Below are 56216 nucleotides of genomic sequence, written 5' to 3'. Positions count from 1 at the left end.
CGGTGACCACCATCGCGCGCCAGGACATTTCTTTCGACGCCATGGCGAAGCTGCAAGGGCAGGTGGCAAGCGTCTTTTCCCACTCGCCCTATGTTTCGCATGTGGCATGGTCGGCAGGCAGCGGCAACAATGCACTGAACCAGGGCCAGCTCTATGTGCAGTTGAAGGACAAGAGCCAGAGACCCGACATCGAGAAGGTGCAGGCTGACCTGCGCAAGCAACTGGCTGGCGTGGCGGGTATCGAAACCTACATGCAGCCGGTGCAGAACCTGAGGCTGGGTTCGCGGTCGTCCGCCAGCGCCTACCAGTTGGTGGTTCAGGGCCTCGACACCGTCCAGACCGATATCTGGGCGCAGAAACTGAATGACGCGATGGCGGCCGACCATACGACCTTCACCGACGTCACCAGCGACCTGCAGAACAATGCGCTGCAGGCATCGCTGGTGGTGGATCGTGACAAGGCTGCCCAGCTCGGCATCGATACCGACACGCTGCGCAGCGCTCTCTATGGCGGGTTCGGTACGGACCAGGTTTCGACCATCTTCGGCTCGGCCGACAGCTACGAGGTCATCACCGAGCTCGATCCCAAGATCGAGTGGTCGCCCGAGCGGATGCTCGCTATCCAGATGCGGACGGCGAGCGGCAGCCTGGTTCCGCTTGGCGCCTTCGCCCGGGTCGATCGCACGGCCGGCGCCCTGACGGTGAACCAGCTCGGCCAGCTTCCGGCCGTGACCATCTCCTACAATCTGCCGCAAGGCGTGGCGCTTGGCGACAGCACGGCTCGCATCAGCGCGCTGAAGGAGCAGATCGGCATGCCAACGGCGATCTCGACGTCCTTCGCCGGCACCGCCAAGACCTTCCAGGATTCGCTGGCAAATCAGGGCTTGCTCATCGGCGGCGCGATCCTGACCATCTATATCGTGCTCGGCATTCTGTATGAGAGCTTCATCCACCCGCTCACCATCCTCACCGGCCTGCCGTCGGCGGTGCTGGGCGCGGTCGTTGCCTTGCGCTTCGCCGGCATGGATCTGTCTGTGATCGCGGTGATCGGCATTCTGATGCTGATCGGCATCGTCAAGAAGAACGGCATCATGATGGTCGACGTCGCGCTCGAGTTGCGACGAGACGGCATGTCGGCGAAGGACTCCATCCACAAGGCCTGCCTGATGCGTTTCAGGCCGATCATGATGACGACGCTGGCGGCGCTGATGGGCACGTTCCCGATCGCGCTCGGCACTGGCGCCAGCGCCGAACTGCGCCAGCCGCTGGGCGTCGCCGTTGTCGGCGGCCTGCTGGCCTCGCAGGCGCTGACCCTGTTCGTGACGCCGGTGATCTACGTCTACATGGAGAATTTCTCGGGCTGGCTGGTGGGGCTCATGCCAAAGCGCAAGGCCGAGTTGCCTGCGGTCGAGAATCCCGAACAGCCCTCGCTGTTCGGCATCAACGACGACATCCCGGCGGAGCCGCAGAAGACGGCCGCCGAATAGCCGGCCAGCGGGCGCTGATTTCCGCTGGCCCAAGCCGTCATGCTTGCGGCCGGCGGATCGGAACCGTAATTTGCGGCCATGTCCCATGATCACGACCACGACAACGAACTCGATCCGTTTGCCGCCCGCGTGCGCGCACTGGAGACCATCCTGACCCGCAAGGGGCTGATCGATCCGGCGGCGATCGACGTCATCGTCGATACTTACGAGACCAAGATCGGCCCGCGCAACGGCGCCAGGGTGGTGGCCAAGGCCTGGAGCGATCCTGCCTTTGCGGATTGGCTCAAGCGCGATGCGACGGCGGCGATCGAATCGCTGAGCTATACCGGGCGCCAGGGCGAGCACATGCAGGCGGTGTTCAACACCGAGGAGACGCACAACCTCGTCGTCTGCACGCTGTGTTCCTGCTATCCATGGTCGGTGCTTGGCCTGCCGCCGGTCTGGTACAAGGCGCCGCCCTACCGGTCGCGCGCGGTGATCGATCCGCGCGGCGTGCTCGAGGAATTCGGGCTGACGCTGCCGGCCGCCACCAGGATACGCGTCTGGGATTCGACGGCGGAACTGCGCTATCTCGTCGTGCCGATACGGCCGGCCGGCACCGAAGGCTGGAGCGAGGAGCGACTGGCCGAGCTGGTGAGCCGCGACGCCATGATCGGCACCGCGCTGGCGAGGGAGCCGGCATGAACGGGCCGCAGGACCTCGGTGGACAGATGGGATTCGGGCCGGTCGCGCCCGAAAAGGATGAGCCTTATTTCCACGCCGACTGGGAGAGGCGGGCGCTGGGTGTGACGCTGTGCGCCGGCGCCATGGGCGCGTGGAACATCGACGAGAGCCGGCATGCGCGGGAATCGCTGCATCCGGCCGATTATTATTCCTCCAGCTATTATCAGATCTGGATCAAGGCGCTGGAAACCTTGCTCAAGCGCCATGGTTTCGTCAGCGAGCGCGATCTCGGGGCGGGCGATGCGATCGATGCGGCGGCGACCCCGAAACGCGTGCTGCAGGCGGAGAATGTGCCTGCCGTGCTGGCCAAGGGCGGCCCTTGCGACCGGCCAATGGCGGAGCCGGCGCGCTTCAAGGCCGGCGATCCCGTGCGGACCAAGAATTTCAATCCGACCGGTCACACCAGGCTGCCGCGCTATGCGCGTGGCAAGCGAGGCAAGATCGAGGCGGTGCGCGACGGCTTCGTCTTTCCCGACAGCAACGCGCATGGCCAGGGCGAAAACCCGCAATGGGTCTATACGGTGGTTTTCGACGGCACGGAGATCTGGGGCGAGGGGGCGGATCCGACGCTTGTCGTCTCGATAGACGCCTGGGAGAGCTATCTTGAGCCGGCATGAGGGCACCTTGCCGTTCGACGAACCAGTGTTTTCAGAACCATGGCAGGCTGAAGCGTTCGCCATGACGGTGGCACTGCACGACAAGGGCTTGTTTTCGTGGAGCGAATGGGCGGAGGCCCTGTCCGCCGAGGTCAAGAAGCCGGGCGCTGCAAGCGACGGCCATGACTATTACGAACATTGGCTGGCGGCGCTGGAAAAGTTGCTGGCGGCCAAGGGTGTCGCCGGGAAAAGCGATGTCGACGCGCTTGCCGCCGCCTGGGAGCGGGCCGCGCATGCGACGCCACATGGTAAGCCGATCCTGTTGGAGAATGATCCGCAGTTCAGCCGCAGGTCGTAGCGGCCCGATCGCAAGTCGCGGCTTGCTCAAGCGGATGGGCCGTGACCGCCGGACCGTTGCCGACATCGGTTCAACCTGCGACGATGTCACGATGATGATCTCCGCCGCGCCATGGCCTTTGCTGCAAATCGCGATCGAAGCGAAGTCGAAGGCCGATGAAGAAAAGCTGCGTGTCGCCCTGCTTAAGCTGGCGGAAGAGGATCCCGACTTCCGCGTCATACGGGACCAGGAATCCGGCCAGACGATCATCGCCGGCAGGGACGAGCATCACCTCGAAACCGTCGTTGACCGCGTCCGCGGCGAATTCAACGTCGAGGTGAATGTCGGCGCTCCACAAGTGGCCTATCGCGAGACGATCACCCATGTCCGCGAACAGGACTATACGCACAAGAAGGTATTCGCCGGCCAGGGACAGTTCGCCCGCGTCAAGATCGCGTTCGAACCGAATGGGCACAAGCCGGACTTCGTGTTTGTGTCCAGGATCGTCGACGGTGCGGTTCCCGACGAGTATGTTGCCGGGGTCGAAACGGGGCTGCGCAGCGCCCTGTCGGCGGGGCCGTTCGCGGGCTTCCCGGTGATCGGGGTCAAGGCGACTCTGCTGAACGGCGCCTGGCACGATGCCGATTCCACGGCGTTGGCTTTCGAGGTCGCGAGTCGCGCCTGTTTTCGCGAAGCCGCTCCGCGGCTTGGCGTGCAGCTGCTCGAGCCGATCATGAAGGTCGAAGTGGAGACTCCGGAAGACTGCCTCGGCAGCGTCATCCGCGAACTGCATAGCCGTCGCGGCCAGATCCAGGATCAGGAAATCCGCGAAGTGGCCGTCGTGCTTCACGCGACCATGCCGCTGGCGAACATGTTCAAGCTGGAGGATGCGATCCGCTCGCATTCGAAAGGGCAGGCGCGCTTGAGTGTCAGCTATGCCAGATACACTTCTGTCCCCCTGCCGCCCGACGATCGCGACCCGCCGGCCGCGATGGCGATTGCCTGATTTCCGCGTCGCTCGAATCCGACGGAGACGCGACAAGGTTTGTTCTCTTTACGTTCTCGTGTGCGCCTGATAGTATGAACCGTCGGCGACGCTCGGTGCGTCACTGGCGGCAGTCGACAGGCGACTGTCTTGTCTTTCGCTTGCGAATCCGGTCTGTCGCACCGATGGAATTTTCTCCCCAACAGGACGAGGCGCTGCAAGCGGTCGCCCGCTGGCTGCAGGCCGGCAAGCCGCAATTGTTCCGTCTGTTCGGCTATGCCGGCACCGGCAAGACGACGCTGGCGCGCTATTTCGCCGAACATGTCGATGGCCAGGTGCAGTTCGCCGCCTTCACCGGCAAGGCGGCCCAGGTGCTGCGCTCCAAGGGGGCGGTCAATGCCCGCACCATCCATTCGCTGATCTACCGGCCCAAGGGCGAGGAATCGGTCGAGGACGAGGTGACCGGCAAGACCTCGATGTCGCCGACCTTTTCGCTCAACCGGCAGAGCCCGATCTCGCGCGCGAAACTGGTCGTCATCGACGAATGTTCGATGGTCGACGAGCAACTCGGCCGCGACCTGATGAGTTTCGGCACGCCGATCCTGGTGCTGGGCGATCCCGGCCAGCTGCCGCCGATCTCGGGCGGCGGCTTCTTCACCGATCACGAACCGGATTTCCTGCTCACTGAAATCCATCGGCAGGCGCGCGACAATCCGATCCTGCGACTGGCGCTCGACGTGCGCGAAGGCCGCGAATTCATGCGCGGCGACTATGGCACGGCGCAGGTGATCGGCAAGGAAGACGTCACCCAGGAACTGGTGCTCAGGGCGGACCAGGTGCTGGTCGGCACAAATCGCACCCGCCGCCGCTACAATCAGCGCCTGCGCGAGCTCAAGGGCTTCAACGCCGACTATCCGCAGGCCGGTGACAAGCTGGTGTGCCTGCGCAACGATCCCGCCAAGGGGCTGCTCAACGGCTCGTTGTGGAAGGTGATGACCTCGTCGCGCGAGACGGTGAAGCCGGGCATCAACCTCCTGATCTCGCCGGAAGAGGACGATCCCGACCGCGGCGTCGCCAAGATCAAGCTGCTCAAGGCGGCGTTCGAGGATCCGGACGCCGATATCCCTTGGCAGCAGAAGAAGCGGTTTGACGATTTCGACTACGGCTATGCCTTGACCGTGCACAAGGCGCAGGGGTCGCAGTGGAACGAGATCGTGCTGTTCGACGAAAGCTGGGCCTTCAAGGAAACGCGCCAGCGCTGGCTATACACCGCGATTACCCGCGCGGCCGAACGATTGACCATCGTCAGATAAAGTTACGACGCCGGCTTTTCTCGTACGCCGACCTGCCGGACCCCGAGCCATTCCCAGGCCTCTTCTTCGTCTTCGGCCTCGAAATGCCTGAATTCGATGGGCGACGACGCGGGCAAGGCGTGTCGCGCGTTTGGTGTCCAGTCCGGCGTGCCGATCGCCGCGCAGCGGCCTATATGCTCCAGCGCATGGATGGCACCCTGCTTGAGGGTTTCTTCGGAGATGTCGGTCCAGTCGACGCCCTCGTGATCGACGATGCGCACGGCCACGTCGATTCGCTGATGCAGCGCGTAGGCCGCCTCCAGCAGGCCGAACAGGTTTTCCGCATCGGCGGCCGAGACATGACCGACCACGTCGATGGCGAACAGGTCTTCGCGCTCGGTGTCGATGCGACGAATCGCCGGCACGGATTGCAGGAAATTCACGAGTGGGCCTCCTTTGGCGGAACAGCGTTGGTCTTCTGGAACACCGGAAACCCCTATCTGTTCCCGTCAAAGGCGCTATAGATGCCCGATCTAGAGCGCGCCGCGGCTGAACGTGTGGCCATGGCGCGCCGCTAACCGCCTGATTCCACGGACGCCAGACATGCCAGCAAAGCTTTCCGTCAACCTCAACGCCATCGCCATGCTGCGCAACCGGCGCGACCTGCCATGGCCCAGCGTCACCGGCATCGGCCGGCTTGCGCTTGCCGCCGGGGCGCATGGACTGACGGTGCATCCGCGTCCCGACGAACGTCATACACGGCATTCCGACCTGCCCGAGATCCGGGCGCTGATCGACGATGAGTTCCCGCAGGCGGAATTCAACATCGAGGGCTACCCGAGCGAGGATTTCCTGGCGCTTGTGGAAAAACATCAGCCCGAACAAGTGACGCTGGTTCCCGACGATCCGGCGCAGGCAACCTCCGACCATGGCTGGAACTTCATCGCTGACGCGGCATTCCTGACGCCGATCGTCAGGCGCCTGAAGAAGGGGGGCTTCAGGGTGTCGCTGTTTTCCGACGCCGATCCTGCCGGCATGACGGCCGCCCGCGATACCGGCGCCGACCGGATCGAGCTCTATACCGGCCCTTATGGTAGCTATCATTCTGATTCCGAAAAGGCCGCCAAAGAGCTGGAAAGATTGGGAAAAACCGCTGACGCTGCATTTGCCGCAGGCCTCCAGGTCAATGCCGGGCACGATCTGACGGTGGCCAATCTGCCGGCCCTGGCCAGGCGCATTCCGGCGTTGGCCGAAGTGTCAATCGGACATGGGTTGACAGCCGACGCGTTGGAGTATGGCATGGCCGGCACGGTGGGTCGGTTTCTTAGAGCCTGCGGTTGGTAGGGGTAGAGTTTCGCCTTGCAGGTATCGCAGCCATGGCGTGCAATTGACATCGCATCGCAGCATGCGTGAAGCACCGCGCGCTCGCCGGGGAGTGGTCTATGGACCTTGCCAGTCGCGGTAGCGAGGCCGAAACCGTCGAGCAATCGAGCCATTCCGGGGCCGAACAGCACAGCACCAAGGTTCTTATGCTGGGTGCGCTAGGCGTTGTCTATGGCGATATCGGCACCAGTCCGATCTACGCCTTCCGTGAGGCGCTTCACGCTTCTCCTGGTATCGATACCCGCGCTCAAGTGCTTGGTGTGCTATCGCTGATCGTCTGGGCGCTAACGATCATCGTGACCATAAAATATGTCGCTTTCGTGCTTCGCGCCGACAACAAGGGCGAAGGCGGTACGTTGTCGCTGATGTCCCTGGCGCGCACCGCCTATCCCAAAGGTGCGCGGCTCATTCTGGCGATCGGCCTATGCGGCGCGGCGTTGTTTTTCGGCGATTCGATCATAACGCCGGCCATCTCCGTGCTGTCGGCGGTCGAAGGCCTTAGGGTGATGACGCCGACACTGGACGCCTACGTCGTGCCGATCACGCTGGTCATCCTGGCCGTCCTGTTCTCGGTGCAGCGCTTCGGCACGGGAAAGGTGGCGGCGGTGTTCGGGCCGGTGACCGCACTATGGTTCCTGGCTATCGGCGTAGCAGGGCTCTATCACCTGATGGACGATCCATCGATCCTGCTGGCCATCAATCCCTATTACGCGGTCGCCTATCTCGCCAGCACACCCACCGCCGCCTTTGTCACTGTCGGCGCGGTGTTCCTGGCGGTGACCGGGGCCGAGGCTCTTTATGTCGATCTCGGCCATTTTGGCCGCAAGCCTATAGTGTTGGCGTGGTTCTCCGTGGTTTTCCCATGCCTGCTGCTCAACTATTTCGGGCAAGGTGCTTTTGTGCTGGCCAATGGCGGGAGGCCGACCAATCCGTTCTTCCAGATGCTGCCTGACTGGGCGCTAATGCCGATGGTGGGGCTGGCGACGGCCGCAACCGTCATCGCTAGCCAGGCAGTCATCTCCGGGGCCTTCTCGCTGACCCGCCAGGCGGTACAGCTCAGCCTTCTGCCACGCATAGAGGTGCAGCATACGTCCGAAATGCAACTCGGCCAGATCTACATGCCCCGCATCAATCTGCTCATCGCCTTGGGAGTGATGCTGCTGGTCGTCGGTTTCGGCAGTTCGAGCTCGCTGGCTTCCGCCTACGGTATCTCGGTGACCGGCGAAATGCTGATGACGACGATCCTGCTGTTCGTCGTCATGCGCAAGCTGTGGAAATGGAGGCTTGCGGTCGCCCTGCCGCTGACATTGCTGTTCGGCATCATCGACAGCGGCTTTTTCCTGGCAAACATCGTAAAGATATTCGAAGGCGGCTGGGTATCGATCACGGTTGCCTGCCTGATGGGGCTGATCATGTGGACCTGGATACGCGGCACGCGCTATCTGTTCGACAAGACCCGCCGCAACGAGATCCCGCTCGATTTCCTTGCCGCCAATCTGCTGAAGAAGAAGCCGCACCTGGTGTCCGGCACCGCGGTGTTCCTGACCAGCGATCCGCTCAGCGCGCCGACCGCGCTGATGCACAGCCTGAAGCACTACAAGGTGCTGCATGAGCAGAACGTCATCCTTTCGGTGGTGACGGCGCCGCAGCCGGTTGTGCCTGACAGCGATCGGGTCAAGATGGAGACGCTCAACGAGCTGTTCATGCGGGTGACGCTGACCTTCGGCTACATGGAACAGCCCAACATTCCGCGCGCGCTGGCGATCTGCCGCAAGCAGGGCTGGAAGTTCGACATCATGACGACATCGTTCTTCCTGTCGCGGCGCTCGCTCAAGGCCTCGCCCAATTCAGGCATGCCGGTGTGGCAGGATCGGTTGTTCATCGGCTTGGCGCGCACGGCGGCCGACGCGACCGAATATTTCCAGATCCCGACCGGACGTGTCGTGGAAATCGGCACGCAGGTCGCTATCTAAAGGCAGATACGGCAGGTCTTATGGGCGCCCGCCACGCCCCGCGGCCGCGAATTCAGCCCGCGACCATTGGATTATAGGCCATTTCCCAAGGAGCCTAGCGTGGCCAGCATAGGAGCCATCACGCAACGGCACTTGATATTGCATCGCAGCAAGCGTAGAGCACCGCGCGCTTATCGGAGTGTCGTCCATGGCCCTTGCCAACACTGGTAGTGAGGCAGAACCCGTCGAACAATCGAGCCATCCAGAGATCGAGCAGCATAGCACCAAGGTGCTGATGCTGGGCGCGCTGGGTGTTGTTTATGGCGATATCGGCACCAGCCCGATCTACGCCTTTCGCGAGGCACTGGTGGCGTCGTCCCACGGCACCGTCGCCGATCGCGGCGATATCCTCGGCGTGCTGTCGCTGATCATCTGGTCGCTGACGATCACGGTTACCGTAAAATATATCATGTTCGTGCTGCGCGCCGACAATCGCGGCGAGGGCGGCGTGCTGTCGCTGATGGCACTGGCGCGCGGCAGTTTCCCCAAGCGTTCGGCGGTCATCCTGGGCATCGGCATCGTCGGCGCCTCGCTGTTTTTCGGCGACGCCGTCATCACGCCGGCGATTTCGGTGCTGTCGGCGGTCGAGGGCATGAATGTCGTCACCCCTGCCTTCCAGCCCTATGTCGTGCCGCTGACGCTGGTCATTCTTGCCGTGGTGTTCGCGGTGCAGCGTTTTGGCACCGGCGGGGTGGGATTGGTCTTCGGCCCGGTGACTGCGGTATGGTTCCTGGCGATCGGCCTGTCGGGCCTCAATCACATAGTCGCCGATCCGGAAATCCTGTGGGCGATCAGCCCGCACTACATCGTCGCTTTCCTGATCCATTCGCCCGACGTCGCCTTCGTTACGGTGGGTGCGGTCTTCCTCGCCGTCACCGGCGCCGAGGCGCTCTATGCCGATCTCGGCCATTTCGGCCGCAAGCCGATCGTGCTGGCCTGGCTGGCGATCGTGTTTCCCTGCCTGCTGCTCAACTATGCCGGGCAGGGCGCCTTCGTGCTGGCCAAGAACGGCGTCGTCGGCCATCCGTTCTTTGAGATGAACGAGGGGTGGGCGCTGATCCCGATGGTGGTGCTGGCCACCGCCGCGACCGTCATCGCCAGCCAGGCGGTGATATCGGGTGCCTTCTCGCTGACCAGGCAGGCGGTGCAGCTCAACATGCTGCCGCGCCTCGAAATCCTGCACACGTCGGAAAAACAGTCCGGCCAGATCTACATGCCGCGCGTCAACCTTTTGCTGGCGCTGGTGGTGATGATGCTGGTGGTTGGCTTCGGCGAGTCCAGCAAGCTCGCCTCCGCCTACGGCATCTCGGTGACCGGCAACATGCTGGTGACGACGGTGCTGCTCTATGTGATCATGACTCGTATCTGGAAGTGGAAGCTCAGGGTTGCGATCCCGCTGACCGCACTGTTTGCCTTCATCGACGTCGGCTTCTTTGCTTCCAACATCGTCAAGGTCTTCGAGGGTGGCTGGGCTTCGCTGGCGGTTGCCTTCGCCATTATCCTGGCGATGTGGACCTGGGTGCGCGGCAGCCGCTATCTGTTCGACAAGACCCGCCGCAACGAGATCCCGCTCGATTTCCTCGCCGGCAATCTGCTGAAGAAGAAGCCGCAGCTTGTATCCGGCACCGCGGTGTTCCTGACCAGCGATCCGCTCAGCGCGCCGACCGCGCTGATGCACAGCCTGAAGCACTACAAGGTGCTGCATGAGCAGAACGTCATCCTTTCGGTGGTAACGGCGCCGCAGCCGGTGGTGCCTGACAGCGACCGGGTCAAGATGGAGACGGTCAACGAGCTGTTCATGCGGGTGACGCTGACCTTCGGTTACATGGAACAGCCCAACATTCCGCGCGCTCTGGCGATCTGCCGCAAGCAGGGCTGGAAGTTCGACATCATGACGACATCGTTCTTCCTTTCGCGGCGCTCGCTCAAGGCCTCGCCCAATTCCGGCATGCCGGTGTGGCAGGATCGACTGTTCATCGGCCTGGCGCGCACGGCGGCCGATGCGACCGAATATTTCCAGATCCCGACCGGGCGCGTGGTGGAGATCGGCACGCAGGTGGCGATCTGACAAGCGCGATCGCCTTACCTGAAGCGGTGCGGAGGCGGGCATGAGCGGCGAATTGGTGCTTGTCACCGGCGGATCGGGCTTCCTCGGCGCCCACTGTATCCTTGCCCTGCTGAACGCGGGCTACCGCGTGCGCACGACGGTGCGCTCCGCCAAGCGTGAAGCCGATGTTCTGGCCATGCTCAAGGCTGGTGGCGTCGAGCCGGGCGGCCGGGTGTCCTTTGCCATCGCCGACCTCATGATCGACGCCGGCTGGCCGCAAGCGGTCGCAGGCTGTGACTATGTGCTGCACGTCGCCTCGCCATTTCCGCCCGGCGTGCCGAAGCACGAGGATGATCTGATCATCCCGGCTCGTGAAGGTGCGTTGCGCGTGCTGCGGGCGGCGCGGGACGCTGGTGTCAAACGCGTCGTGCTGACCTCGTCCTTCGCGGCCATCGGCTATGGCAAGATGCCGCCCGGGCCGTTCACCGAGGAGAGCTGGACCGATCCGACGGCCAAGGTCAGCGCCTATGTGAAATCGAAGACGCTCGCCGAGCGCGCGGCCTGGGATTTCATCGCCGCCGAGGGCGGCAGGCTGGAGCTGGCGGTCGTCAACCCGGTCGGCATTTTCGGGCCTGTGCTGGGGTCCGACCATTCGACTTCCACCGAATTCGTCCAGCGCATGATGAATGGCGCCATGCCGGGCCTGCCGCGCCTGTCCTTCGGCGTCGTCGACGCACGCGACGTGGCGGACCTGCATGTGCGGGCCATGACCAACCCGGCCGCCAAAGGCGAGCGCTTCCTGGCGGTATCGGGTGATTTCATGACCGTGCGGGAAATCGCGCAGACCGTGAAAACGCGGCTCGGCGACGCGGCAGCGCGCGTCAAGACGCGCGAACTTCCCGATTGGCTGGTGCGGATCGTGGGCCTGTTCAATCCCGAGGCCGCGCAACTGGCGACGGAGCTGGGCAAGGTCAAGAATGCCACCAATGCCAAGGCGGTGCGTGTCCTCGGCTGGGCGCCGCGCTCGCGCGAAGACGCGCTGGCCGCCACCGGCGAGAGCCTGGTCCGGCTCGGCCTGCTCAAGAAGTAGCGCGGCGGGAGGGTGGCCTCCCGCCGCTCCAGCTTTCCTGCAATTGCTCTGGTTTCAACCAGCCAGCGCGGCCTTGTTGGCCTCGAGGAACTGCTTCAGCGTCTGGGGCTTCCTGCCGGAAAGCGTTTCGACCGCATCCGTCACCATGGCGATGCGGCCGGATCGGGTGTTGGCGTCGAAGGAAACGATGACGTTGGCGAACTCCTCGGGAACGCCAGCCGCCTTCACACCTTCGGTCAGCGCCTCGTCGGGCAGCTGGATGACTTCCAGCGGCTTGCCGGTGACTTCACTCACCAGGGCGGCGATCTCGGCTGTCGTATAGGCCTGCGGGCCGGTCAGCGTGTAGGTCTTGCTGTCGGTCGAACCGGAGGCGAGACCCGCGGCGATGGCCGCGGCCATGTCGTCGCGCGCACCATGGGCGATGCGGCCGTCACCCGCCGACGTGTACCACTGTCCCGAGGCAATGGCGGGTGGCAGGGCCATGAACAGGTTCTCCTGGTACCAGCCGTTGCGGAAGATCGTATAGGCAATACCGCTGGCCTTGATAGCCTGCTCGGTGCCGTAATGGTCGCCGGCAAACAGCACTGGCGAAACCGGCTCCGGATTGGGCATCGAGGTATAGAGCAAGTGCGAAACGCCTGCTTTCTTCGCCGCCGCCACCGCCGCCTCATGCTGCTTCAGGCGCCTGCCGGTTTTGAGGTCGAGATCGCTGGTCGAAATGATCAGGACCCTGTCGGCGCCCTTGAATGCGTTTTCCAGCGAGGTCGCGTCGTTGAAGTCGGCAGCCCTGACAACGACGCCACGCGCCGCCAGATCGGCAACGCTTTCCGGGTTGCGGGTGGTGGCGATGATCCTTGCCGGCGGGACTTTGTGCGTGTCTAGGAGATAGCGGATGACGCTGCGGCCAAGCTGGCCGGCAGCACCGGTGACGAGAAGGGTTTCGGTCATTGGGAGGTCCTGTCGTTGCGCCAAGCGGCGAGTGCGTACATCGGTCTCAAAAAGAGACCAGCACTAAAATAGGAATTGACCCGATGTCGTAAAGAAGGCAGTTTTTCGGGAGGTAGGCACACGCAGGGAACCAGCCATGGATAGCCGGATCGTCAATCTAAGATCCAAACTCGACGTCTACAAAGCCATGACCGGTGGCGGAAATCTTGCCGATTGCCCGGTCCGCGACGTTATCGATGGCCTCAACGGCAAATGGAGCTCGCTGCTGATGGCGGCGCTGGCCGAGCAGCCCTATCGCTTCGGTGAGTTGCGGCGGCTGGTGCCCGATATCTCGCAGCGCATGCTGACCCAGACGCTCCACGACCTGCAGCGCGACGGCTATGTGCATCGCGAAGTGTTCCCGACCAAGCCGCCCAGCGTCGAATACAGCCTCACCGATCTCGGACGCTCGATGTTCGGCGCCCTGCATCATCTGATCCAGTGGGCCGAACTCAACCACGATGCGGTGCGCGAGGCGCGGGCCGGTTTCGACGCGACGCAGGCTTGAGCAGCGCGACGGCGTGAGGCGGCGCGACTTGATTTCATCAGGCGGCTGAAGGATTGTCCCGGCCAGTTCGGCTTGGGGGCATCGGTATTTCCTACGATATTGCAATTGCAGGCGCCGGTCCGGCGGGGCTGGCCGCCGCGCTCTATCTCCAGCGGGCAGGGCACAGGGTCACCCTCTTCGAGCGCTTCGAGGAGCCGAAGCCCGTCGGCTCCGGGTTGATCCTGCAGCCGACCGGCTTGACGGTTCTGGCCGATCTCGGCCTGCTCGACGATATACTGACGCTCGGCGCCCGCATCGACCGGCTGCATGGCGCCGATGCCTCGACCGGTCGCACCGTGCTCGACGTCCGCTACGACGCCCAGCGCGGCCGCCGTTTCGGCCTGGCCGTGCACCGGGCGGCGCTGTTCGGCGTGCTTTTTCGCGCCGCCCGGCGCGAGGCCGTCGCCATCGAGACCGGCGTCGAGATCGAGACGGTCGAAGCCGGCGAACGGGCGACGCTGATCTGTGGCAATGGCCGCAAGGCAGGGCCGTTCGATCTGGTCGTCGACGCCAGTGGTTCGCGCTCGAAACTGCGGCAGAGCGTTGCCAATGCAGGCGCGCCACGGCCGCTCAGCTATGGCGCGTTCTGGGCTTCGCTCGGCTGGCGCGGCGAGGGCTTTGACGAGCACGCGCTGTCGCAGCGCTACGACAAGGCCAGCGTGATGATTGGCGTGCTGCCGATCGGCCGGCCGGAGCCGGGCGCCGATAAGATGGCGGCCTTCTTCTGGAGCCTGAAGCCTGATGCTGCGGATGCGGTGCGCGCTGCCGGCATCGACGCCTGGAAGGAGAGGGTGGTGCGGCTGTGGCCACAGAGCGAGGCGTTCACCAGCCAGATCGACAGTTTCGACCAGCTGTCGCTGGCGCGTTACGGCCACCATACGATGAAACTGCCGGTCGGCCGCAAGCTTGCCGTCATCGGCGATGCCGCGCATTCGACCAGCCCGCAGCTTGGGCAAGGGGCCAATATGGCGCTGCTCGACGCCGCGGCACTCAGCCACGCGCTGGCGCGCACGCAGAGCATCGAGGCAGCGCTCGAAGCCTATGCCGGGGCGCGGCGCTGGCACGTGCGTGTCTTCCAGGCGCTGTCGCTGGCGTTCACGCCGTTCTACCAATCGGATTCCGTGGCGCTGCCCTTCATCCGCGACAGGCTGGTGGCGACCATCGCAAAGATCCCGCCGGCGCCGCAGTTCCTGGCATCGATGGTCGCCGGCACGATGATCGATCCGTTCAGGCGGGCAGGACTGACGGAAGCGCGATGGGATTTCGGACAAAATCCAGATCATGATAGGACCGCTTCATAGAGTTTTTCGCCCCGGCCGGTTCGCATGCACACCCTGCTCAGAACACGAGAATCGCAACATCTGATGCGTGTTGTTGCATCTGTTCTGGTGATGCTGGCGGTGGCGTTTCTCTCACCGCAGGCGCAAGCCCAGACGCCCGGCCAGGCCAGTCAGCAGGCGACGGCCACCGAGGAGGGGCTGAAAGCCCGTATCGACGCGGCCTACAAACTGATGATGGACGCAGGGCGCTTCGATGAAGGCTATGCGCATTTGCGCGCCACGCTGCTCGATGCGGCCAGAAGCGATCTCTACGACTTCACCGTGGAGAACTACTCGAACGCCGGCGCGACGTTCCTCAACAACCAGATCCTCGACTATGCCGAAGAGATTTTTGCCGAAGGGCTGAAAACCCGGGCGATGCAGCAGGATGTCGCCAAGCGTGGCGACTTCTATCTCAATTACGCAATGCTGAAGCAGGCCGAGAAGGACTATCAAGGCTTCGTTTCCATGTGCGCGACAGCCACCAATCTATACGCCCACTACCATGGCAAGGAATCCCAGGAACTCCTGTTTGCCAACGATGTGTTGGCGACCGGGGTCGCCGCATTCGGTCAAATCGCTGCGGCGATCAATGTCGAACAGCGCAATCTGAAGTTGGCCACGCAGGTAGCCGGTACCGATGATCGTTTCATCTGGAAGCTGCAGAACAATCTAGCCGACATGCTGCGCCAGATGCGGGCTCCGACACGCGCTTTGCAATACGATCTGGCCGTGCTGGAGAAGCGGATCGGCTACCACGGCCCAAATCACTTCAACGTTTTGGTCAGCGCCAATAACACGGCGCAGGACTATCTGGACCTTGGCAAATACGATGAGGCCTTGCGCTACTTCCAGCAGGACCGGGATATTGCCGTCGTTCTCAAGCAGGAAGGCAATCTGGTCGAACAGGCCGATGCCTGGCTGCTCTATACCAGGGCGCTCTCTGGCGCGCAGCCGCTCGATGAGCAGACAATGACAAGGCTGCAACAACTGACCACCGACGCGAACTATCCCGAAATACTGGCGATCAAGATCGCCAACCTGCTCGCCGCGCATTTCATCGCAGTGGGCGACACGGAAAATGGCATGAGCCAGCTTGAGCGAGCCCGAAGCATCGCCGAAGCGACGTACGGGGTGGTGCACCCGCTAACCTTTGCCGCGCGACAGGCCATGGCCAATCTCAAGGCGAAGACGAGCCCGGAGAAGGCGGCTGCCGATTTCGCGGCTCTCGACGAGGACATGCTGCGTTGGAATTGGTTCCAGGTAAGCACGGCCGGCAATCCAATCGTGGCCGAGGCCAGCCGCGCCCTTGCCGACGATATGCTGTACGACTATGCGCGCCTCGCAAAAGACAACACATCGGTGGTGCCGGCCTTTGCCGAAGCCGTGCGCCGCTGGCCAACGCTTGAAAATGAGAAACGCGATCTGTTGCGCAGACTGTCCCGCCTGATCGATCCGAACGATGCGGAGACACGGCACTTGATCCAGGCTGGGATCCGGCTGTCCCTGGCCTATCAGGAGGCGGCCTCCAGCGGTGACAGTTCCGACGATCCCGGGGCGGTGCAGCCGGGACAGGTTGAAGCGGCATACGAAAAGGCCACGGCCAGAGTCATGGCCAAATACAGTTTCAGCCAGAGCGTGGTGGACAAGCCGCTACCGTCCGCCGGCACCCTGCTGAAGCCCAATGAAGCGCTGGTGGACTACTTCATCACCCGTAAGTGGCGGGAGGATCGGGAGAGCGCCGACCCGCTGGAGGACGAGCGCCTTTATGCCATCGTCACGCGCAAGGACCAGCTGCCGCGCCTCTACGATCTCGGCGACCCGCGCCGGCTCATCCCGGCCGCTCGCGAGACACGCATGGCAAATCTGAGGTCGACGCGTTCCGCGCAGGAACGCGGCGCCGTGACCTTGATCGATCTGAATGCCACATTTACCGGGCTTTATACCGGTCTGATCGCACCGTTGGAGCCGTCGCTTGGTGGCGCCGATACGCTTTTCGTGGTGCCGGACGGAAAATTGTTTTCGGTGCCATTCCCCTTGCTGCAGGACGGCAAGGGCGCGTCGCTCGATGACCGTTTCGTCGTGCGCATGCTGACGCGGCCGGAATCGCTGTTGAATGCCGGCGTCGACCAGAGTCTTCCCAAGACGGGCAAAGCCTTGCTGGCCGGCGGGCTGGACTATGCACGAGGTTCGGAAAAAGGGGCGGAGCCGCTACCAGGCACAGCCAGGGAGGTTGACGCGATCGCCTCTATCCTGGGCGCCCATCACTTTTCGGTCCAGATGCTTACCGGGACGGCGGCGAGCGAGCGGATGCTGCGCAAGGATATGGAGCAGGCGACGATTGCGCATCTGGCCACCCATGGCGCCTACCGCGACGAGAAAGAGGGTGGCGTGGGCGCCGTGAACGCACTTTGGCAGAGCCAGGTCGTGCTGTCGCAGTCGGGAGACCGGCAGTCGATGAAACGTGACGATGATGACGGCCGGCTCTATGGCATGGAACTGATGAACTGGGATCTGTCGGGCCTCGACCTACTTGTCCTGTCCGCCTGCGAGACGGCCCGTGGCCAGGAGACATTCGTCGGCGGTTTGCGCGGCCTGCCGACCGCAATCGACATTGCCGGCGCAAAACGTTCGCTGTTGACGCTGTGGCCTGTGGACGACGCCGGAACCGCCGCTTTCATGGTCGGGTTCTATGGCCATCTTGCCGCGGGACAAGCCTATCCGGAAGCGTTGCGCCAGACCCGCCGCGATGCCCGCGACGGAAAGATATCAGGCGCCCAGGATCCGCGGGTCTGGGCCGCCTTTGTCATGTTCGAGAACTGAGGCCGCTCGAAGCGTAAGCTTGCTCGCGATCCCCGTTCAAGCCGATCGTGCCAACGCAAAGGGTCCGGCTTGCTCGCCTTGGCGGATGAGGCTCGACAGAAAAGATCCCTTCGCTTGCAGGAATGCATGCAGGCGCTGCGGATAATCCGGCGCTACGGCGTGCTTGATTGACGGGCGTTCACTCAGTGCCCGCCTCCAGGCCTGGACGCGCGGCTTGCCGTCCAGGATGCCGAAATCGCCGATCCGGTCGAAAGCGTCGAGATACCTGAAGACGGGCCCATACACCGCATCGACGAGCGAGAAGCGGTCGCCCGCAAACCATGGCCCACTCCGCCGGACGCCATCCGCCAGTTCGGCCTCAAGGCGATCAAACATGCCCGACAGCGCGCGGGACTCGGCAAGGAACCCGGCCTCGGTCGACGCTGAATACAAGCGGCCGATGGCATTGAGGATGGCCGAGCCGTATTCGATCCAGGCGCGATGCCGGGCACGGGCGTAGGGGTCGGACGGGTGTAGGGGATTGGCCTGCGTCTCCTCGAGGAATTCGAGGATGACAGCCGATTCGAAGATCGTCGTTTCGTTGCCATTTCGCTGGACGCGCAACAGCGGCACCTTGCCGAGCGGCGAGATCGCCTTGAACCACACAGGCTTGTCGGCGAGGTCGATGTCGACGCGCTCGAACGGCACGCCCTTCTCGGTCAGCGAGATCGCCGCGCGCTGGATATAGGGGCAGAGAGGGTGGCTGACGAGAATGAGCTTGTCGGTCATCTCACTCTCCCCAGACATAGTTCAATGCGCCGTTTTCGACGCGCGTCGACAGGAACATCAGGCGGGAATTCCTGGGCGCCGGGCCGTCGAGACGCTCGCCCGATGTCATGTCGAAGGCGGCGCCGTGCCATTGGCAGACCAGCCTGCCGTCCTTGCAATCCAGCGGCCCGCCGAAATGCAGACAGGCATTGGCGGCGGCGCGGATGCGTTCGCCGCTGCGCCAGACATGGACCTCGCGGCCGAAGAACGGGGCGATCAGGCTGCCGGTCTCGGGGACGTCGGCGACCTTGCAGATTTCGTGTTTCATCGGTTTGCCTTTCGATGTTGATGCAATTGCATTCATGTAGATGCAGATGCATCTATCGTCAAGCTTGATGCATCTGCATCTATCGCCTAGGGTGAGCCATGACCGAGAAAGCCACGCCTTCGCCGGAAGCCATCACGGCCTGGGCCCGCCTGATGCGCGTTTCGCGCCAGCTGGTGGAAAACGCCGAGGACGCGCTGAAGGCGGGCAGCCTGCCGCCGCTTGCCTGGTACGACGTGCTGCACGAACTCGCCGAAGCGGGCGAGGGCGGTCTGCGGCCGTTCCAATTGATCGAGCGGACCTTGTTTGCGCAGTACAACATCTCGCGGCTGCTGGCCCGGCTCGAAGCCGACGGTCTGGTCGAGAAGCTGAAGGTCGCCGATGACGGTCGCGGCCAGACCATCCGCGTCACGGCCAAGGGGCGCGAGACGCGCCGGCGGATGTGGGCCGTCTATGGAAGATCGATCGCCGAACTGGTTGGCGCCAAGCTTTCAGCGGACGAGCTGAAGATGATGTCGGCGCTGCTTGGCCGGCTGCGTGATCCGCCCGTCCTCGACTGATCCTGGTCCGTTCCCCGCGATGCTCAATAACGGCGCTGGCGCTCGCGGACTTCGATCTTTTTCCGCGCCGCCCCCTTGCGCGCCGGGCCAGATTGCGCAATATGCCGAACCGTAACGTACGGTACGGCTTGCCAGGATGATCGGTTTGCCTGTCCGCGAGGGAAGAGGCGTGTTGCACATCGTGCCTGATATCGACACCAGCGAGACGCTGACTGAGCGGCAGAAGGCCGTTCTGGACGCGGCGTTGCGGCTGTTGGTCGAGGAGGGCGATCAGCTGACCATGACCGCCGTGGCGCGGCGGGCCAGCTGTTCCAAGGAAACGCTCTACAAATGGTTCGGCGACCGCGACGGGCTGTTGACGGCGACCGTGCAGTGGCAGGCTTCCAAGGTGCGCGTGGCGCCCGTCGACGGCAAGGGGCTCGACCTTGCCTCGCTGACGGCGAGCCTCGAGCGTTTCGCTTCCGACTGGCTGAACGTGATTTCCAGCGACACTTCGATCGCGCTCAACCGGGTGGCGGTCGGTCATGCCGGATCGGGAAAGGATAATCTCGGCGCCGTCGTGCTGGAGAATGGCCGCTTCGCGCTGGCCAGGCGGCTGAAGCCGGTGCTGGAGGCCGGGCGCCAGGCCGGGCTCCTCGATTTCACGGATGCCGAGACGGCGTTCCGTAGCTTTTTCGGGCTCGTCGCCCGCGACGTGCAGATCCGTCTGCTGCTCGGCGACCGGCTGGAATTGACTGAGGCGACGATCGGCGGCGATGCCGTGCGGGCGACGCAGCAGTTTCTCGCTCTTTTCGGAGCAAAAACCAGGCTGAAAGGCCTCTGATCTTAGAAACGGGAAGGAAGTAAAATGCGCGTCTATTACGATCGTGATGCCGATCTCAACCTGATCAAGGGCAAGAAAGTCGCCATCATCGGCTATGGCAGCCAGGGCAGGGCGCATGCGCTCAACCTCAAGGATTCCGGCGCCAAGGAAATCGCCATCGGCCTCAAGGCCGGCTCGGCGACCGCCAAGAAGGTCGAGGCCGACGGGCTCAAGGTGATGAGCGTGGCGGACGCCGCAAAATGGGCCGACCTGATGATGATGGCGACGCCCGACGAATTGCAGGCCGACATCTACAAGAACGAGATCGCGCCGAACATCCGCGACGGCGCTGCGATCGCCTTCGCGCACGGCCTCAACGTGCATTTCGGCCTGATCGAGCCGAAGTCGACCGTCGACGTCGTCATGATCGCGCCGAAAGGCCCTGGCCACACGGTGCGCGGCGAATACCAGAAGGGCGGCGGCGTGCCGTGCCTGGTCGCCGTCAACCAGGACGCTTCGGGCAATGCGCTCGACCTGGCGCTGTCCTACGCCTGCGGCGTCGGCGGCGGCCGTTCGGGCATCATCGAGACCAATTTCCGCGAGGAATGCGAAACCGACCTGTTCGGCGAGCAGGTCGTGCTGTGCGGCGGCCTGGTCGAACTGATCCGCGCCGGCTTCGAGACGCTGGTGGAAGCCGGCTACGCGCCGGAAATGGCCTATTTCGAGTGCCTGCACGAGGTCAAGCTGATCGTCGACCTGATCTATGAAGGCGGCATCGCCAACATGAACTACTCGATCTCGAACACCGCCGAATGGGGCGAGTATGTCTCGGGTCCGCGCATCATCACCGCCGAGACCAAGGCCGAGATGAAGCGCGTGCTGAAAGACATCCAGACCGGCAAGTTCACTTCGGAATGGATGCAGGAATACCGCGCCGGCCTGTCGCGCTTCAAGGGCATCCGCCGCATGAACGACAGCCACCAGATCGAGGAGGTCGGCGCCAAGCTGCGCGCGATGATGCCGTGGATTTCGAAGAACAAGCTGGTCGACAAGGCCAAGAACTGATCGAAATCCGTTCTTCCTGATCAAAGCAAAAAACGGCGCCCCAGGGCGCCGTTTTCATTCCGCGTGGCGCGCTTAGAGATCAGCTATAGGGCGACCAGCATTGCTGGCGCGGGCCGCCATAGGGCTGGAACGTGTTGTCCCAGGCACGGTACGACCGGTAGCGGTTATAGCACCACCGGACATGGGCATTCGAAAGCCGCCCGGCGCGATAGTAGCGGCGTGGTGCCGGCGCATAGTAATCGTAGTTGTTGTAGTTGTTGTACATGCTGCCGAGGCCGAGCCCCAGGCCAAGGCCAAGGATCGCGGCACCCGCACCGTCATCATAGTAGCGGCGATGGTGATGCCGACGCCAACGCCAGTCATCGCCGCCGTTCCAGTTTCCGCCGTTCCAGTTGTCGCGGTTCCAGTGCCGACCACCGTTCCAGTGGCCTGACCGGCGCCATCTCCAGTCTTCGTTGTAGGCCGGACGGTTATTGCCGCCAGCCCATCCTTCGCGCACCGGCGTTACCGCCGGTGCTGCCGTGCTTGTCGGAAGCGCCAGATCCGGTTGCAGGATCGGTCCGGCGGCAGATGGCGCGGTGATGCCGGAGACAATGCCGAGCGCAATCAGCCCGGATTTGATGGTGGACGAAAAGAGCGAATTCATAACACTCTCCAAGAGCTGAAGGCCCCACGCCTACCCTGGAATGGGTCCACTGTGGATCTTTGCGTCTGAACGGCGGATGAACGGAAAGGTTCCGTCAACCATGGCGCGAATGCGGTCAGGTCCAGTCGATCCTGGCTTGTGGTCCTGCGATCTTGTGTTCCGGCGCTCTTGCAGGCAAAGGTCAGGTCATGTCGCTGCGCCTTGCCACCTTCAATGTCGAGAACCTGATGAACAGGTTCGACTTTTCCGGCTATCGCAACCAGCTCAACGAGGATCGGACGCTGGCGCTGTTCGATATACAGAGCGAAGCCGAATACAAGATGTTGGAGCAGGCCCGCGCCATCGCGCAGTCCGACGATACCCGCCAGCTGACGGCGCTGGCGATCGCCGCCACACGGGCCGACATCATCTGCATGCAGGAGGTCGACAACATCGAGGCGCTGAAGGCCTTCGAATACGGCTATCTGTTCAAGATGGTGGGGCAGGGCTACCGGCAGAAATATACCACCGCAGGCAATGATTCGCGCGGCATCGATGTCGCCGTGATGATGCGCAACGAGACCGCGCAGGGACAGCCGATCGAATTCGTGCGCATGACCAGCCATGCCTACGTCACCTACGAGCAGTTCGGGCTGCACACGCCGGAACTGGCCGCCCTTGGCAGCCAGGCCAATGAACGCATCTTCCGGCGCGACTGCCTGGAAGTCGACATCACCGTCGGCGGCGTGCCGCTGACGCTCTATCTCGTGCATTTCAAGTCGATGGGCTCGCCGCGCAACGGGCTCGACGGACGCGAGGCGACGATGCCGGTGCGCATTGCCGAGGCGCAAGCCGTGCGCCGCATTATCGAGGAGCGCTTCGGCGCGGATCATGCCGCCGATAAGCACTGGGCGATCTGTGGCGACATGAACGATTACCGCCAGCGCGTGAAGATCGCCGGCGACGATCTCGACGGCTACCGTTTCGAGGTGGTCGATGAGGCACAGTCCTGCATCAACGTGCTGACGGCCGGCGGCTTCTGCGAGAACGTCATCGAGCGTCGGCCGGAAATGAACCGCTGGACCTTCTATCACACGCGCGGACCCGAAGAGCGGCATCTCTGCCAGCTCGACTATATCCTGCTATCCAGGGGGCTGGCGGCGAGGAACGCCACCGCCGTTCCCGACATCATCCGCAACGGCCAGCCCTGGCGCACGATCTTTCCGGCTGGCCAGGAAGTCGAGCGCTTTCCGCGCGCCGGCTGGGACCGGCCGAAAGCGTCGGACCATTGCCCGGTGGCGATCACGCTGGACATGGCTCGATAGGCGGCATTTGGGGCTACACGCATGAGTTTCGACCTGCCACGCAATGTCATCCTGCCGGTCGATGCAATCGACGTCCGGCTCGACCCCGGCCCGCATCCTTTCGCCCGCGACAATAAACAGGCGGTCGCCGAGAACTGGCAGCGCGAGATAGCGGCCAAGCCGGCGCTGTTCGACGGCACGGTGGTGCTGCTGTCGCAACTCGCGTACCGCGACAACCGTCTCGTCGGCCGCTGCCACGCGGTCAACTACTCCACCTTCATGCTTTGGCGTAAGCGGCGCGAGAATTCAGGCGCCGAGCATGCCTATGCCCATGCCATGCTGGTCGCCGGCGATAATGCGCTGGTGGCGATCCGCATGGGGTCACACACGGTCAATGCCGGGCGCGTCTATTTCGCCGCCGGGTCGTTCGAGCCGGACGACTTTCGTGACGGCCTGGTGGACGTCGATTTCAACATGATCCGCGAGGTGCGCGAGGAAACAGGCCTCGATCTCTCGGCTGCCAGGCGCGGCGTGCGCTGGCACGCCCTGTCGACCACGCGTGGGACCGTCATCTTCCGCCGCTATCATGTCGACGAGCCAGCCGATGAGATCGCGCGGCGAATCTCAGCCTTCGTCGCCGGCGAAACCGATCCGGAGATCGACGGGCCGGTGATCATCCGCCATGCCGGCGACCTGCCGGACGGACTGGCATTGCATATGAAGCCGCTGATCGAGTGGCATTTTTCCGGCGTGGGCTAAAGGCGCGTCTTGTCCTGCGCCGCCTTGCGGTCGTTGCGGGCCGCGACGAGGAACAAGATGAAGCCGATGCCCAGCAACCCGCCCATGGCCATTCCCATGGTCTGGCCGACGACTGCCTGGAAATCCGGTGTGACACGATCGGGATTGGTCATGCCGAAGCGGGCGAGATACCACCAGATGCCCGCCAGGACGGCCTCGATGATGACCATCGTCACGATCAGTCGTGTCTTCTTGCTCATGCGTTGTTCCTCGACCCGAGATGCTTGCCCTAGCATCGTCGACCCGCGGGCGACAGTGCTGGCGGCGCAGGCAAGCGTCCAAGGCTGGGGATAGCCGTCGATCCATGGCGGAGCCGGCCAGGTCTTTTACTCGTGCCGCAGCGCGTCGATCGGGTCGAGCCTGGCGCCGCGCAGCGCCGGGAAGAAGCCGAACACCATGCCGATCAGCGCCGAGAAGCCGACGGCCAGCAGGATGACCGCCGGGCTCGGCGCGAAGGGGATGGTCAGCGTCACCGAGGCGAGGCCGGCGAGCGCCAGGCCGATCAGGATGCCGATGATGCCGCCGAGCAGCGACAGCACCGTCGCCTCGACCAGGAACTGGATGAGGATGTGCTTTTCATGCGCGCCTATGGCGAGCCGGATGCCGATCTCGCGCGTGCGCTCGGTGACCGAGACCAGCATGATGTTCATGATGCCGATGCCGCCGACCAGAAGGCTGACGCCGGCGACGGCGCCCAGCATGCCGGTCATGGTGGTGGTGGCGCTGGCCATGGCGTCGGCGATCTGCGTCATGTCGCGGATGCCGAAATCGCTCTCGCGGTCGGGCGTGATGCGGCGCGCATCGCGCAAAATATCCTCGACGCGGGGCTGCAACTCGCTGGTCGGCGTGCGGTCGTCGGCGGCGATGTAGATGTTGTCGATGTCACGGTTGCCGGCGATGCGGCGCTGATAGGCGTGCAGCGGCATCAGGACGACATTGTCCTGGTCCTGGCCGAAGCCGGTGTAGCCCTTGGGTTCGAGCAGGCCGATGATCTTGCAGGAGGTGCGGTTGACGCGGATGATCTCGCCTTCGGGATCGCCAGCGCCGAAGAATTGCTGGCGCACCGTCTCGCCGATCAGGCAGACGCCGGTGCCCGAGCGGGTTTCGGAATCGCTGAACGGCCGGCCCGACACCAGCTTCCAGTCGCGCGCATCGAGATAGGCGCTGTCGGTGCCGGTGACGCCCGAGGTCAGACTCTCGGTGCCGAAGATGACGCGGACCTGCTTTTGCGATGCCGGCGAGATGGCGCGCGCGCCGGTGAGGTGCGCGACCAACGCAGCGAGGTCCTTCTCGGCCAGCGGCCGCACTACCTGGTCAAGCCCGCCCGGACCGCCAGGACCGGCCGGGCGACCGGCGCGGACGACCAGCAGGTTGCTGCCGAGCTTGGAGATGTCGGCCTTGACCTTCTGCGTGGTGCCGGAGCCGATGGTGAGCATGGCGATGACAGCGGCGACGCCGATGACGATGCCGAGCAGCGTCAGGAACGAACGCAGCACGTTGCGGCGTATCGAGCGCAGCGAGAGGCGGACGGTTTCCCAGATCATGGTCAGGCCACCTCGACATTCACGGTATCGGAGGCGACATGGCCGTCGAGGAAGCGGATGGTGCGCTCGGCATAGTCGGCGACGTCGGCCTCGTGGGTGACCATGGTGACGGTCAGGCCGAGCTCCTTGTTGAGCTTCGTAAGCAACTCCATGATCTCGTGCGTGCGGGCGGTGTCGAGATTGCCGGTCGGCTCGTCGGCGACGAGCAGCGTCGGCCGGGTGACGATGGCGCGCGCGATCGCCACGCGCTGCTGCTGGCCGCCGGAGAGTTCGGCCGGCGTGTGATGCTCGCGGCCGACAAGGCCGACCTGGGCGAGCGCCTGCATGGCAAGGTCGCGGCGCTCGCGGCTGGCCACGCCGCGATAGATCAGCGGCAGTTCGACATTTTCCGCCGCCGTGGTACGCGCCAGCAGATTGTAGCCCTGGAAGACGAAGCCGACATAGAGGTTGCGCAGCATGGCGCGGCGGTTGCGGTCGAGCCGTCCGGCGTCGACGCCCATGAAGGAGTAGGTTCCGGCCGTCGGCGTGTCGAGGCAGCCGATGATGTTCATCGCCGTCGATTTGCCGGAGCCGGACGGCCCCATGATGGCGACGAACTCGCCACGCCGGATGGCGAGGTCGACGCCAGCCAGCGCGTGCACGCGGGCCTCGCCGTGGCCATAGCTCTTCCAGACCTTGTCGAAGGTGATGAGGGGTGCGCCGGCGGCCACGGAATCAGCTCCGCTGCTGCGAGGCGGTGATGACCTGCGCGCCTTCCTCCAGGCCGGATGTGATTTCGGTCAGTTCGCCATCGGTCGAGCCGATCTTGACGTTGACCGCGTGCGGCCGGCCGTTCTCCAGCACATAGAGCGTGCGCGAGCCGTCGGTGGGGGCCGTTGCGGCCTGGCGCTGGCGGTTGCCGCCCGGACGGCCCATGCGGCCGGTGAACAGGTCGCTGAAGCTCCACGCGCGGGCCGCCTGCTGCGTCGGGCGATAGCGGAAGGCGCTGGCAGGCACGGTGAGCACATCCTTGGCCTGCCTTGTGACGACCGAGACGGTGGCGGTCATGCCGGGCCGCAGCAACAGCTCGTTGTTGTCGACCTCGAGCCGCGCATTGTAGGTGACGACGCCGTCCGTCGTGAGCGAGGCATAGGAGATGTCGCGGATCTCGGCGTCGAACGGCCGGTCGGGGAAGGCGTCGACGGTGAAGCGCGCATGCTGGCCTGGCTTGACGGCGCCGATGTCGGCCTCGTCGACCGCCGCCACCAGCTCCATGTTCCTCAGATCAGCGGCGATGATGAACAGCACGGGCGCCTGCAACGAGGAGGCGACCGTTTGGCCGGGGTCGACCGAGCGCGTCAGCACGATGCCGTCGATCGGCGCGTAGATGGTGCTGTTGGCAAGGTCGGTCTGCTGCGATTTCAGGTCGGCATTGGCGATGGCAAGATTGGCCTCGGCGCTGTCCAGCGCTGCCTTTGAACGGTCGCGTGTCGCGGTCGCCGCCTCGAGCGACTGGTCGGTCGCCATTCCGCGCTTGGTCAGGGCGGCGGCGCGCACCAGCGCGCTCTCGTTCTCGGCGAGCGTCACCGTGGCGTCCTCGACATTGGCCGCCGCGCCCTTGGCGGAAGCCTTGGCGCGCTCGATCTGTACCTGCAGCTTGGTGGTGTCGAGGGCCGCCAGCACGTCGCCCCTTCTTCACCTGCTGGTTCTCATTGACCGAGACCGAGCGGATGACGCCGGAGAGCTGGCTGGAGATATCGACCTGGGTGAGCGGCTGCAGCGTGCCCGTCGCCGAGACCTGGACGGTGAGATCGGCCTTGGCGGCCGGGACCGTGGTGTAATCAACCTTGGCGGGCGTACCGGCATACCACTGATAGAGGCCAAGACCGGCGGCAAGCACGATCAGGGTCAGCAACGCATAGAGCCAGCCACGCCGGCGCGTCTTGCTCCGCCCGTTCTTATCGAGCCCGAGCGCCGTCTCGATGGCGGAATCCGATTCCGTCTTTGGCAGATTGACAATCTGGTCCACGTCGGACCCCTATGATGCGTAATGTCCCTGTCTGTGCACAGATCAGGGTTGCCGGTTCAAATATCAAATTAAATTTCGCCCATGTTGGGATTGAGGCAGGAATGCAAACCCGGAATTACTTGCTTTACGATGTGTTTACGACCGAGCGACTGGCCGGTAACCCGCTGGCCGTGGTGTTGGATTGCAAAGGTCTGGACACGGTAGCGATGCAGGCCATCGCCCGCGAATTCAACCTGTCCGAGACGGTCTTTGTGCTGCCGCCGGATAATCCCAAGCATAAAAACCGCATCCGCATCTTCACTCCGGATTATGAAATGCCGTTCGCCGGCCATCCGACGGTGGGTTCGGCAATCGCGCTTGCCGAAATGGCCGGCGAGGGCGGAGCCGGCATCTTCGTGCTGGAGGAAAACATCGGCCCGGTGCGCTGCGCCGTCAGCACGCATGATGGCGCTACCTTCGCCGAGTTCGACCTGGCGAAATTGCCGGAGCCGTTGAAGCTGGAGGCCGATCCGCAGGCGATCGGTGCCGCCCTCGGCCTTGCGCCGCATGAGATCGGCTTCGAGAATCACCGCGTCGCCTTCTGGTCGGCGGGCGTGCCCTATGTGACGATCCCGGTCGCCAATCTCGAAGCGGCGGGCCGCATCCGGCTGGACAACCAGGCATGGTCGGAGCTGGCGCCGCGCAAGAGCGAATGGGCCTTCGCCAGCCCGTACGTCTATTGCCGCGAGACGGTGAACCACGAAAGCGCCTTCCATGTCCGCATGATCGTGCCGGGCACGCCGTCCTATGAAGATCCGGCAACCGGTTCGGCGGCGGCGGCCTTTGCCGGCGCCATCATGCATTTCGATGCTCCGACGGATGGCATTTCGCAGCTTTGGATCGAGCAGGGGCTGGAAATGGGCCGGCCGTCGCGCATCCGCCTGGAACTGACCGTGCAAGGCGGAAAACTGGCCTCGGCACGCATTGGCGGCCACGCGGTCAAGGTGGCGGAAGGGAAGCTTTTCGTCTGATCGCGGAAAGGGTTTGTCGATTTGTCGGGAAATGATTCCGGCAGGGCTAGACATGACCGATGGTGGCGGCTATATGCCCGCCAACGCCGGTTTTTGCCGGCCGAGTGGGTGCGTAGCTCAGTTGGTAGAGCAGCTGACTCTTAATCAGCGGGTCCACAGTTCAATCCTGTGCGCACCCACCAAATTCCTAGAAGACTTGGTGGAAAGACCCTGAAAGCGAGATGCGTCTGGCGCGTCTTTGGCGAAGTGCTTGGCTGCGGTTGTCAACCAGCACCGCTATTTGGCAGCACCGCCATTTGGCGCTCATGACGATCTAACCGCGTCCAAAAACGCGGCTTAGAAATCTGCCGAATCGAAAAGCAATGTTCTTTTCTACGCCTTTAGCTTCATTAGCGTCAGTTTCGCCTTTGCCGCCTGAAAAATCGCTGATCAACCACCAGAAGAAAACCAGGAAGACAACGAAAATCGCTGTGTCGATCGGGCCGTAGCTGGAGTATCCACTGCGCCAAAGCACAAGTGCAAGCACTACGGCAATAGCCACGGCAGCGGCTGCGGGATGAAGCTTTTTCATCCGCCAGATCTATTCGAGAATCGCCGCAACCGGAAGATGCCGCTCCTGCCATGGCGAGAGCGGCTTGGTCGACCGAACCGGCGGAGTCTGGAACTACTTCTCCGATACCCCCGCCTCGGCAAAGCTAGCCATCCTTGCGTGGCACTCCAATGCCGAGCGGACGATGTTGACGGCCAGGCAGGCGCCGGACCCTTCGCCGAGCCGCATGCCGAGATCGAGCAGCGGCGGCAGGCCGAGCGCTTCGAGCAGGCCGCGATGGCCCGATTCAGCAGAGACATGAGCGGCAATGGTGTGAGCGAGGCCGGTCGGATGCAACCTGGCCAGCGGGGCGGCGGCGGCGGTGCAGACGAAGCCGTCGAGCAGCACGGGTATGCCGAGATGGCGGGCGGCCAGCGTGGCGCCGAAGATGGCGGCGAGTTCACGGCCGCCAAGTGAAGCGGCAACGCCCAGCGGGTCGGCAAGGGCGGCGGCGTGGCGCTTGAGGCCGGCTTCGATGGCGACCACCTTGCGCTTCAGGCCGGCATCGTCGACGCCGGTGCCTCGTCCGGTCCATTTTTCCGCGCCGCCGCCGAACAGCGCCGCCGAAATGGCGGCCGCCGGCGTGGTGTTGCCGATGCCCATTTCGCCGAAGCAGACCAGATCGAGGTCTTTCGTCACCGCGTCATAGCCGGCTGAAACGGCAGCAAGGAAGGCTTTCTCATCCATTGCCGGCACTTGCGTGAAGTCGCCGGTCGGATGGTCGAGATCGAGCGGGATGACATCGAGTTCGGCGCCGGCGATGCGGGCGAGCTGGTTGATGGCCGCGCCGCCGCCGGCGAAGTTCGCCACCATCTGCACGGTGACTTCGGAGGGATAGGCCGACACGCCCTGGGCGGTGACGCCGTGATTGCCGGCGAAGACGAAGACTTTCACCCTATCCAGCCTGGGCATGTCGCGGCCCTGCCAGCACGCCAGCCAGGCGGCGATGGTTTCCAGCCGGCCGAGGCTGCCTTGCGGCTTGGTGAGCGTGTCCTGGCGGCTGGAAACGGCCTTCGCGGCGGTATCGCTGCCGGCGGGCAGGTCGAGGCAGGCTGCGCGCAATTCATCGAGGGATTTGAAGGGCATGGGGGCAAGGTCTCCGGAAGGGAATCAGGTCAAGAGGAAAGCGCTACGGACGCGACGAGAAGCACCGCGATTTCGCTGACCTGCTGCAGGGCGCCGATCGTGTCGCCGGTCTGGCCACCGATCTGGCTGAGGCAAAGGGCATGGAAGGCGGCAAAGAACAGGCCGAGCAGGATCAGCGCCGCGATGGCGCCGCCGACCCCAAGCAGGAGAAGCGGGATCGCGCCAAGCACGGCGCCGGCGATCGCCGTTTCAAGCGAGACGGTACCGGCACCGGCCGAGAGTCCGTCGGAGCGCGCCGGCGGCAAGAGGTGCATGAAGGCGCCCAGCACGCCGCGCGAGGCCGCATGCGCGGCAACAAGGGCAAAGAGAGCCTGAGTGGGATCCACCAGCTCCGAAAGCACGTTCCAGCGGATCAGCAGCGACAGGGCCAGCGCCATGGCGCCATAGGCGCCGATGCGGCTGTCGCGCATGATGTCGAGTTTGCGGCCGCGCGATTTGCCGCCGCCAAAGCCGTCCGCGACGTCGGACAGTCCATCCTCGTGCAGGCAGCCGGTGGTGATCACGGTTGCAACAAGGGCAAGTGCCGCCGCCGGCCCCATGGCAAGGCCGAATCGTTCCGCCGTGGCAAAGACAATGGCGCCGATCAGGCCGACGACGACGCCGGCGACCGGTGCCGCCCAGATCGCGGCGGCGAGGCCGCGGCCGCGAAAGTCGAGGTCGGGCAAGGGCAGGCGGGTGAAGAAGACCAGGCAAAGCGCGACGTCATCGAGGATTTGCCGCGGCGAAAGGGTCAAATTCGGAAGCTTCATGCGCCGGCCTTCGCTATCGCGTGGAAGAAGGTACCGCTGACATGGCCGCGCCGATAGCCGGAAGCGCCGATCGGATTGCCCTGGCCGTCGGCGAGGTCGGCCAGCGGCTCGTCATTGCCGGTGGCCGTCATCTGCGCATAGTGGAATTCATGGCCGCGGATCAGCGCGCCCTGCATGCCGAGCGGGCAATCGGCGCGCAGCCGCGCCTCGCGATAGCCGAGATTCATTTTCCGTTTGGCGAAGCTGGTGGCGTGGCCGAGCAGGCCAAGCATGCGATGTGTTTCGCCTGATGCATCCTCCAGCGCTTCGCCAAGCACCATGAAGCCGCCGCACTCGCCATGGATCGGCTTCGTCGCCGCAAATCTTGCCATGCCGGCTTTGAAGGTGTCGGCAGCGGCAAGCTTGCCGGCGTGAAGCTCGGGATAGCCGCCGGGCAGCCAGCAGACATCGCAGCTCTCGTCGGGTGCTTCGTCGGCGAGCGGCGAGAACGGAACGATCTCCGCGCCGGCCTTGCGCCAACAGGCGGCGACATGCGGATAGAGGAAGGTGAAGGCGGCATCCTCGGCCAGCGCGATGTGTTGACCGGGCGGCTGCAACGCATCGCCAAAGCCGCCGGCCTCCGGAGCAAGGGGCGTCGCCAACCTCATCACGGCATCGAGGTCGAGCGATTTCTCCGCCATGTCGGCAAGCCGGTCGAGATGCGCCATCAGATCATCATACTCGCCGGCCTGGACAAGGCCGAGGTGGCGCTCGGGCAGATTGAGCGTGGGGTCGCGCAAGATGGCGCCGACCACGGGCAGGCCGATCGCCTCGATCGCATCGCCGGACAGCTTGCGATGACGCTCGCTGCCCAGCCGGTTGAGCACGACGCCGGCCATGCGCACATCGGGATCGTAGGTGGCAAACCCCTTGGCGACGGCCGCCGCCGTGGTCGACTGGCCCGACACGTCGAGCACCAGCAGCACCGGCAGGCCGTAGAGACGGGCGAGATCGGCGGCCGAGCCGGTGCGCCCCGGCGCCGCGGGAATGCCGTCGAACAGGCCCATGGCGCTTTCGAGGATGACGAAATCGGTGTCGTCGGCCTGTTGCGCGGCCAGCGCATTGAGCAGCGATGGCGGCATTGCCCAGCTGTCGAGATTGACGCCGGACAGGCCGGTCGCGGCGGTGTGGAAACCGGGGTCGATATAGTCGGGACCCGATTTGGCGCCGCGCACCTTCAGGCCGCGCCGGGTGAGCGCGCGCAGGATGCCGATGGTGACGCTGGTCTTGCCCGAGCCGGAGCGCGGCGCGCCGATGATGATGGCGCGGGCGGTCATGCCTGCCCCGTCAAGGCCGCGCGCATGGCGACGATGCCACCGACGACGATCAGCGCCGGCGAGGCAAGGCCTGCGGCTGCCGCTTCCTCGGCAATGGTTGCGAGCGTGGCGACGACGGTCCGCTCCTGCGGCGTGGTGGCGGCGACGATCACGGCCGCCGGCGTCGACGGCGCCAGCCCGCCATCGAGCAAAGCGGCCGCGATCAGCGGTAGATTGGCCATGCCCATATAGACGACGACCGGCTGGCCGGTGCGGGCGATTGCCGCCCAGTCGATGTCGTCATCGGTGCCGGCGGCGTGGCCGGTCGCCAGGATCACCGCCTTGTTGATGCCGCGCATGGTGGCCGGGATGCCGGTGGCGGCGAGCGCGCTGAGGCCGGATGTCAGGCCCGGCAGGACGCGGAATGGAATGGTTTCGCGTGCGAGCGCCAAGGCTTCTTCGCCGCCACGGCCGAAAATATAGGGATCGCCGCCCTTGAGCCTGACGACGCGGCGGCCTTCGCGCGCCAGTCGGACCAGCAGAGCGGTGATGTCGTCCTGCTTCATCGATGGCTGGCCGCCGCGCTTGCCGGCAAAGAACAGTTCGGCGTTCGCGGCAACGGCGACGACATCAGGCGAGACCAGCGCGTCGTAGACCAGCGCATCCGCCTCGGCCAAGGCCGCCAGCACTTCCAGCGTCAGGCAGCCGGGGTCGCCGGGGCCGGCGCCGGCCAGCCAGACATGGCCCGGCTCCAGCGGGCGCGGCCTGAAGTTCAGCCGGGCGAGCGCCTGTTCGAGCGTGGCGTTGCCGCCGGTGTTTTTGGTGTTGCCGCTCACAATCCGTCCCGTCCGCGAAAACGCCGCTGGTAGTGGGCGTCGTACAATGAACTCTCGCCAAAATCTTCCGCCGCCAACGAACGGCCGACGAAGATGATCGCAGTGCGCTCCATCGGATCGGCGGCCAGCTGTGCCTCGATCGTTTCCAGCGTTCCCGTCAACACCCGTTCATCCGGCCAGGAGGCGCGGAAGACGATCGCCACCGGACAATCGCCGCCATAATGCGGCGTCAATTCGGCGACGACGCGGTCGATGGCGTGAATGGCAAGATGAATGGCGAGCGTGGCGCCGGTGCGGCCGAAGCCGGCCAGCGTCTCACCGGGCGGCATTTTCGAGGCACGTCCGGAGACGCGGGTCAGCACCAGGCTCTGTGCGACTTCGGGGATCGTCAGTTCGCGGCGAAGTGCTGCGGCGGCTGCAGCGAAGGACGGGACGCCCGGTGTCAGCGTGTAGGGGATGCCTTGCTTTTCCAGCCGGCGGATCTGTTCGGCAACGGCGCTCCACACCGACAGGTCGCCGGAATGCAAGCGGGCGACATCATGGCCTGCCTTGTGGGCCTCGACATAGGCCGCCTCGATCTCGTCGAGCGACATTGGCGCGGTGTCGATCAGTTTTGTTCCCGGCGCGCAATGCTGCAGCAATTCGGGCGCGACGATCGACCCGGCATGCAGGCAGACCGGGCAGCTTGCCAGGAGCCTGGCGCCGCGCAGCGTGATGAGGTCGGCGGCGCCCGGACCGGCGCCGATGAAATGAACGGTCATGGCGCGTCTCCGCTGATGGCGATGGCGCAGGTGACCGGGCCAAGCACGATGCGGGGGCCAAGCAATTTTGCGCCGGCGCCTGCCACGGCAAGGGCGGATGCTTCGGAAACCGAGGGCGTGCCGGCGACTTCTTGCGAAAGGCTGGAATGGCTCAGCGTTTCCCTTGAGACATCCCGAAGGGCCGCGTCATCGACGATGATGACCGGGAGATTCAACGCGCCTCCGGCTGCAGCAATCGCTGCTTCATCCTTCTTCAGTGTGGCAGTTGCCAGTGCGGAAATCGCCGTCATGGCCAGACCATGCGTTTCGAGAGCGGTTTCAATCGCGGCAAGCACATCTTCGACGCTCACGCCTTTTCGGCTGCCGATTCCCGCGACCATCATGGCTTCACCCAGCTCCATTGGGTGACCGGCATGGCCGGCCGCCAGGCCTGCATCGAGCCGACCGGCGAGGCGCGAGAAATGGCTATCCGGGTGAGATCACCACCAAGCTTTGTGTGCTGCGCGAGTAGCAAGGCTTCCATCTCCAGCGTGACGGCGTTGGCGACGAGCCGGCCGCCAGGGCGCAGCGCCTTGGTGGCAGCGCTCAGCACACCGGTATCGCTGCCGCCACCGCCGATGAAGATCGCGTCCGGCGTGTCCAGTTTGGCAAGCGCCTTGGGCGCGCTGCCTTCCACCACGACAAGGCCGGGAACACCACAGGCGGCGGCGTTGCGATGGATGCGGGCGGCGCGGGTCGGATCGGCTTCGATGGCGATCGTGCGCATCAAGGGGTGCGCCAGCATCCATTCGATGCCGATGGAGCCGGAGCCGGCGCCGATATCCCACAGCAATTCGCCGCGCCTCGGCGCCAGAGACGACAGGGTGATGGCGCGGATTTCGCGTTTGGTGATCTGGCCGTCATGGTCGAACAGATGGTCGGCGAGGCCAACCGTGAGCGGCAGGACGCGGGCTTGCGGATTCGAATCAATTTCGATGGCCAGCACATTGAGCGGATTGATGTTTTCGAGGTCGAAGGCATCCGCGCGTGCAGTGCGCTGGCTCTCCTTTGGCCCACCCAATGCCTCCAGGACCGTCAGTCGCGATGCACCGAAATCGAGTTCGGTGAGCAGGCGGGCAATTGCATCCGGCGCTTCTGCATCCGACGTCAGCACCAGGATGCGCGCATTGGGCTGCAGTAAGGGTCGGATCAGGTCGAGCGGCCGGCCATGCAACGAGACGGTCTCGATATCCTGCAGCGCCCAGCCAAGGCGGGCGGCCGCCAGCGAAACCGCCGACGGCGCGGGAATGACATGCATTTCCCGCGGCTTGACCTTGCGGGCGAGGGTGGCGCCCACCCCGTGGAAGAAGGGATCGCCGGAGGCGAGCACACAGACGTTTCTGCCGGCAAGCGCCAGCACGTCGGCCATCCCGGCATCGAAAGGCACTGGCCAGGGACGCGGCTCGCCCTTGGCGAAGGACGCGACCAGCGCCAGATGGCGCTTGCCGCCGAAGATGATCTCGGCCTTGGCAATCCGCTGCTTGGCCTCGTCGCCGAGACCCGCTAAACCGTCCTCGCCGATGCCGATCACCGTCAGCCATTTCGGCCTGGCGCCGCGCGAACTTTCAGCAGGCATGATGACCCACCGCATTCTGATCCTCGGCGGCACCACGGAAGCCCGGCAACTGGCCGGCAAACTGGTGGTACGCGCCTCGGTCACGCTGTCTTTGGCCGGCCGCACGGAAAACCCGGTCGCGCAAGGCGTGCCCGTGCGAAGCGGCGGCTTTGGCGGCGCCGAGGGGCTGGCCGCCTATCTCAGGGAGACCGGCACCGACCTGATGATCGACGCCACACATCCCTATGCCGCGCGAATCTCGGCCAATGCCGCGCAAGCGGCGCGGCTGACCGGCGTGCCGATCCTTGCCTTGCGCCGTCCCGGCTGGGAGCCTGTCGAAGGCGACCGCTGGACGCTGGTCGACACAACAGGCGAGGCCGTGCAAGCGCTTGGTCCGGCGCCGCGGCGCGTCTTCCTGGCGCTTGGCCGGCAAGAGGTTGCTGCCTTCGAAGCAGCCCCCCGGCATCACTACCTCATTCGCAGCGTCGATCCCGTCGAGCCGAAGCTGGCCGTGCCGGATGCGAGCTATCTGCTGGCTCGTGGGCCGTTTGGCGAGGCGGAAGAACGCGCGCTGCTCGAAAAGCATCGTATCGACGTCGTCGTCTCCAAGAACAGCGGCGGCGCTGCCACTTACGGGAAGATTGCCGCCGCGCGAGCACTTGGCATCGACGTGGTCATGGTCCGCAGGCCTGATCTGCCGGAGGTGCCTTCGGCTGAAACCGTCGATGAGCTCGCCGCGATGGTCGATCATTTCATCGAGCCCGCTGCCGAGCGCGGCGTGTAGACCAGCGCCGGTTTGTCGCCGCGCTTGATGATGCGGGTTTCCGGCGAGCCGATGATGATGCAGGTCGCCATGTCGGCCTTTTGCGCGTCGACATCGGCCAGCAGGTAGACCTCGATGCGTTCGTCCGGACGGCCGGCGGCGCGGCCGAAAATCACAGGCGTGGTGCCGGGCAGGATCGCCGCCAGGCACTCGAAGGCGCGGCCGAGCTGCCAGGGGCGCGCCTTGCTGATCGGGTTGTAGAGCGCAATGACGAAGCCGGCGCCCGCCGCCGCCAGTAGGCGCAGTTCGATCAACTCCCATGGTTTCAGATTGTCGGACAGCGAGATGGCGCAGAAATCATGGCCGAGCGGCGCGCCGATGCGGGCGGCGACGGCAAGCATCGCGGTGATGCCGGGCACGACGGCGATATCGACGGCACGCCATTCGGCCGGGCCGGCTTCGATCGCCTCGCAGACGGCGGCCGCCATGGCGAAGACGCCGGGATCGCCGCCGGAAACCACGGCGACATCGTGGCCCTCTGCGGCCTTGACCAAGGCATCCTTGGAGCGGGCGAGTTCCTCGCGATTGTCGGAGGCGACGCGGGTCTGGTCCGGGCGCAGGTCCAGCCGGTCGAGATAGGGCTTGTAGCCATAGAAGAATTTCGCTTCGGCCACGGCGCGGCGGGCCTCAGGGGTGACCTGATCGGCATTGCCAGGCCCGAGGCCGATGACGGTGAGACGGCCGCTCATGCCTGGGCTCCCAGCGCGCCGGGCCGGCCGGACCAGCCGGCGACCAGCACAATGGCGAAGTAGGGCGCCTTGTCGTCCTGTTTGTCGGCGAGCTTCATCGAGACGCTGCCGGCCATGGTGCCGCGCTCGACATAGACGGCGCGGGCCAGCTTGCCAGTGGCCTCCAGCGCCCGCCTGATCTTGGGCAGGTTGCGGCCGACCTTCATGATGACGGCGGCGTCGGTGTCGGCCAGCCTGCGGGTAAGCTCGAACTCGCTCATCGTGCCGGGCAGAACCGTCAGCACATCGTCGCCCTGGACGATCGGCACACCGGTCTGCGACCAGCAGCCGGACATGGCGGTGACGCCCGGGATGACCTCGGTCGGGAAACGATGGGCGAGGCGCACATGCAGATGCATGTAGGAGCCGTAGAAAAGCGGATCGCCTTCGGACAGCACGGCAACCATTTTGCCGGCTTGAAGGTATTCGGCGACCTTTTCGGCCGACTCCTCGTAGAAACCGGTGATCTGCGAGCGGTAGTCGTCGTGATCCTTGTCGATTTCGGTGGTGACGGGATAGAGCAGCGGCAATTCAAGCATGTCTGGCCGGAAGCGCGTCTCGACGATGGCCCGCGCATTGCTGTTGTTGCCGCGCTTGGCGAAATAGGCAACGACATCGGCCTCGGCCAAGGCGCGTGCGGCCTTCAGCGTCAACAGTTCGGGATCGCCGGGACCGGTGCCGACGCCGACAAGGCGGCCTTTGGGAAGCGCGTTCACAGGCCGGGCCTCGCCAGGGAGTTGAGCGCGGCGGCGGTCATGGCGCTGCCGCCCAGCCTGCCGCGCACGATGGCATAGGGCACGCCATAGGAATTCTCGGCCAGCGCATCCTTCGATTCGGCCGCGCCGACGAAGCCGACCGGCATGCCGATGATGGCCGCCGGCTTCGGCGCGCCGTCGCGCAATTTTTCCAGGAGATAGAACAGCGCGGTCGGCGCATTGCCGATGGCGACGACGGAGCCGGCCATGCGTTCGCCCCACAGGTCGATCGCGGCGGCGGAGCGGGTGTTGCCGATCGCCTTGGCGATCTCATGCGTTCTCGGATCGCGCAGCGTGCAGATCACCTCGTTGCCGGCCGGCAGCCGAGCGCGGGTGACACCGTGGGAGACCATTTCCGCGTCGCAGAAGATCGGCGCGCCGCCGGCAAGAGCCGCGCGCGCGGCGGCGACGAAGTCTGGCGAAAAAGCGAAATGGCTCGATGCTTCGACTTGGCCGCAGGCATGGATCATGCGGATCGCGACATCGGCCTCGGCTTCGGAGAAGCGCGAAAGGTCCGCCTCGGCGCGGATGATGGCGAAGGAGCGCTCGTAGATCGCCGTGCCGTCGTGGATATAGTCGTAGGCGACCATGCTTATTCCTGTTGGTAAGTCTCGGCGATTGCCGCCGGCCCGAGCCTTGTCAGGCAAGCGGCGGCGGTCTCGCCCTGAGATCGTGCGCTGCGGATCGCCGCCGCGACGCGACCGATGCCGCGCGCGGCGTCATAGCCCGGCCTGTAGCCCGCAGGAAGGGCCTTTGCCGTCGCGTTCACGACAAGTCCGGCTCCATTTTCGCCGCCGACGATTGTGAGCGCCGCCGGGCCGGGATGCGCGCAGCCCTTGGCGCAGCCGGAAATGTGCAGGGTGAAGTCGAGGATGTCGGCGTTTTCGGCGGCGATCGTCTCGGCTATGTCGCGGGTGGCGATCCGGCCGGAGGCGCAAGCCGGGGTGCCGGGGCAGGCGGCGATGCGCGTGCGCGGATCGGAGGGGGAGGTGACGAAGCCGAGGGTGGTGGCTGCGGCCTGGAGGCTTGTGCAAACGGCGTCTGGCTGACCAACGAAGAGCAGGGCACGTCCCGGGGCGAGACGGATTTCGGTGGTGCCGAGGGTGAGGGCGTGCCGGGCGAGGGCGATGATTTTATCAGCCGGCATGCTGCCGTAGGGCAGGCCGATGCCGAGGGCTGTAGCGTGGCTTACGTTGAAGAAGCCAATTGGCCGACGATTGCGCCCTACAGCGCCCCTCTCCCCCCTTGCGGGGGAGATGTCTGGCAGGACAGAGGGGCGCGCTTCGCGCAACCCTGTCAAACATAGCCAACCGGCGAGAGACGCCAATTGCCTCTCGGACAAATCACGCGCGTGGGCGTCGCGGCCCTTCTCGGCAACCATTCGGAGAGCGGCGACAGTGATGTCGCGCGCTGCATCGTCTTCAACCGTCGCAAGCTGTTTCGCGCTTTGGCCGTCACCAGCGACAAATACAGTCCACAGAACGCCTTCGTCATCCCGCACCGCGTTCAGCCTGACATCGGCCGTCACCCCATCCAGCGTCAGTTGCCCGCCGCCGTCGACAACCACCGACACTTTCGGCCCCAGCCTTGGCGTAAGCCCGGCATCCTCGATCGCCACCCTGATCCGCTCGGCCAGCGGTCGCGGATCGGCGATCTCCCTCGGATCGATGCCCGCCAACGGACCGGTCTCGACCGGCACGCCAGTCCGCACCGCAATGCCCAGCGCATCGACCTCCGCCGCCAGCAGTTCTGCGCTCTCCGCTGTCAGGCCACGTATCTGCAGACTGCCGCGCGCGGTCACTTCCATGATGCCGTTGCCATGCCGCAGGGCGGATTCTGCCAGCGAGATCAGAAGCTTCGGCGTCAGCCCTCCGGCAGCCGGGTTGAGTCGCACCAGGAGTCCATCGCCGGTCTGCATCGGTGCCGACAAAGCCGGACAGGCGCCGCGGCGCGAGAAGGCGTTCATGCCGCAACTCCAAGTGCCTCGGCCTCGGCAATCAGGGCAGCGAGATCGTCGTCGATGGAATTGCGCAAGGGATGCCAGAGGCCGCGCCGGCGCGCTGACAGGAAACGCTCCGCAATGACTTTCGCCGCCGCCGGGTTTTCGCGCAGGATGAAGGCGCGGACTTCGGGATCGCCGACATAGGCATCGTGCACGGCCTCGATCAGCGCGCCCGATATGGCATGGGTGGTTTCGGCGAAGCCGACCAGCCGGTCGACCGTCTCGGCGAATTCGGAGGCGCCGCGTGGGCCGTGCCGCATCTGTCCTGATATGAAGCGCGCATTGACGGCGCGGGCGCGCACCACCCTCGACACGGCCTCACTGACCGAGCGTGGCTTCGGCTTTTGCGGGTCGGTGGTATCGAGCACGATGACGTCGGCATTCCGGCCAAGCGCCGCAAGCGCGGCCGAAAAGCCGCCGATGAAAGCGACGTCGGCGGAGCCTTCAAGAATGTCGCGGCCGGGGTCGTCGCCGGTATGGACCAGAAGATCGGCCTCGGCGATGCGGGTTTCGAAAGCGCCGGGCGCCGAAATGCCTTCGCCGCCGGCGCCGCCATAGGCGTGCGAAGTGGCGTCGAGATAGGCGCGGCCGATCTCTTCGCGCGCCGCCCAGTCGCCGCTCGACAAAAGATCCTCGACGCCGGCGCCATAGGTGCCGGGCGAGGTGCCGAAAATGCGTGGGCTGATCTTGCCATCCGCTCGGGTCCGGGCCGCGAGCGGGTTTTCCGAATCCTCCTCGTCGCGGGCGGCAACCGCGTTGGCGGCGGCGTCGATCAGCGCGATCTGGGTCGGGAACATGTCGCGGAACAGGCCCGAAATGCGCCAGGTGACATCGACGCGCGCGCGGCCGAGCATGGCCGGCGGCAGCACCTCGATGCCGGTGATGCGGCCGGTGGCGGCATCCCATTGCGGCCGGCAGCCCATCAGCGCCAGGCCTTGCGCGATCTCCTCGCCGCCGGTGCGCAGCGAGGCCGAGCCCCAGAGGTCGATGACCAGCGAACGCGGCCAGTCGCCATGCGATTGCAGATAGCCGCGCACCACTTCTTCCGCCGCCGCCTTGCCCAGATCATAGGCGGTCGGTGTCGGCATGGTGCGTGGATCCGACGTGAACAGGTTGCGGCCGGTGGGCAGCACGTCGGAGCGGCCACGCGCCGGCGCGCCGGCCGGACCGGCCCTGACGTGGCGGCCATCGAGCGCGGCAAGCAGCGCCGCCTTTTCGGCCTCGGCGCTTTGGCGGCGCATGGCTTCGGACTCATCGTCGGGCGCGCGGCCGTAGATATGCAAGCCGTCCTTGATGGCGAAGTCCTTGAGATCGCAGAGCCAGGCATCGATGCGGCGCAGCGCCTCGTCGGGCGCGTCGCTCCTGGCGACGCCAGCTTCGGCGGCGAGGCCGGTCTTCTGCGCCGTATCGACGATCAGTTTTGCGAGACGGTCGCGGCGGCGGCGGTCGAGGCCGTCGGCCTGGGCGTATTCGTCGACCAGGCGTTCGAGCTTGTGCTGATCCTCGTCCAGCCCGGCGCCGGTCAGAGGCGGCGGCAGATGGCCGAGGGTGACGGCGGCGATGCGCCGCTTGGCCTGTGCGGCTTCGCCCGGATTGGAGACGATGAAGGGATAGATGACGGGCAGGGGACCGGTGACGATCTCGGGGAAGCAGCTCTGCGACAGGGCAACGGTCTTGCCCGGAAGCCATTCCAGCGTGCCATGCGCGCCGACATGGATGAGCGCATGGGCGCCGAGCGATTTGCGCAGCCACAGGCCGAAGGCGATCAGGGCGTGGCGGGGCGGCAGCGTCGGATCGTGATAGTCGGCGCGGCGATCGGCGGAGCGGCCACGATCGGGGGCCAGCGCCACGGTGATGTTGCCGAAGGTCGCGGCGCGGAAGGGGAAGTGCAGCGAGGTCGGCGCTTGAACACCCGCTTTCCCCCACGCCGCCTCAACTGCAGTCATTGCCTCGACAGGCAGGTCTCGTGAAAGGGCGAGATACTCATCCATCCCAAACCCCTGATCGCCCCGCTCCAGCAAATCCAGCAACGCCCGCGGCGATTGCGGAATCCCCTCAACCGCATAGCCCTGGTCCTTCAGGTCATGCAGCATGGCCAGCACGCTGGACGGCACGTCGAGGCCGACAGCATAACCGGTGCGGCCAGGCGCGCTTGGGTAATCCGGGATCAGGATAGCCAGCTTGCGCTCGGGGCGGGACGTCTCCTGTAAGCGGACGAAGGCCGCCACACGATCAGCCACCTGCGCCACGCGATCCGGTTCCGGCCGGTTGGCGAAGGCGCGGTGGCCAAGTGCCGGATCGACATCGCTTTCGCCCTTGAAGGAGATCGCGCCGGCGAGGATGCGGCCGTCCAACTCTGGCAGCACGACATGCATGGCGAGGTCGGCGGGCGCCAGGCCACGCTGGTTGTTCCCCCAGACGTCGCGGCGGGTGGTGGCGACAATGACCTGGAAGACCGGCACGCCGGCGCGGTCGAACAGGGTTTCGACGCCCGGTTCGGCACCAGAGGCGAAAGCGGTCGCGGCGATGATGGCGGCGGGTCTGAGCGAGGCGAGGGCTGTCTCCACGAAGGCCAGGGATGCCGGATCCTTGAGGCTGGAGACGAAGATGGGGACAGGCGTCATGCCGCGCTGCCGCAGCGCGTCGAAAAGGGCGTCGATGGGCGCGACGTCGGCGGCGAGCAGCATCGAACGGTAGAAGAGAATGGGCACGACCTTGCCCTCGCCCTGGAGGGGGAGAGGGACAGCGCCGCGGCCTGGCGCGTAGTAGCCGGCCTTCGGCACCGCCACGGGCTCGACAACGGCCGCGTCCTGTCCAGCCAGCCTGGCCAGCCTATGCACGAGCGCGCCCATATTGGCCGGGCCGCCCTCGCGGAAATAGCCGAGCAGGGCGTCCAATTCCTGGCGCGGCAGCGTCGAGGCTTCGATCAGCCTGATATCCTCGTCATGGCTTTCGCCCGGCAGCAGCGCCAGCTTGATGCCGCGCTCGCGGGCGGTCGAGGCCAACTGGTCGCAGCCATAGCGCCACCAGTCGTAGCCGCCCAGGATTCGCACCAGGATAATCTTGGCGTGGCGGGCGACGCTGTCGATCCAGAGATCGACGGACATGGGATGGCGCAGGTCGCGAAGCGCGGCCAACCGCATCGAGGGCAAGCGGGCGGCTTCCGCCTTCCAGGCTGCCGCCAGTCCGGCGAGGTCGCTGTCGGTGAAGGACAAGGCCACGATATCCGCCGGCGTCTGCCGCAGATCGACAGGCTCGGCGAGGTCGTCGAGCGAGGCGGAGGTCGTGGTGAGGATATGCATCGCGGCCCGTGTCTGAGATCAGCCGGCGAGTATACGCTCGATTGCCGGGCGGTTCAGCCCCTTGAGGCCGATGACGACGAGGCGCGAACGGCGGTCGTCCTCGGCCGTCCAGGCACGGTCATAGTAGTGATTGACGCGTGGGCCGACGGCCTGCAGCAGGAGCCGCATCGGCTTGCCGCCGACCTCGACGAAGCCTTTCACGCGCAGCACGTTTTCCTGTTCGGCGGCGGCGGCGACGCGTTGTGCCAGTTCGTCTGGATTGGCGATCGACGCGATGTCGACGATGAAGGTGTCGAAGTCGTCATGCTCATGGTCGAAGGCGCCGTCATGATGCGACTTGCGGTTCTCGATGTCGTCCTCGACGGCGAGACCGAGCCCGAGCAGCACGGAGGGATCGACCTTGCCATGCGAGGTCGGCACGATCTTCACGGCACGGGCGGAATGTTCGCCAATGATGGCGTTGGCGCGGGCCGAACCGGCGGCGTCCATCAGGTCGCTTTTCGACAGGATGATCAGGTCGGCGCAGGCGATCTGGTCCTCGAACAGTTCCTCGACCGGGTCGTCATGGTCGAGGCTGTCATCACCGGCGCGCTGCGCCTGCAGGGCGTCCATGTCGTTGGCGACGCGGCCTTCGGCCAGCGCGGGACCGTCGACCACGGCGATCACGCCGTCGACGGTCACACGGCTCTTCACCGTCGGCCACTGAAAAGCCTGGACCAGCGGTTTGGGCAAAGCGAGGCCCGAGGTCTCGATCAGGATGTGGTCGACCTTCGGGTTGAGTGACAGGATCTGGTCGAGCGCGGGCACGAAATCGTCGGCGACGGTGCAGCAGATGCAGCCATTGGCCAGCTCGACGATGTTCTCCTCCGGGCAGGTGTCGATACCGCAGCCTTTGAGGATCTCGCCATCGATGCCGATGTCGCCGAACTCGTTGACGATGATGGCAATGCGCTTGCCGCCGGCGTTCTCCAGGAGATGGCGGACCAGCGTCGTCTTGCCGGCGCCGAGGAAGCCGGTGACGACGGTGCAGGGGACGCGGGTGACGGAAGCGCTCATGATCAATCCTTCAACAGGTCGAGGGGAGGAATGCGGGCAACGAGGCCGCGCTTGAGGGAATCGGGCCGGCCGCGCCAGGGAATGAGGCCGTCCGTCGAGGTGGCGAAGAGCTTGGCGCCGGTGACGAGGTCGGCGCCACTGGTTGCGGTCAGGTCGCCGAAGACATAGCTCCAGCAGCCATCACGCAGGATCGCGGCGCTCAGGCGGCGCTTGCAGTTGCCGAGGCATTCGACCGTGCGGATACGGATGGTCTCATCCGATGCGGCGCGGCGGGTGTCGTCAGCCAAGAGTTCTCCGGCGCGGGGATGGGCGTCGGAGCCGGTCTCGTCGCGGCAGGAGGCGCAGACGATGACGGTGACGCCGGCCAAGGCTTCGCCGTCGGCGGACGAATTGTCCGCTGTGCCAGCCGAAAAACTGCTGTTCTGGTCCAAAAAACCGGGCTCCTTGCCCGGAAACCCGCCGGGCGATCGGATTCTTTTGTCTCAGACGGCAGGTCTCCTGGCTCGCGGGTCATCGCCTTGGGTGCCGCCTTCCCGGGAACATCCCAGTGGCTTTCGGCCTTGGCTCTTCGCTTACAGTTGCGGGGACAGCCGCGGATTTGAGATTTTTCACCCCGCACCGCATTCCCTCTTAGCCCCTGCCGTTGCGGGCAAGGGACCGTCTGGACCGGATTTAGGCTTTTGCAGGCAGCGGTGTCAACGCGGGCTTACGACACGGCGATGTCGACCAGCGCCGGACCCAGATCGCCAGCTGGCGTCACTTCGATGCGTTCAAGGCCGAGCCAACCCTGCATCTGCCTCAATTCCTCGAACAGCTGTGCGGCGGTTTCGGGGGGCGCGCCGGGCTCGGCGTAGGCGGCGTGGACGCGCAGGACGCTGGCCGGCCGATCGGCCTTGAGGTCGACGCGCGCGACGATCCGGTCGCCGAGCAGGAAGGGCAGGACGTAATAGCCGTACTGGCGCTTCTCGGCGGGAGTATAGATCTCGATGCGGTAGTGGAAATCGAACAGCCGCTCCGAGCGCGAGCGCTCGAAGACGACCGGATCGAACGGCGCCAGCAAGGCGCGGGCCTCGATTTTCCGGGGCAGGCGGGCGTCTCTATGGAGATAGGCCGGCTTGTCCCAGCCTTCGACACGCACCGGCACGAGCTCGCCCAGCTCGACCAGTTCCTCCAGCCGGCCTTTCATGTCGGCCGGCGACAGCCGAAAGTAGTCGCGCAAATCGCCTGATGTCGCCACCCCATGGGCGCGGGCGGAAATGCGCAGCAATTCGCGGTGCGCGTCCTCGGCGGCCGGCACCGGCAGGTCGAGGATCGCCTGCGGCAGCACGCGCTCGGGCAGATCATAGAAGCGCTCGAAGCCGCGGCGGTGCGCCGTGGTGATGCGCCCGGCCCAGAACAGCCATTCGAAGGCGTGCTTGGCATGGCTCCAGCCCCACCAGCCGCCGGAGCCTTTCTGGCCTTCCAGCGCCGAAGCAGCGATCGGGCCGCGCGCGACGACCTCGCGGTATATCTCTTCTATATAGGCGGCATGCTCACGGCCCCATTTGGCCAGACCCAGATACATCTCGTCGCCCTGCTCGGCACGCTGCATGCGCCAGCGCATCAGCGGGTAGGTCTCCACAGGCAGGAAGGATGCCTCGTGCGCCCAGTATTCGAAGACCGTGCGCTTGCGCGTCACGGCGGCATTGTCGAGCAAGGTGAGGGGATAGGGGCCAAGGCGGGAATAAAGCGGCATATAATGCGCGCGCACCACCGCGCTGACGGAATCGATCTGCAGCAGGCCGGTGCGGGAGAGCACGCGGGCAAAGTGGCGGCGGTCGGGCGTACCGCCAGGGCGGGGGTCGAGAAATCCTTGAGCGGCGAGCGCGATGCGCCGGGCGGCGGCAAGCGAGATTTTTTCCTTCATGCAGGCATCACTCTGGGTGCTTCGACTGTAGGGCTAACGGGTGATTCCAGGCCATGCTAGCAGGGTTTTGGCGGCAACCCTGTCAGGAGAGAAAAGTGGAGTAAAAAACGAAGGAAATCAAACAGGAGCGGATCGGACCAGTTTCTCCGGATATGCCGTCCAGGTCGGCGTTTTGAACAAGGTTTGACTTGCTTCGCTGGAAGTGCTGCGCTAACCCTCGCCGCGTTGCAGCATAGGCCCCTTAAAACGGTTCAGCGGTTAATCTGTCACGCTTCCGCATTAAGGTCCGGTGCTGTAATCAAAGTGGATTGGCGCCAACGGAAAGCCGCTGCATGAACGCACTTCTCAGTTCGTACCTGCCCATCGTCCTGTTCATCGGCGTGGCGCTGGTCGTCGGCCTGGCGCTGCTGGCCGCACCGTTCCTGGTGGCCTACCGCAATCCCGATCCCGAAAAGCTTTCCGCCTACGAGTGCGGTTTCAACTCGTTCGACGATGCCCGCATGAAATTCGACATCCGCTTCTACCTGGTGTCGATCCTGTTCATCATCTTCGATCTGGAAGTGGCCTTCCTGTTTCCCTGGGCGGTGTCCTTCTCGAAGATCGGCATGCTCGGTTTCTGGTCGATGATGGTGTTTTTGGCAGTGCTGACCATCGGCTTTGCCTATGAATGGAAAAAAGGAGCGCTGGAATGGGATTGAACGACAGTTCAGGCACCCTCGTCGCGCCGAAGCCGAAGGGCATCATCGATCCCAACACCGGCAGGCCGGTGGGGGAGGACGATCCCTTCTTCCTCGAAATCAACAATGAGCTTGCCGACAAGGGTTTCCTGGTCACCTCGACCGAGGCGCTGATCACCTGGGCGCGCAGCGGCTCGCTGATGTTCATGACCTTCGGTCTGGCGTGCTGCGCCGTCGAGATGATCCACACCTCGATGCCGCGCTACGACTCGGAGCGCTTCGGTGTCGCGCCGCGCGCGTCGCCGCGCCAGTCCGACATCATGATCGTCGCCGGCACGCTGACCAACAAGATGGCGCCGGCGCTGCGCAAGGTCTACGACCAGATGCCGGAGCCGCGCTACGTCATCTCGATGGGCTCCTGCGCCAATGGCGGCGGCTACTACCACTATTCCTATTCGGTGGTGCGCGGCTGCGACCGCGTCGTGCCGGTCGACATCTATGTGCCCGGCTGCCCGCCGAGCGCCGAAGCTTTGCTCTACGGCATTCTTCTGCTGCAGAAGAAAATCCGCCGCACCGGCACGATCGAACGGTAAATCCATGGCCGCATCCCTTAGCGAACTGTCGACCTATCTCGGCGAAAAGCTGATTGGTCGCGTCAATGGCGCTGACATCGCCTATGGCGAGCTCACCATCCATGTCGAGCCGCACGACCTCATCGAAGTGGTGACCTTCCTGCGTGACGATGCGCGCTGCCAGTTCATCTCGATCATCGATGTCTGCGGCGCCGACTATCCGTCGCGGGCCAAGCGCTTCGACGTCGTCTACCACCTGCTGTCGCCGAAACAGAATGTGCGCATCCGCGTCAAGGTACAGGCCGACGAGGAGACGATGGTGCCGTCGATCACCGGCGTATTCCCGGGGGCCGACTGGTTCGAGCGCGAGACCTATGATCTTTATGGCGTGCTGTTCTCGGGTCATCCCGATCTGCGCCGCCTTTTGACCGACTACGGTTTCGAAGGCCATCCGCTGCGCAAGGATTTCCCGCTGACCGGCTTCGTCGAAGTGCGCTACGACGACGAAGCCAAGCGCGTCATCTACGAGCCTGTGGAATTGAAGCAGGAATTCAGGAACTTCGACTTTTTGAGCCCATGGGAGGGAACGGACTACGTTCTTCCCGGGGACGAAAAAGCCAAGACGAATTGAGGCGCCAGAATGGCTGAGACCTCCGTCCGCAATTTCAACATCAACTTCGGCCCGCAACACCCTGCGGCGCACGGCGTTTTGCGCCTCGTGCTGGAGCTCGACGGCGAAGTCGTCGATCGTGTCGATCCGCATATCGGGCTGCTGCATCGCGGCACGGAAAAGCTGATCGAGGCGAAAACCTATCTGCAGGCTGTGCCTTATCTCGACCGGCTCGACTACTGCGCGCCGATGAACCAGGAGCATGCCTTCGCGCTTGCCGCCGAGCGCCTGCTCGGTATCGAAGTGCCGAGGCGTGGCCAGCTGATCCGGGTCCTCTATTGCGAAATCGGCCGCATCATGTCGCACATCCTCAATGTGACGACGCAGGCCATGGACGTCGGCGCGCTGACGCCGCCGCTATGGGGTTTCGTCGAGCGCGAAAAGCTGATGGTGTTCTATGAGCGCGCCTCCGGCTCGCGCATGCATGCCGCCTATTTCCGCCCCGGCGGCGTCCATCAGGACCTGCCGCGCCAGCTGGTCGAGGATATCGGCAAGTGGATCGACCCGTTCCTGAAGTCGATCGACGATCTCGACAAGCTGCTGACCGGCAACCGCATCTTCAAGCAGCGCAATGTCGATATCGGCATTGTTTCGCTGGCCGATGCCTGGGCCTGGGGCTTCTCGGGCGTCATGGTGCGCGGTTCGGGCGCGGCGTGGGACCTGCGCAAGTCGCAGCCCTATGAATGCTATTCGGAAATGGATTTCGACATCCCGATCGGCAAGAACGGCGATTGCTACGACCGTTATCTCGTGCGCATGGAAGAAATGCGCCAGTCGGCACGGATCATGCGCCAGTGTGTCGATCTCTTGCTCGGCAAGGAAAGCACCGGCCCGGTGTCGAACCTCGACGGCAAGGTCGTGCCGCCGAAGCGTCAGGCGATGAAGCGTTCGATGGAAGCGCTGATCCATCACTTCAAGCTCTACACCGAAGGCTATCGCGTGCCGGCGGGCGAGGTCTATGCGGCCGTCGAGGCGCCGAAGGGCGAGTTCGGCATCTATCTCGTCTCCGACGGCACCAACAAGCCGTACCGCTGCAAGCTGCGTGCGCCCGGCTTCGCACATCTGCAAGCCATGGATTTCCTCTGCCGCGGCCACATGCTGGCTGACGTCACCGCCGTTCTCGGCTCCCTCGACATCGTGTTTGGTGAGGTCGATCGCTAAATGTCAGTCCGCCGTCTCGCAGAAGCCAGCGTCCAGCCAGCATCCTTCGCCTTCAACCGGGCGAACGCGGCAGCGGCGAAGCAATGGATCAAGAAGTATCCGAAGGGCCGCGAGCAGTCGGCGATCATTCCGCTGCTGATGCTGGCGCAGGAACAGGAAGGCTGGGTCACCAAGGCGGCGATTGAGACGATCTCGGACATGCTCGGCATGCCCAGGATTCGCGGCCTCGAGGTCGCGACCTTCTACACGCAGTACCAGCTCAATCCGGTTGGCACCCGTGCGCACATCCAGGTCTGCGGCACCACGCCCTGCATGTTGCGCGGCTCGGAAGCGCTGATGGATGTCTGCCGCTCGAAAATCCATCACGACCAGTTCCACACCAACGACAAGGGCACCTTGTCGTGGGAAGAGGTCGAGTGCCTCGGCGCCTGCGTCAACGCGCCGATGGTGATGATCTTCAAGGATACGTTCGAGGATCTGACGCCGGAACGGCTGGCCGAAATCATCGATCTTTACGATGCGGGCAAGGGCGCTTCGGTGGCGCCGGGACCGCAGAACGGCCGTACCGGCTCCGAGCCGGCCTCCTGCCTGACGACGCTGAAAAGCGAAAAGGCGATCCTCAAGTCGACCCGCGACCGGGAGGCCAGGGAGGCTGCAAAGGCCGCCAAGGCGGCACCCGACGCGATCATCGCCGCGCCTGTTCCGGCACCCGCTGCCGCTCCCGTCGCGCCGTCCAATGCCAGCAAGCCGAAGACCGATGCGCCTGAAACCAGCCCGGCTTTGAAGACACCATCAAAGACCAAGGTGGCGCCTGCGGCGGAGAAGGCGGCGAGTGTCTCGGCGCCGCTGCATTCGGCAGCCAACGCCAACCAGGCAGCGCCGGAAGTCGAGAAGGTCTCCAAGCAGCGCAATGGTCCAAAAACCAAGGCCGAACCGGCCGCCGCCTTCAAGGCGCCGGAGGCCAGGGCGGCAAAGCCGGCAAAACCGTCGCTCGAGGACAAGAACCGTCCAGCCGGCATCGACAGGCCGGCCGCGGTCGATGATCTCAAGCTGATCTCCGGCGTTGGCCCGAAGATCGAGGGCGTCCTGCATACGCTGGGCATCTTCACCTTCGCGCAGGTCGCTTCCTGGAAGAAGGCCGAGCGCGAATGGGTCGACGGCTATCTCTCCTTCCATGGCCGTATCGAGCGCGACGACTGGGTCAAGCAGGCCAAGGCGCTCGCCAAGGGCGGCGTCGCCGAATACATCCGCGTCTTCGGCAAGAAGCCGGTCTGAGGGACGAAAAATGCTTCAGGATAAAGACCGCATCTTCACCAACATCTACGGCCTTTTCGACAAGTCGCTGGCCGGTGCCATGGCGCGCGGCGCCTGGGACAATACGCCCGGCATCGTCGCCAAGGGGCGCGAATGGATCGTCAACGAGATGAAGGCGTCGGGCCTGCGCGGCCGTGGCGGCGCCGGCTTCCCGACGGGCCTCAAATGGTCGTTCATGCCCAAGCAGAGCGACGGCCGGCCGAGCTACCTGGTCATCAACGCCGACGAATCCGAGCCCGGCACCTGCAAGGACCGCGACATCCTGCGCAACGACCCGCACACGCTGGTTGAGGGCGCCTTGCTCGCCGGCTTCGCCATGGGCGCGATTGCGGCCTACATCTATGTGCGCGGCGAGTTCATCCGCGAGCGCGAGGCGCTGCAGCGCGCCATCGACGAGGCCTATGAGGCCAAGCTGATCGGCAAGGGCAACACGTCAGGCTACGATTTCGACGTCTACATGCATCACGGCGCCGGCGCCTATATCTGCGGCGAGGAGACGGCGCTGCTGGAAAGCCTGGAAGGCAAGAAGGGCCAGCCGAGGCTGAAGCCGCCATTCCCGGCCAATGTCGGCCTCTATGGCTGCCCGACCACCGTCAACAATGTCGAATCGATCGCGGTGGCGCCGACCATCCTGCGCCGGGGCGCTGCGTGGTTCTCGTCCTTCGGCCGGCCCAACAATGTCGGCACCAAGCTGTTCTGCGTCTCCGGCCACGTCAACAATCCGTGCACCGTCGAAGAGGCGATGTCGATCCCGTTCCGCGAACTGATCGAGACGCATTGCGGCGGCATCCGCGGCGGCTGGGACAATCTGCTCGCGGTTATCCCGGGCGGCGCCTCGGTGCCGCTGGTGCCGGCCGAGCAGATCATCGATACGCCGATGGATTTCGACGCGCTGCGCGACCTCAAATCCGGCCTTGGCACCGCGGCCGTCATCGTCATGGACAAGTCGACCGATGTCGTAAAGGCGATCGCGCGGCTGTCCTACTTCTACAAGCACGAGAGCTGCGGCCAGTGCACGCCGTGCCGCGAAGGCACCGGCTGGATGTGGCGGGTGATGGAGCGGCTGGTGCGCGGCGAGGCGCAGAAGCGCGAGATCGACATGCTGCTCGACGTCACCAAGCAGGTCGAGGGCCACACGATCTGCGCGCTCGGCGACGCTGCGGCATGGCCGATCCAAGGCCTGATGCGGCATTTCCGCGGCGAGGTGGAGCGGCGCATCGACGAGTTTTCGCGCAACGCGCACCGCGCCGAACCGGTGATGGTGGCGGCGGAATAGAAGATTTTTGAATGCTGGAATAACGGGGCGGGGCGAACGAAGAAACGACCAGGAGAACTCTATGGCGCCGTATTCGACACCCTACCCATTGATGCCCAATTTGGACCAGATCGAGAAGATGAACCAGGACCTGACCAGGATGATGCCGAAGGAGATGGCCAGCGCCGTCAACCTTTTCGTGCACCCTGTCGCGGGTGCGGCGGCGATGTCGGCGCTTGGCATCGGGCTGGCCAACCACGCGCTCGGCGTCTGGCTGGGGGCGCTTTCGGGCGCCGCCGAGGCATCACAGCGCCTGATGCAGCCGCTGATCGAGGATTTCGAGGCACGCGTCGAGCAATTCGAGGACGCCAGCTCGTCGTCCATCAGGGCGCGGGCGACGGCCAAGACGCTGATAGCCGAGGCGCAGTCCTTCGCGCAGGAGGTCACCGACATCGCCGCCAAGGAGGCCGCCACCACGGCGCCGGCGGTGAATGCGGCTCCGGCAGCCGGCGAGACCGCCGATGTGCTGCTGCCCGAGGATTTCAGGCAGCCCAAGGCGATCGACAAGCCGGCGAAACCGTCGGACCTCAAGGCGATTTCGGGCATCGGTCCGAAGCTGGAAAAGGTATTGAACGGGCTTGGCATCTGGACCTATGCCCAGATCGCCGCCTGGTCGCCGCAGGAGATCGCCTGGGTCGACGACTATCTGTCGTTCAACGGCCGAATCGGCCGTGACGACTGGACTGCCCAGGCGGCCGTGCTGGCTGCGAAGAAGTGAATGAAATGCCGGGCGCCGCGTCTGTCGCGCCCGGGAAATGAGATTGCGGGAAATCCGCAGGGGTTTGAAGCGAATGGCAAAGCTCAAGGTCGACGGGAAAGAGATCACTGTACCCGACCACTACACGCTGCTGCAGGCGGCGGAAGACGCGGGCGCGGAAGTGCCGCGCTTCTGCTTCCATGAGCGGTTGTCGATCGCCGGCAATTGCCGCATGTGCCTGATCGAGGTGAAGGGCGGGCCGCCCAAGCCGCAGGCCTCCTGCGCCATGGGCGTGCGCGATTTGCGCCCCGGCCCCAATGGCGAACCCCCGGAAATCTTCACCAACACGCCGATGGTCAAGAAGGCCCGGGAAGGCGTGATGGAATTCCTGCTGATCAACCATCCGCTGGATTGCCCGATCTGCGACCAGGGCGGCGAATGCGACCTGCAGGACCAGGCCATGGCCTTCGGCGTCGATTCCTCGCGCTATCACGAGAACAAGCGCGCCGTCGAAGACAAGTATATCGGCCCGCTGGTCAAGACGGTGATGAACCGCTGCATCCATTGCACGCGCTGCGTCCGCTTCACCACGGAAGTCGCCGGCATTTCCGAACTCGGCCTGATCGGCCGCGGCGAGGACGCCGAGATCACCACCTATCTCGAACAGGCGATGACCTCCGAGCTGCAGGGCAATGTCATCGATCTCTGCCCGGTCGGCGCGCTGACTTCCAAGCCCTTCGCCTTCCAGGCGCGGCCGTGGGAATTGACCAAGACCGAATCCATCGACGTGATGGACGCGGTCGGCTCGGCGATCCGCATCGACAGCCGTGGCCGCGAAGTGATGCGCATCCTGCCGCGCGTCAACGAGCAGGTGAACGAGGAGTGGATCTCCGACAAGACCCGCTTCATCTGGGACGGATTGCGCACGCAGCGCCTCGATCGCCCCTATGTGCGCAAGGACGGCAAGCTGGCTCCGGCGAGCTGGGCTGAAGCCTTCGGTGCGATCAAGGATGCCGTGTCGAAGACGACACCCGAGAAGATCGGCGCGATTGCAGGCGATCTCGCCGCGGTCGAGGAAATCTATGCGCTGAAGCTGCTGATGGCTTCGCTCGGCTCCAGGAACGTCGATTGCCGCCAGGATGGCGCCGCGCTCGATCCGGCGCTCGGCCGCGCCAGCTACATCTTCAATCCGACCATCGAAGGCATCGAGCAGGCCGACGCGGTGCTGATCATCGGCGCCAATCCGCGTTTCGAAGCCTCGGTGCTCAACGCCCGCATCCGCAAGCGCTGGCGGGTCGGCAATCTGCCGGTCGGCGTCATCGGCGATATCGGCGACACGCGCTACGAGTATGAACTGCTCGGCGCCGGGCCGGATTCGCTGAAGGATCTGGCCGACGGCAATGGCAAGTTCTTCCAGACGCTGAAGAAGGCGACGCATCCGCTGATCATCGTCGGCCAGGGCGCGCTGGCGCGCGCCGACGGCTCGGCCGTGCTCGGCCAGGCGGCGAAGCTTGCCACTGCCGTGAATGCCGCGCGCGCCGACTGGAACGGCTTTGCCGTGCTGCACAATGCGGCGGCCAGGGTCGGCGGCCTCGATCTCGGTTTCGTGCCGGGCGAGGGCGGCAAGGATGTCGCCGGCATGCTGGGCGAAACGGACGTGCTGTTCCTGCTCGGCGCCGACGAAATCGACATGGGCAAGACCGGCGGAGCCTTCGTCGTCTATATCGGCACCCACGGCGACCACGGCGCGCATCGCGCCAATGTCATCCTGCCGGCGGCAGCCTACACCGAAAAGTCGGCCACCTACGTCAACACCGAAGGCCGCGTGCAGCAGACGAATCGCGCCGGCTTCGCGCCTGGCGATGCGCGCGAGGACTGGGCGATCCTCAGGGCACTGTCCGACGTGCTGGGCAAGAAACTGCCGTTCGACTCGCTGCCGCAGCTGCGTGCCAAGCTCTATGGCGAGTACCCGCATCTGGCCCGCATCGATCAGGTCGCGGCTGGCAATGCGGAGGACATCGCCGGCGTGGCGAAACTCGGCGGGCGGCTGAACAAGGGCACCTTCACTTCGCCGGTCAAGGATTTCTACCTGACAAACCCGATCGCGCGGGCATCGGCCGTGATGGCGGAATGCTCGGCACTGGCCAAGAGCGGCTTCAAGCAGGCGGCGGAATAAGCATGGACACCTTCTTCTCCTTCTACGTGCTGCCGGCGCTGCTGATCCTTCTGAAGTCAGTCGTGCTGATCGTGGTGCTGCTGATCTTCGTGGCCTACATCCTCTACGCCGACCGCAAGATCTGGGCTGCCGTGCAGTTGCGCCGTGGTCCGAACGTCGTCGGCCCCTGGGGCACGCTGCAGGCCTTCGCCGATCTGTTGAAATTCGTCTTCAAGGAACCGGTCATCCCGTCCGGTGCCAACAAGGGCGTGTTCCTTCTGGCGCCGCTGGTGTCGGCGGTGCTGGCGATCTCGGCCTGGGCGGTCATTCCGGTCAACCAGGGCTGGGCGATCGCCAACGTCAATGTCGGCATCCTCTATGTCTTCGCCATCTCCTCGCTCGAGGTCTATGGCGTGATCATGGGCGGCTGGGCGTCCAACTCGAAATATCCGTTCCTCGGCGCGCTGCGTTCGGCCGCGCAGATGGTGTCCTACGAAGTCTCGATCGGCTTCGTCATCGTCACCGTGCTGCTCACCGCCGGCTCGCTCAACCTCAGCGATATCGTGCTGTCGCAGCAGGGCGGGCTTGGCACGCGGCTTGGCCTGCCCAACACCTTCCTCGACTGGAACTGGCTGGCGCTGTTCCCGATGTTCATCATCTTCTTCATCTCGGCGCTCGCCGAGACGAACCGGCCGCCTTTCGACCTTGTCGAAGCCGAATCGGAACTGGTCGCCGGCCATATGGTCGAATATTCGTCGACGCCGTTCCTGCTGTTCTTCCTCGGCGAGTATGTCGCGATCGTCCTGATGTGCGCGCTGGCCACCATCCTGTTCCTTGGCGGATGGCTGCCGCCCTTCGACTTCGCGCCCTTTACCTGGGTGCCCGGCGTCATCTGGTTCGTGCTGAAGGTCTGCTTCGTGTTCTTCGGCATCTCCATGGTGAAGGCCTTCGTGCCGCGCTACCGCTACGACCAGCTGATGCGGCTGGGCTGGAAAGTGTTCCTGCCGATCTCGCTGTTCATGGTGGTCGCCACCGCAGCCTTCCTCAAGATCACGGGGTTTGCGTGATGTCCGCTTTGTCCCAGGCCGCAAAATCGCTGCTGCTGCAGGATTTCGTCAGCGCCTTCTTCCTGTCGATGCGCCAGTTCTTCGCGCCGAAGGAGACGATCAACTATCCGCACGAGAAGGGGCCGACCAGCCCGCGCTTCCGGGGCGAGCATGCGCTGCGCCGCTATCCCAATGGCGAGGAACGCTGCATCGCCTGCAAATTGTGCGAGGCGATCTGCCCGGCGCAGGCCATCACCATCGAGGCCGGCCCGCGCCGCAATGACGGCACGCGCCGCACGGTGCGTTACGACATCGACATGGTGAAGTGCATCTATTGCGGCTTCTGCCAGGAGGCCTGCCCGGTCGACGCCATCGTCGAGGGGCCGAATTTCGAGTTCGCGACGGAAACGCGCGAGGAGCTCTACTACGACAAGGACAAGCTGCTGGCGAATGGCGACCGGTGGGAGCGCGAACTGGCGCGCAACATCTCGCTGGATGCGCCGTACCGCTGATATTTGACGCATGGACGAGGCGAGGGGCCTCGTCTAAGGACACAACGAAACTTGCCGACCGGAGGCGGTCGCAAAAATCAAACAGGACGAGCGTCCTGTTTGGACAGGAACCCGGGGGAACCCCAATGCTGAGTGGACT

The 56216-nt window shown here is 64.7% G+C and carries 54 protein-coding genes, 1 tRNA gene, 2 pseudogenes and 1 riboswitch (2 of these 58 only partly in view); of the genes and pseudogenes, 32 read left to right on the top strand and 25 right to left on the bottom strand.

Features of this window, described 5'->3' with window-relative positions; translation table 11 throughout:
• The 6 genes and pseudogenes from QQK95_RS15440 to QQK95_RS15415 all read left to right on the top strand — a co-directional run.
• A protein-coding gene (locus QQK95_RS15440; RefSeq protein WP_284274097.1) for an efflux RND transporter permease subunit crosses the window boundary here: on the top strand, positions 1-1487 show its end. The gene continues 1675 nt to the left of window position 1, outside the view; only the last 1487 of its 3162 coding nucleotides appear in the window; its start codon lies beyond the left edge, outside the window; it ends in the stop codon at positions 1485-1487.
• Positions 1488-1565: 78 nt separating this feature from the next.
• On the top strand, positions 1566-2171 hold the full coding sequence (nthA, locus tag QQK95_RS15435) for a nitrile hydratase subunit alpha (protein ID WP_284274094.1): 606 nt from the start codon (positions 1566-1568) through the stop codon (positions 2169-2171).
• On the top strand, positions 2168-2827 hold the full coding sequence (gene nthB / locus QQK95_RS15430; protein WP_284274092.1) for a nitrile hydratase subunit beta: 660 nt from the start codon (positions 2168-2170) through the stop codon (positions 2825-2827). Before nthA ends, nthB begins: the two co-directional genes overlap by 4 nt.
• Positions 2814-3164 (top strand): nitrile hydratase accessory protein, encoded by a 351-nt coding sequence (locus QQK95_RS15425; RefSeq protein WP_284274090.1) that lies wholly within the window; start codon positions 2814-2816, stop codon positions 3162-3164. The genes nthB and QQK95_RS15425 overlap by 14 nt, the downstream gene beginning before the upstream one ends.
• Positions 3165-3273: 109 nt before the next feature.
• Positions 3274-4149: pseudogene (gene fusA / locus QQK95_RS15420) on the top strand (elongation factor G); the annotation flags it as partial.
• Between the two features lie 164 nt (positions 4150-4313).
• On the top strand, positions 4314-5441 hold the full coding sequence (locus QQK95_RS15415) for an ATP-dependent DNA helicase (protein WP_284274089.1): 1128 nt from the start codon (positions 4314-4316) through the stop codon (positions 5439-5441).
• A gap of 2 nt (positions 5442-5443) precedes the next feature.
• On the opposite strand, the gene QQK95_RS15410 is transcribed toward QQK95_RS15415, so the two are convergent.
• On the bottom strand, positions 5444-5863 hold the full coding sequence (locus QQK95_RS15410; RefSeq protein ID WP_284274087.1) for a SpoIIAA family protein: 420 nt from the start codon (positions 5861-5863) through the stop codon (positions 5444-5446).
• 160 nt (positions 5864-6023) lie between these two features.
• Here QQK95_RS15410 and QQK95_RS15405 point away from each other — a divergent pair, with 160 nt between their 5' ends.
• The 4 genes from QQK95_RS15405 to QQK95_RS15390 all read left to right on the top strand — a co-directional run bounded on the left by QQK95_RS15405 (position 6024) and on the right by QQK95_RS15390 (position 11952).
• Positions 6024-6764 carry a pyridoxine 5'-phosphate synthase gene (locus QQK95_RS15405; RefSeq protein ID WP_284274085.1) on the top strand — a complete coding sequence of 247 codons (741 nt, stop codon included), beginning with the start codon at positions 6024-6026 and terminating at the stop codon, positions 6762-6764.
• 98 nt (positions 6765-6862) lie between these two features.
• Complete coding sequence (locus QQK95_RS15400) at positions 6863-8776, top strand: potassium transporter Kup (RefSeq protein ID WP_284274083.1); 1914 nt, start codon at positions 6863-6865, stop codon at positions 8774-8776.
• Between the two features lie 187 nt (positions 8777-8963).
• Positions 8964-10883, top strand: coding sequence for a potassium transporter Kup (locus tag QQK95_RS15395; protein WP_284274081.1), 1920 nt, complete (start codon positions 8964-8966; stop codon positions 10881-10883).
• Positions 10884-10923: 40 nt separating this feature from the next.
• Positions 10924-11952 carry an SDR family oxidoreductase gene (locus QQK95_RS15390; protein WP_284274056.1) on the top strand — a complete coding sequence of 343 codons (1029 nt, stop codon included), beginning with the start codon at positions 10924-10926 and terminating at the stop codon, positions 11950-11952.
• Positions 11953-12006: 54 nt separating this feature from the next.
• On the opposite strand, the gene QQK95_RS15385 is transcribed toward QQK95_RS15390, so the two are convergent.
• Positions 12007-12900, bottom strand: coding sequence for an SDR family oxidoreductase (locus tag QQK95_RS15385; protein WP_284274053.1), 894 nt, complete (start codon positions 12898-12900; stop codon positions 12007-12009).
• 136 nt (positions 12901-13036) lie between these two features.
• Here QQK95_RS15385 and QQK95_RS15380 point away from each other — a divergent pair, with 136 nt between their 5' ends.
• The 3 genes from QQK95_RS15380 (at position 13037) to QQK95_RS15370 (ending at position 17628) form a co-directional block, all read left to right on the top strand.
• Positions 13037-13447 carry a winged helix-turn-helix transcriptional regulator gene (locus QQK95_RS15380; protein ID WP_284274051.1) on the top strand — a complete coding sequence of 137 codons (411 nt, stop codon included), beginning with the start codon at positions 13037-13039 and terminating at the stop codon, positions 13445-13447.
• Between the two features lie 53 nt (positions 13448-13500).
• On the top strand, positions 13501-14787 hold the full coding sequence (locus QQK95_RS15375; RefSeq protein WP_284274049.1) for an FAD-dependent oxidoreductase: 1287 nt from the start codon (positions 13501-13503) through the stop codon (positions 14785-14787).
• Between the two features lie 63 nt (positions 14788-14850).
• Positions 14851-17628 (top strand): CHAT domain-containing protein, encoded by a 2778-nt coding sequence (locus QQK95_RS15370; protein ID WP_284274047.1) that lies wholly within the window; start codon positions 14851-14853, stop codon positions 17626-17628.
• Positions 17629-17664: 36 nt separating this feature from the next.
• Here QQK95_RS15370 and QQK95_RS15365 read toward each other — a convergent pair whose 3' ends face one another.
• Complete coding sequence (locus QQK95_RS15365; protein WP_284274045.1) at positions 17665-18396, bottom strand: glutathione S-transferase family protein; 732 nt, start codon at positions 18394-18396, stop codon at positions 17665-17667.
• A 1-nt stretch (position 18397) separates the two neighbouring features.
• A complete protein-coding gene (locus QQK95_RS15360) occupies positions 18398-18703 on the bottom strand; it encodes a Rieske (2Fe-2S) protein (RefSeq protein WP_284274043.1) in 306 nt (101 codons plus the stop codon).
• Between the two features lie 98 nt (positions 18704-18801).
• On the opposite strand from QQK95_RS15360, the gene QQK95_RS15355 reads away from it, so the two are divergent.
• The 3 genes from QQK95_RS15355 to ilvC all read left to right on the top strand — a co-directional run bounded on the left by QQK95_RS15355 (position 18802) and on the right by ilvC (position 21127).
• Positions 18802-19260 (top strand): MarR family winged helix-turn-helix transcriptional regulator, encoded by a 459-nt coding sequence (locus QQK95_RS15355; RefSeq protein WP_284274041.1) that lies wholly within the window; start codon positions 18802-18804, stop codon positions 19258-19260.
• Between the two features lie 169 nt (positions 19261-19429).
• Positions 19430-20083 carry a TetR/AcrR family transcriptional regulator gene (locus tag QQK95_RS15350; protein ID WP_284274039.1) on the top strand — a complete coding sequence of 218 codons (654 nt, stop codon included), beginning with the start codon at positions 19430-19432 and terminating at the stop codon, positions 20081-20083.
• Positions 20084-20107: 24 nt separating this feature from the next.
• A complete protein-coding gene (ilvC, locus tag QQK95_RS15345; protein WP_010910140.1) occupies positions 20108-21127 on the top strand; it encodes a ketol-acid reductoisomerase in 1020 nt (339 codons plus the stop codon).
• 79 nt (positions 21128-21206) lie between these two features.
• On the opposite strand, the gene QQK95_RS15340 is transcribed toward ilvC, so the two are convergent.
• Positions 21207-21773, bottom strand: a complete 567-nt coding sequence (locus QQK95_RS15340; protein ID WP_284274035.1) for a BA14K family protein — start codon at positions 21771-21773, stop codon at positions 21207-21209.
• A 188-nt stretch (positions 21774-21961) separates the two neighbouring features.
• On the opposite strand from QQK95_RS15340, the gene QQK95_RS15335 reads away from it, so the two are divergent.
• On the top strand, positions 21962-23077 hold the full coding sequence (locus tag QQK95_RS15335; protein WP_284274034.1) for an endonuclease/exonuclease/phosphatase family protein: 1116 nt from the start codon (positions 21962-21964) through the stop codon (positions 23075-23077).
• 21 nt (positions 23078-23098) lie between these two features.
• Positions 23099-23815: a hypothetical protein gene (locus tag QQK95_RS15330; RefSeq protein ID WP_284274033.1), complete on the top strand. Its 717-nt coding sequence runs from the start codon at positions 23099-23101 to the stop codon at positions 23813-23815.
• Here QQK95_RS15330 and QQK95_RS15325 read toward each other — a convergent pair.
• From QQK95_RS15325 to QQK95_RS15310, 4 genes and pseudogenes are all read right to left on the bottom strand, one after another.
• Positions 23812-24054, bottom strand: coding sequence for a hypothetical protein (locus tag QQK95_RS15325; RefSeq protein WP_284274032.1), 243 nt, complete (start codon positions 24052-24054; stop codon positions 23812-23814). The genes QQK95_RS15330 and QQK95_RS15325 overlap by 4 nt on opposite strands.
• A 126-nt stretch (positions 24055-24180) precedes the next feature.
• Positions 24181-25398, bottom strand: coding sequence for an ABC transporter permease (locus tag QQK95_RS15320; protein WP_284274031.1), 1218 nt, complete (start codon positions 25396-25398; stop codon positions 24181-24183).
• 2 nt (positions 25399-25400) lie between these two features.
• Positions 25401-26108 (bottom strand): ABC transporter ATP-binding protein, encoded by a 708-nt coding sequence (locus QQK95_RS15315; protein ID WP_284274030.1) that lies wholly within the window; start codon positions 26106-26108, stop codon positions 25401-25403.
• 4 nt (positions 26109-26112) lie between these two features.
• A pseudogene (locus QQK95_RS15310) lies at positions 26113-27406 on the bottom strand (efflux RND transporter periplasmic adaptor subunit).
• A 101-nt stretch (positions 27407-27507) separates the two neighbouring features.
• Here QQK95_RS15310 and QQK95_RS15305 point away from each other — a divergent pair.
• Both QQK95_RS15305 and QQK95_RS15300 read left to right on the top strand, forming a co-directional pair.
• Entirely contained in the window at positions 27508-28416 is a 909-nt protein-coding gene (locus QQK95_RS15305) for a PhzF family phenazine biosynthesis protein (protein WP_284274028.1), read from the top strand.
• 106 nt (positions 28417-28522) lie between these two features.
• Positions 28523-28598, top strand: a tRNA-Lys gene (locus tag QQK95_RS15300).
• Between the two features lie 131 nt (positions 28599-28729).
• On the opposite strand, the gene QQK95_RS15295 is transcribed toward QQK95_RS15300, so the two are convergent.
• From QQK95_RS15295 to cbiE, 8 genes are all read right to left on the bottom strand, one after another.
• Positions 28730-28987 (bottom strand): hypothetical protein, encoded by a 258-nt coding sequence (locus tag QQK95_RS15295; RefSeq protein ID WP_284274027.1) that lies wholly within the window; start codon positions 28985-28987, stop codon positions 28730-28732.
• A gap of 93 nt (positions 28988-29080) precedes the next feature.
• A complete protein-coding gene (gene cobT, locus QQK95_RS15290; protein ID WP_284274026.1) occupies positions 29081-30091 on the bottom strand; it encodes a nicotinate-nucleotide--dimethylbenzimidazole phosphoribosyltransferase in 1011 nt (336 codons plus the stop codon).
• 29 nt (positions 30092-30120) lie between these two features.
• A complete protein-coding gene (locus QQK95_RS15285) occupies positions 30121-30900 on the bottom strand; it encodes an adenosylcobinamide-GDP ribazoletransferase (RefSeq protein WP_284274025.1) in 780 nt (259 codons plus the stop codon).
• On the bottom strand, positions 30897-32216 hold the full coding sequence (locus QQK95_RS15280; RefSeq protein ID WP_284274024.1) for a cobyrinate a,c-diamide synthase: 1320 nt from the start codon (positions 32214-32216) through the stop codon (positions 30897-30899). The genes QQK95_RS15285 and QQK95_RS15280 overlap by 4 nt, the downstream gene beginning before the upstream one ends.
• Entirely contained in the window at positions 32213-33031 is an 819-nt protein-coding gene (cobA, locus tag QQK95_RS15275; RefSeq protein WP_284274023.1) for a uroporphyrinogen-III C-methyltransferase, read from the bottom strand. Before cobA ends, QQK95_RS15280 begins: the two co-directional genes overlap by 4 nt.
• The gene (gene cobM, locus QQK95_RS15270) at positions 33028-33792 is read right to left on the bottom strand and encodes a precorrin-4 C(11)-methyltransferase (RefSeq protein WP_284274022.1); all 765 of its coding nucleotides are present in this window, start codon (positions 33790-33792) and stop codon (positions 33028-33030) included. Before cobM ends, cobA begins: the two co-directional genes overlap by 4 nt.
• Complete coding sequence (locus QQK95_RS15265; RefSeq protein WP_284274021.1) at positions 33789-34175, bottom strand: cobalamin biosynthesis protein; 387 nt, start codon at positions 34173-34175, stop codon at positions 33789-33791. The genes cobM and QQK95_RS15265 overlap by 4 nt, the downstream gene beginning before the upstream one ends.
• Complete coding sequence (gene cbiE, locus QQK95_RS15260; protein ID WP_284274020.1) at positions 34172-35407, bottom strand: precorrin-6y C5,15-methyltransferase (decarboxylating) subunit CbiE; 1236 nt, start codon at positions 35405-35407, stop codon at positions 34172-34174. Before cbiE ends, QQK95_RS15265 begins: the two co-directional genes overlap by 4 nt.
• A gap of 1 nt (position 35408) precedes the next feature.
• On the opposite strand from cbiE, the gene QQK95_RS15255 reads away from it, so the two are divergent.
• A complete protein-coding gene (locus tag QQK95_RS15255) occupies positions 35409-36170 on the top strand; it encodes a cobalt-precorrin-6A reductase (RefSeq protein ID WP_284274019.1) in 762 nt (253 codons plus the stop codon).
• Here QQK95_RS15255 and QQK95_RS15250 read toward each other — a convergent pair.
• From QQK95_RS15250 to QQK95_RS15215, 8 genes are all read right to left on the bottom strand, one after another.
• On the bottom strand, positions 36134-36898 hold the full coding sequence (locus QQK95_RS15250; RefSeq protein ID WP_284274018.1) for a precorrin-3B C(17)-methyltransferase: 765 nt from the start codon (positions 36896-36898) through the stop codon (positions 36134-36136). The genes QQK95_RS15255 and QQK95_RS15250 overlap by 37 nt on opposite strands.
• Positions 36895-37653, bottom strand: coding sequence for a precorrin-2 C(20)-methyltransferase (locus tag QQK95_RS15245; protein ID WP_284274003.1), 759 nt, complete (start codon positions 37651-37653; stop codon positions 36895-36897). Before QQK95_RS15245 ends, QQK95_RS15250 begins: the two co-directional genes overlap by 4 nt.
• Positions 37650-38282 (bottom strand): precorrin-8X methylmutase, encoded by a 633-nt coding sequence (locus QQK95_RS15240; RefSeq protein ID WP_284274001.1) that lies wholly within the window; start codon positions 38280-38282, stop codon positions 37650-37652. The genes QQK95_RS15245 and QQK95_RS15240 overlap by 4 nt, the downstream gene beginning before the upstream one ends.
• 2 nt (positions 38283-38284) lie before the next feature.
• Positions 38285-39658, bottom strand: coding sequence for a precorrin-3B synthase (gene cobG, locus QQK95_RS15235; protein ID WP_284273999.1), 1374 nt, complete (start codon positions 39656-39658; stop codon positions 38285-38287).
• The gene (cobN, locus tag QQK95_RS15230) at positions 39655-42996 is read right to left on the bottom strand and encodes a cobaltochelatase subunit CobN (RefSeq protein ID WP_284273997.1); all 3342 of its coding nucleotides are present in this window, start codon (positions 42994-42996) and stop codon (positions 39655-39657) included. The genes cobG and cobN overlap by 4 nt, the downstream gene beginning before the upstream one ends.
• Positions 42997-43014: 18 nt before the next feature.
• A complete protein-coding gene (cobW, locus tag QQK95_RS15225) occupies positions 43015-44052 on the bottom strand; it encodes a cobalamin biosynthesis protein CobW (protein WP_284273995.1) in 1038 nt (345 codons plus the stop codon).
• Between the two features lie 2 nt (positions 44053-44054).
• Positions 44055-44483 (bottom strand): DUF1636 family protein, encoded by a 429-nt coding sequence (locus QQK95_RS15220; protein ID WP_284273993.1) that lies wholly within the window; start codon positions 44481-44483, stop codon positions 44055-44057.
• Between the two features lie 40 nt (positions 44484-44523).
• Positions 44524-44729, bottom strand: a riboswitch (cobalamin riboswitch).
• Positions 44730-44758: 29 nt separating this feature from the next.
• Entirely contained in the window at positions 44759-45958 is a 1200-nt protein-coding gene (locus QQK95_RS15215; RefSeq protein ID WP_284273991.1) for a winged helix-turn-helix domain-containing protein, read from the bottom strand.
• 332 nt (positions 45959-46290) lie between these two features.
• On the opposite strand from QQK95_RS15215, the gene QQK95_RS15210 reads away from it, so the two are divergent.
• From QQK95_RS15210 to QQK95_RS15160, 11 genes are all read left to right on the top strand, one after another.
• Complete coding sequence (locus QQK95_RS15210; RefSeq protein ID WP_010910112.1) at positions 46291-46656, top strand: NADH-quinone oxidoreductase subunit A; 366 nt, start codon at positions 46291-46293, stop codon at positions 46654-46656.
• A complete protein-coding gene (locus QQK95_RS15205) occupies positions 46647-47228 on the top strand; it encodes a NuoB/complex I 20 kDa subunit family protein (RefSeq protein WP_015317338.1) in 582 nt (193 codons plus the stop codon). The genes QQK95_RS15210 and QQK95_RS15205 overlap by 10 nt, the downstream gene beginning before the upstream one ends.
• A gap of 4 nt (positions 47229-47232) precedes the next feature.
• Positions 47233-47838: an NADH-quinone oxidoreductase subunit C gene (locus tag QQK95_RS15200; RefSeq protein WP_284273893.1), complete on the top strand. Its 606-nt coding sequence runs from the start codon at positions 47233-47235 to the stop codon at positions 47836-47838.
• Positions 47839-47847: 9 nt separating this feature from the next.
• Positions 47848-49038: an NADH-quinone oxidoreductase subunit D gene (locus tag QQK95_RS15195; protein WP_284273891.1), complete on the top strand. Its 1191-nt coding sequence runs from the start codon at positions 47848-47850 to the stop codon at positions 49036-49038.
• On the top strand, positions 49039-50313 hold the full coding sequence (locus tag QQK95_RS15190; RefSeq protein WP_284273889.1) for an NADH-quinone oxidoreductase subunit E: 1275 nt from the start codon (positions 49039-49041) through the stop codon (positions 50311-50313).
• 10 nt (positions 50314-50323) lie between these two features.
• Entirely contained in the window at positions 50324-51628 is a 1305-nt protein-coding gene (nuoF, locus tag QQK95_RS15185; RefSeq protein WP_010910107.1) for an NADH-quinone oxidoreductase subunit NuoF, read from the top strand.
• 61 nt (positions 51629-51689) lie between these two features.
• A complete protein-coding gene (locus QQK95_RS15180) occupies positions 51690-52385 on the top strand; it encodes an NADH-ubiquinone dehydrogenase (protein ID WP_284273887.1) in 696 nt (231 codons plus the stop codon).
• A 73-nt stretch (positions 52386-52458) separates the two neighbouring features.
• Positions 52459-54540 carry an NADH-quinone oxidoreductase subunit NuoG gene (nuoG, locus tag QQK95_RS15175; RefSeq protein ID WP_284273885.1) on the top strand — a complete coding sequence of 694 codons (2082 nt, stop codon included), beginning with the start codon at positions 52459-52461 and terminating at the stop codon, positions 54538-54540.
• A 2-nt stretch (positions 54541-54542) separates the two neighbouring features.
• The gene (nuoH, locus tag QQK95_RS15170; protein ID WP_284273884.1) at positions 54543-55586 is read left to right on the top strand and encodes an NADH-quinone oxidoreductase subunit NuoH; all 1044 of its coding nucleotides are present in this window, start codon (positions 54543-54545) and stop codon (positions 55584-55586) included.
• Positions 55586-56077, top strand: coding sequence for an NADH-quinone oxidoreductase subunit NuoI (gene nuoI, locus QQK95_RS15165; RefSeq protein WP_027046992.1), 492 nt, complete (start codon positions 55586-55588; stop codon positions 56075-56077). The genes nuoH and nuoI overlap by 1 nt, the downstream gene beginning before the upstream one ends.
• A 125-nt stretch (positions 56078-56202) precedes the next feature.
• Positions 56203-56216, top strand: the beginning of a protein-coding gene (locus tag QQK95_RS15160; RefSeq protein ID WP_202359191.1) for an NADH-quinone oxidoreductase subunit J. The gene runs 607 nt beyond the window's last position; the window shows 14 of its 621 coding nt (coding positions 1-14); it begins with the start codon at positions 56203-56205; its stop codon lies beyond the right edge, outside the window.

This window comes from Mesorhizobium huakuii (assembly GCF_030160235.1).
Lineage (GTDB): Bacteria > Pseudomonadota > Alphaproteobacteria > Rhizobiales > Rhizobiaceae > Mesorhizobium > Mesorhizobium huakuii.
Note: the sequence above shows the minus strand (reverse complement) of the source record. Positions and strands in the feature narration are given on the sequence as shown.

Excerpts from the sequence above, each read along its gene's own strand:
- nthA (WP_284274094.1), top strand. The coding sequence starts at position 1,566 with ATGTCCCATGATCACGACCACGACAACGAACTCGATCCGTTTGCCGCC.
- nthB (WP_284274092.1), top strand. The coding sequence starts at position 2,168 with ATGAACGGGCCGCAGGACCTCGGTGGACAGATGGGATTCGGGCCGGTC.
- QQK95_RS15415 (WP_284274089.1), top strand. The coding sequence starts at position 4,314 with ATGGAATTTTCTCCCCAACAGGACGAGGCGCTGCAAGCGGTCGCCCGC.
- QQK95_RS15405 (WP_284274085.1), top strand. The coding sequence starts at position 6,024 with ATGCCAGCAAAGCTTTCCGTCAACCTCAACGCCATCGCCATGCTGCGC.
- QQK95_RS15400 (WP_284274083.1), top strand. The coding sequence starts at position 6,863 with ATGGACCTTGCCAGTCGCGGTAGCGAGGCCGAAACCGTCGAGCAATCG.
- QQK95_RS15395 (WP_284274081.1), top strand. The coding sequence starts at position 8,964 with ATGGCCCTTGCCAACACTGGTAGTGAGGCAGAACCCGTCGAACAATCG.
- QQK95_RS15390 (WP_284274056.1), top strand. The coding sequence starts at position 10,924 with ATGAGCGGCGAATTGGTGCTTGTCACCGGCGGATCGGGCTTCCTCGGC.
- QQK95_RS15385 (WP_284274053.1), bottom strand. The coding sequence starts at position 12,900 with ATGACCGAAACCCTTCTCGTCACCGGTGCTGCCGGCCAGCTTGGCCGC.
- QQK95_RS15380 (WP_284274051.1), top strand. The coding sequence starts at position 13,037 with ATGGATAGCCGGATCGTCAATCTAAGATCCAAACTCGACGTCTACAAA.
- QQK95_RS15370 (WP_284274047.1), top strand. The coding sequence starts at position 14,851 with ATGCGTGTTGTTGCATCTGTTCTGGTGATGCTGGCGGTGGCGTTTCTC.
- QQK95_RS15365 (WP_284274045.1), bottom strand. The coding sequence starts at position 18,396 with ATGACCGACAAGCTCATTCTCGTCAGCCACCCTCTCTGCCCCTATATC.
- QQK95_RS15360 (WP_284274043.1), bottom strand. The coding sequence starts at position 18,703 with ATGAAACACGAAATCTGCAAGGTCGCCGACGTCCCCGAGACCGGCAGC.
- QQK95_RS15355 (WP_284274041.1), top strand. The coding sequence starts at position 18,802 with ATGACCGAGAAAGCCACGCCTTCGCCGGAAGCCATCACGGCCTGGGCC.
- ilvC (WP_010910140.1), top strand. The coding sequence starts at position 20,108 with ATGCGCGTCTATTACGATCGTGATGCCGATCTCAACCTGATCAAGGGC.
- QQK95_RS15340 (WP_284274035.1), bottom strand. The coding sequence starts at position 21,773 with ATGAATTCGCTCTTTTCGTCCACCATCAAATCCGGGCTGATTGCGCTC.
- QQK95_RS15335 (WP_284274034.1), top strand. The coding sequence starts at position 21,962 with ATGTCGCTGCGCCTTGCCACCTTCAATGTCGAGAACCTGATGAACAGG.
- QQK95_RS15330 (WP_284274033.1), top strand. The coding sequence starts at position 23,099 with ATGAGTTTCGACCTGCCACGCAATGTCATCCTGCCGGTCGATGCAATC.
- QQK95_RS15325 (WP_284274032.1), bottom strand. The coding sequence starts at position 24,054 with ATGAGCAAGAAGACACGACTGATCGTGACGATGGTCATCATCGAGGCC.
- QQK95_RS15320 (WP_284274031.1), bottom strand. The coding sequence starts at position 25,398 with ATGATCTGGGAAACCGTCCGCCTCTCGCTGCGCTCGATACGCCGCAAC.
- QQK95_RS15305 (WP_284274028.1), top strand. The coding sequence starts at position 27,508 with ATGCAAACCCGGAATTACTTGCTTTACGATGTGTTTACGACCGAGCGA.
- QQK95_RS15295 (WP_284274027.1), bottom strand. The coding sequence starts at position 28,987 with ATGAAAAAGCTTCATCCCGCAGCCGCTGCCGTGGCTATTGCCGTAGTG.
- cobT (WP_284274026.1), bottom strand. The coding sequence starts at position 30,091 with ATGCCCTTCAAATCCCTCGATGAATTGCGCGCAGCCTGCCTCGACCTG.
- QQK95_RS15285 (WP_284274025.1), bottom strand. The coding sequence starts at position 30,900 with ATGAAGCTTCCGAATTTGACCCTTTCGCCGCGGCAAATCCTCGATGAC.
- QQK95_RS15280 (WP_284274024.1), bottom strand. The coding sequence starts at position 32,216 with ATGACCGCCCGCGCCATCATCATCGGCGCGCCGCGCTCCGGCTCGGGC.
- cobM (WP_284274022.1), bottom strand. The coding sequence starts at position 33,792 with ATGACCGTTCATTTCATCGGCGCCGGTCCGGGCGCCGCCGACCTCATC.
- QQK95_RS15265 (WP_284274021.1), bottom strand. The coding sequence starts at position 34,175 with ATGATGGTCGCGGGAATCGGCAGCCGAAAAGGCGTGAGCGTCGAAGAT.
- cbiE (WP_284274020.1), bottom strand. The coding sequence starts at position 35,407 with ATGCCTGCTGAAAGTTCGCGCGGCGCCAGGCCGAAATGGCTGACGGTG.
- QQK95_RS15255 (WP_284274019.1), top strand. The coding sequence starts at position 35,409 with ATGACCCACCGCATTCTGATCCTCGGCGGCACCACGGAAGCCCGGCAA.
- QQK95_RS15250 (WP_284274018.1), bottom strand. The coding sequence starts at position 36,898 with ATGAGCGGCCGTCTCACCGTCATCGGCCTCGGGCCTGGCAATGCCGAT.
- QQK95_RS15240 (WP_284274001.1), bottom strand. The coding sequence starts at position 38,282 with ATGGTCGCCTACGACTATATCCACGACGGCACGGCGATCTACGAGCGC.
- cobG (WP_284273999.1), bottom strand. The coding sequence starts at position 39,658 with ATGAACGCCTTCTCGCGCCGCGGCGCCTGTCCGGCTTTGTCGGCACCG.
- cobN (WP_284273997.1), bottom strand. The coding sequence starts at position 42,996 with ATGCATATCCTCACCACGACCTCCGCCTCGCTCGACGACCTCGCCGAG.
- cobW (WP_284273995.1), bottom strand. The coding sequence starts at position 44,052 with ATGAGCGCTTCCGTCACCCGCGTCCCCTGCACCGTCGTCACCGGCTTC.
- QQK95_RS15215 (WP_284273991.1), bottom strand. The coding sequence starts at position 45,958 with ATGAAGGAAAAAATCTCGCTTGCCGCCGCCCGGCGCATCGCGCTCGCC.
- QQK95_RS15210 (WP_010910112.1), top strand. The coding sequence starts at position 46,291 with ATGAACGCACTTCTCAGTTCGTACCTGCCCATCGTCCTGTTCATCGGC.
- QQK95_RS15205 (WP_015317338.1), top strand. The coding sequence starts at position 46,647 with ATGGGATTGAACGACAGTTCAGGCACCCTCGTCGCGCCGAAGCCGAAG.
- QQK95_RS15200 (WP_284273893.1), top strand. The coding sequence starts at position 47,233 with ATGGCCGCATCCCTTAGCGAACTGTCGACCTATCTCGGCGAAAAGCTG.
- QQK95_RS15195 (WP_284273891.1), top strand. The coding sequence starts at position 47,848 with ATGGCTGAGACCTCCGTCCGCAATTTCAACATCAACTTCGGCCCGCAA.
- QQK95_RS15190 (WP_284273889.1), top strand. The coding sequence starts at position 49,039 with ATGTCAGTCCGCCGTCTCGCAGAAGCCAGCGTCCAGCCAGCATCCTTC.
- nuoF (WP_010910107.1), top strand. The coding sequence starts at position 50,324 with ATGCTTCAGGATAAAGACCGCATCTTCACCAACATCTACGGCCTTTTC.
- QQK95_RS15180 (WP_284273887.1), top strand. The coding sequence starts at position 51,690 with ATGGCGCCGTATTCGACACCCTACCCATTGATGCCCAATTTGGACCAG.
- nuoG (WP_284273885.1), top strand. The coding sequence starts at position 52,459 with ATGGCAAAGCTCAAGGTCGACGGGAAAGAGATCACTGTACCCGACCAC.
- nuoH (WP_284273884.1), top strand. The coding sequence starts at position 54,543 with ATGGACACCTTCTTCTCCTTCTACGTGCTGCCGGCGCTGCTGATCCTT.
- nuoI (WP_027046992.1), top strand. The coding sequence starts at position 55,586 with ATGTCCGCTTTGTCCCAGGCCGCAAAATCGCTGCTGCTGCAGGATTTC.